Here is a 55,649-nt window from a genome sequence, read left to right as displayed (position 1 = left end):
AGCAGGTCCAGCCGGAGTAGCGGGCCCGACGGGTGCCACTGGTGCTGCCGGCGGGGTCCTGGGATTCGCCGATTTTTTTGCTCTGATGCCTCCTGATAATGCAGCTACTGTTGCTCCGGGCACTGATGTAAGTTTTCCACAAAATGGACCAACTAGCGGAACAACTATAAGTCGAACAGGGCCCAGTTCATTCAATCTGGCAGCAATAGGCACGTATCAAGTGCTGTTTCAAGTGAGCATCAATGAAGCAGGCCAACTTATTTTAACTCTCAATGGTGCTGATTTGGCTCCGACCGTAGTTGGGAGGGCAACAGGAACGTCTCAGATTGTAGGGGTAGCCTTGGTACAAACGACTGTCATTAATTCAATCCTAACCGTGCGAAATCCGGCTGGTAATGCTACTGCATTAACGATTACACCTCTTGCTGGTGGAACAAGACCTGTTTCGGCACATCTTGTAATCACACAATTGGCCTAACAAGAAATGAAATCTCATCTTTCACCTTTTGGTTTCAATACCTAAAAATAAAAAGGTGAAGCAAGGTATCTTTAACTGGGATAGCACCCACGTTGTAGAGTGCTATCTCAGTTGGAGCCGTGTATTCATATTAGGAGAAAAGGTAGATGTACACACGTTGTGGAGCTGATTTTGTTTCGAGGAGATCATGATTTCGGCATATAGTAATGTAATCAGGATATGGTCCACATCTATAAAATGAAGAAGAGACATTCCTGGATGTGAAAACACTGCAAGCGGAAAACGAAGTTTTCGTTACATAGGGTCATCTTCTGTTTAGCAATAACGTTCAAGGATCCTATGGACAATTCCGGACGGTGTTCCCACACATTGCTTTGGGATTTTGAATCGGATAACAAGTTCCATATTACTCGCGCATATACATGTACAGGAGACGGGTCAAGACTCTGGCTGTCCTAGGTGTAAGAACGGAGGGGAGAGACATGGGCATTGAATCATCCTGGATGTTTGACTTTTTCGGAACCGTCTTTCCAGTCGTATTTGTTCTGATTATAGGTATTGTTCTTCTGTCTGTGGGGAAAGAAGTATGGAGATGGGGGCGCAACAACGCCGAGCCTCTGCTTACCGTACCTTCGCGAATAACGGGCAGAAGGATGCAGATCAGTCAGTCGCAAGCTGAACCAGGCAGTTCAGCCCGTACGCTGTATTACATTACCTTTGAAGTAGAGAGCGGAGATCGGCTCGAGTTCAAGGTGAACGGAGAAGAGTACGGATTGTGCTCCGAAGGAGATGAAGGCCGTCTTTCTTTCAAGGGAACACGGTATATAGGCTTCGAGCGCTACAACCGCCTGTATTCAGAACGTGTACGCGGATAATCCGGCTGGCTTGCGCCATAGTGGCGTAAGCTTTTTTTAATGTTAATTTTCTTGGACAAGCGTTTCTTAAAGGTGGTATCGTGTTTTTATATAAGGAGAGGGTCTTTATAACAATAAGGTTTCTTGATTCGACATATTCGTATGTGATGACAGAAGCGTATTAATAGAGGAGGAGTTCATGATGTCATTTACAGATCAAGTCGTTGTTGTTACGGGAGCAGCTCAGGGGATCGGACGCAGCGTTGCCGAAGCTTACGCGGTTGCTGGTGCCAAAGTCGTACTTGCCGATTATCAGGAGGCGGAAGGCGCCGCAGCTGCTGCTTCGATTCGCAATGAAGGCGGTGAAGCCATCTTCGTTCAGTGCGATGTTCGCAAGGAGCAGGATATTACGAATTTGATTCGCACAGCCATCGAAGAATTCAAACAGATCAACATCCTGGTGAACAATGCGGGCGTAGCCAGGTGGAAATCTCCCTACGAGCTGACCTTGGAGGAATGGGACGATGTGCTTAATACGAATGTAAGAAGCTGCTTTCTCGCAAGCCGTGAAGCGGCCAAACATATGAAACAAAATGAACATGGAGGCGCTATCGTCAATATGGCATCGACACGTGCGTTTATGTCTGAACCTGAGACAGAGGCCTATGCAGCGTCCAAGGGTGCCATTGTGGCCCTGACACATGCGATGGCGGTCTCACTTGGCAAGGACGGTATTCGGGTCAATTGTATCAGTCCGGGATGGATTGAGACAGGCAATGTGGACGAATTGAAGCCGGAAGATCATGAACAGCATCCTGCAGGACGCGTAGGCGTCCCTTCGGATATCTCCCGCGCATGTTTATATTTGTCGGATCCAAGCAATACCTTTGTCACTGGGACCAATCTGATGATTGATGGGGGCATGACTCGAAAAATGATATATGAGGACTAGAACCGGGATTCCCTCTTTCTGTTGTACAAATTGAATGCTCTAGCATCCGTAAGCCCAAGTTAAGCACTTGGGCTTATTTGAAATTCAGAAATCGGTTGCTATAATGAATGTGATTTTACAACAGAACAAGAATGGAGGGAGTATATGTTCGGGAATTCATCCCGGAAGATCTTTGGCCTATTACTGCTGATTGGAGGGATCATAATGACAGGAATGGCTTCGCCTGTGGAGGCAGACACGGGCGACATACGGGCAGCCTGGGTATGGCAGGCCAAGTCTGTCCAAGATGATGGAGGAGACGAGCTGCTGGCTAACGCAGCTAAACATAAGATCAACAGACTCTATGTCAACGTGGATATGAATTTATCCGATGAGGTATATCGCACGTTCATATCCAAAGCCAGTAAAGCGGGTATTGCTGTTGAAGCACTAGGAGGGGACCCGTCCTGGGCTGTTCGAGACCGGGAGGCACCAATGCTCCGTTTGGCTGCGTGGGTTTCTGACTATAATCAGGGAGCTGCTGCAGAAGAACGATTTGATGCCATCCATCTGGATGTCAAACCTTACGTTTTGCCTGCATGGAAAGACGATTCAGAGCCTTTGGTTCAGTCATGGGTAGCGAATATGTCATTGTTGCTTGAACAGGTCGAGGCGAATGGTGCCATCGACATTAATGTGGATCTGCCATTTTGGCTGGATTCTTATACGATCGCGGGTACAAAAACAACAGATGATACAGATAACCTGCCGTTATCACGCTGGTTCATGGAACAGTTTAATCATGTTACTTTACTGGCTTACCGCGATAACGCACAAGGGAATAACGGCATTATTCAACTCATTGAACAGGAAATGAATTGGGCTGATGCCAGCGGTGCTTCAGTCACCGTTGGGGTGAATACGAAGCCGATGCCTGGTGAAGAATTTACGACTTTTGCCGGAAAGGGAGCAGCGCAGCTGGAGAGTGTCTTGGCAGAGGTTGCGGAATCCTTACGTAATCATGCTTCATATGCCGGTTCTGCCGTTCATGATATCGTGTATTGGGGACAGCTTGAACCGGATGGAGAGATTGCCCCGGAGAAACCAGCCCCTCAGCCTGAGATTCGCGGAACTTACATCTGGGAGGCCTCGCAGGTAACGGATGATGGCGGTCAGCATGTTCTTGAATTCGCCGCAGCACAGCATATTAACTTTTTATATGTCCGGCTTGATCTGGACCAGCCCTATTCAAGTTATCGCAGTTTTGTTAAACGAGCCCAGGCACAAGGGATTGAAATTCACGCCATGGGCGGCCATCCCATCTGGGGTAGATCCGAGAACAGACCACGGATCGAGCGACTGATCAATTATGTGAAAAATTATAATGCCGAAGTTGAACCCGAAGAACGATTCAAGGGCATTCACCTGGATATCGAGCCCTACACACTGCCGGAATGGAATTCCGACCGGGATGCACTTTTGACAGAATGGGCTTCCAATATCTCCTTTTTCCAGGAAGAAACGAAAAAGGACAGCAGTTTGGAGACCAGTGCCGATCTCGCTGTATGGCTGGATAGCTTCCCTTTGCCAGGACAGGACATGTCTGTTACTGAATTTATGATCCGCACATTGGATCATGTCTCTCTCATGGCTTTCCGTAACACGGCCGAAGGGTCCAATGGCATTGCCGCGGTGGTCAGACAGGAGATGGAGATCGCCGACCGTTTGGGCAAGCCGCTGCTGATTTCGGTAGAAATGAAAGAGAATCACGAAGGCGCCCATATCTCATTTTATGAAAAAGGTGCTGCCGAGATGGAACAGCAGCTTGCGAAGCTGCCTGAACTGCTGAAGGATTATGAAGCCTACCAAGGTAACATGGTACATGCGTACGATTACTGGATTAATGCCAAGCCTTAATTAGGCTGGTTATATAGGAAATGTTTTATCTCGGGACTTCACATGGGGTGAGGTTCCGGGATTTTTTTGTGGAAAAAAGCTGGATTCGTGTCACCGAATAGGCTCCTGCACAATACGATGTACGGTGATGAAGAGCTGAAGCAAGGGAGGAAACAGAATATGGCTGTTATTAAAGCCAACTCAGAAGACGTCAAGCTGCTGGCAAGACTGATGAGGGCAGAGGCTGAAGGTGACGGCGAACAGGGCATGCTGCTCGTAGGTAATGTGGGTGTGAACCGTGTGCTGGTGGACTGTTTGGATTTTGGGGACATTCGTGACATTAACCGTATGGTATTCCAGAATCCCGGTGGGTTCGAATCGACCCAAAAAGGCTATTTCTATCAGCGGGCGAGACAATCCGAGATTCGCTTGGCACAACGTGTAATTAATGGAGAACGGATCTGGCCGGCCAGCAATTCCCTATGGTTTTTCAGGCCCGTGGGCGATTGTCCTCCAACCTGGTATAACCAGCAAAATACGGGCCGTTTCAAAGCGCACTGTTTCTTCAGTCCGACAGGTGAAGATTGTCCGGAAGTTTATTAAATTTTAGGAGGAATTACAATGATTAATCAACCATATCAACCAACAACACAGGCACTGGGTCAACAAGCCAACTCGCAAGTTCAAGGAACATCCTATAAAATCGGTAATGGCATGCCTACGACGTCGCCTACACCAGGCATGGTATCACCTAGCATGGTTTCTCCAAGCATGGTTTCACCAAGCTCCACAAGCGTACCACCGCTTGTATCCAGCGGCAGTCCAATGACACCAACAGGTGGAGTTGTAACGACAACTGCGCCGCAGTTTGAACAATCATACATCGAAAATATCCTGCGCCTGAACCTCGGCAAATTTGGTACATTCTACATGACATATGAAGGTAACAAAGAATGGAATGCTCGCATTTTCCAAGGAATTATCGAAGCTGCAGGTCGTGATCACATCATTATCAGCGATCCTAAGACAGGAAGACGTATTATGCTGTTAATGGTTAACTTCGATTATGCTACGTTTGATGAGCCATTGTTGTACCAATATCCGGGCGTTATCGGAAACTATCCTCAAGCTCCAAGCAGATTCTAATTCGTTATTAAACGGGGGTTTCTGTAGAAAGAATGTTTAACCAAGCTGTCCCGCACGTGGATTCAAATCCACAAGTGGGACAGTTTTTTTCGTTATAATGGAGATCGTAGTAACCTTTACTCGCAATCATGGCACTTATACATATACAGGCTGAGCAAGACGCTCACAGAGAGGAGTTTACATCATTGAATGAGTGGATTGAGGGAGCCATCCGGGGCGAGCCTGAGGCTTATGAGCAGTTAATGAAACAGTTCCGCGGAATGGCGCTTGCTGTAGCTTATAACAAACTGGAGGATGGTTTCTGGGCTGAAGATATTGTACAGGAGGCGTTTACAGAAGCATTTGCTAATCTGTCGAAGCTGGAGACAGCCGAAGCCTTTCCGGGATGGTTTAAAGTAATTGTTGAACGACAGTGCTACCGTTGGTTAAGGCGCAAGCAGCACAGCACTTCCCCTGAACAGGAGTTACTGTACAACATTGATTCGAGCGAAGAGGGGGATAACCCTGAACAGCTTGTTTTGCAAAAGGAACGGTATCGGATTCTTCGCGATTCCATATCTAGTCTGCCGTTATCCATGCAGCATGTAGTGGACATGTTCTACTTTCAGGGATATTCGCTTAAGGAAATTTCCGATTTCCTTAGCGTATCTGTTCCGGCATTGAAGAAAAGGCTGTTCGATGCCAGGGCGAAGCTGAGGCGTACATTACCTGTAGCGGACGTTATAACCGTATTTAATGAACTTTATGAAGGGGGTAAAGGCATGCTGCATATTACCAATGGAGATCATGCTGCAGATCGTCTGCGGCAAAGCGGGGTCGAAGGAGAGGTTATGGTCTGGCGGGAACTTTACACCTTTGGTCCTGTTGTCCAAGATATGGGGAACGAGTTGGAGAGAAGCAAGCGCGCTGCCTATCTGGAACAGCAATTAGGGATTCCCCAGACGGAATATATGCAAATTGCGGAGCTGGAGCGAAAACTGCATGCGTTTCATCAGTACAAGGAGATTGTACTCTGGTTTGAATATGATCTCTATGATCAGGCGATGTTGTCTTATCTGCTGCACTATTTTAATGGTCAATCGCTCGGGGATACCAAGCTGAATCTGTTATGTATTGATGCGTATCCTGAAATAGAGAACTTTCGGGGGCTGGGACAGCTTACACCCGGACAGATCGGACGTTTGTCTGGTACGTGGCATGTAATGGGAACGGAGGAGCTCCAGGCGGGAAGTCAGTTCTGGCAAGCGTACACCTCTTCCGATATTCAGGATCACATGGATTATTTAAAACAAAACAGTACGGTTCTCCCATTTGCGCATGCTGCATTTGAGGCTCACTTGACCCGCCTTCCTTCACAGTCGAATGGTCTGGGTGCAATTGAACAAGCGACTCTGGAAGCTGTGAGTCAAGGTGTCGATCATCCATATCAACTCTTTAAACATGTGAGTGAACGGCTGCATGTGTTGGGGATGGGAGACTTGGAATATTGGGCACATCTGAGAAGAATGACCATGGAGCCCTATGCCCTACTACAGATTAGCGGAGCAGATACGTTCCCTGATTTCACCCAGCACCATGAACATTTCCGTAATGCAGTCTTGTCTCTGACTGAGCTCGGTATCCAGGTACTCGCTGAAGAAGCAGACTATGCGGAATTACGAAGAGACGAAATGTGGATTGGAGGTTTGTGGAACGCACAAGGCGAAGAACCGCAGTGTCGATGGGATACAGAGTCCCGTTTCCCTGTCAAAATAAGCACATAAGGTTATGTCCTTATCTCGAATTACCATCAAAGAGTATTCCTGAATTTGGATATCAACGGGAATACTCTTTTTACGTTTTACATTTTACTTGGAATTCAATTTTGACACCCAACGAGCACGAGATATAAACAATAAACCCGTTTGGGATCTGTTCAACATAGTCAGTTAGCAAATGTAAATAAGACGGCGTATTCGCTACCTTTGTAAAGTAATTTGCTGGTTAGCATCATTTCGTTGTCATAGGACACGGATTGACTGTGTAGTTTAGAGTTATATAATAAAAGAAGCATATCCTTTTATTCGACACAATCCAGAAGGAGGTGGAAGCATTGGGAAGTTGAACCTGCATATGAGCGGCAGAATGGCTAATATCCTACATTTTCGAAGGAGGTGGACCTATTTGCCGAAGAATGACGGCGAATAGGATGACAATTTGAGTGACCCCTTACCGAGTATATTAAATTTATTTTTAATTGCTTTGCTTGTATTGATGAACGGTTTTTTTGTCTCGGCAGAATTCGCGATGGTAAAAGTTCGCGGCAGCCGAATTGAGGCTTTGGTGGAAGCAGGTAACAAAAGAGCCATCTATGCTTCTAATATTGTACGTAACCTGGATGCCTATCTGTCTGCGTGCCAATTGGGCATAACGCTGGCTTCCCTGGGACTCGGCTGGCTCGGAGAGCCTGCCATTGCACACTTGCTTGAGCCCATGTTTACTGCGTTTGGACTCGGCCCGGTATATGTACACGGAATTTCGATTGTGATTGCATTTGTTATTATTACGATTTTGCATATTGTACTCGGGGAACTTGCTCCCAAGACGATGGCAATCCGCAAATCGGAGACGGTCACGTTATGGTCTGCGGTCCTGCTTACGTTCTTTTACAAATTGATGTATCCCTTTATCTGGGCTTTGAATGGTATGGCGAACAGCCTGCTGAGATTGTTTCGAATGGCACCTGCTTCGGAGCATGACTCGGCACATAGTGAAGATGAAATACGCATTCTGATGAAAGAAAGCAATAAGAGCGGTTTAATTGACAATACTGAATTGGCGCTTGTTGATAATATATTTGATTTTACGGCAACAACTGCCCGTGAAATTATGATTCCGCGGACGGAAATGATCTGTCTGAACGCCAATCAGTCCATGCTAGAAAATCTGGAAATCGCCAGTGAAAGCATGCGAACCCGCTATCCGGTTTATAACGGTGACAAGGACCACATTATCGGCTTTATTCACATTAAAGACCTAATGCGGTCCCAGCTCACAGATACCATTTCTGTAATCCGACCAATTCTTGCTGTTCCAGATTCGACGCCAATCAGTGATCTGCTGAAGCGTATGCAGCGCAGCAAGACACAGATTGCCATTCTGATTGATGAATACGGCGGAACTTCTGGAATGGTAACGCTGGAGGATATTATGGAAGAGATCGTGGGCGAGATTCAGGATGAGTTCGATCATGAGCGTCCTGCCATTGAGAAAGTAGATGAGATGGAATACTCCATCGATGGCATGATGCTGATTGAAGAAGTCAGTGAGCGATTCGAACTGGATATGGATCGGAGCGACTATGACACGATTGGTGGCTGGCTGTACTCCAGAGTGGAGACGATTCCGCCTGAAGTCGGTCAATCCGTTGAATATGGAGGATATGTATTCGTCATTCAGGAGACGGAGCATAAGCGGATTTCACGGGTAAATGTAATTAAGCTTGAAATGTTGGTTGAGGAAGAAGGGGCTTAAAGCCAATATAAAAGTTTAGGTCTTTGTAAAGGGCTGTGCAGTAAATAACTGTACGGCCCTTTATCTGTCTATCATTGGCGTGCATGACTGGAAACAGGGTATAATAAAGCAACTTTGCAAGTGAGGAGGGACCATCATTAGCTATCACATTGAAGTGGGATTCACACCCGTATTTGAGTTCATGGCCAGTTTGCATACATACATATGCCGGAAATCACATAAAAAGATCGATCTAACATCAAGCTGGGCGCAGGAAACAGAAGAGAAGCTATCATCCGATCTTATAACTGTTCTACAAGACATGAAAGTGGATGATGATTGGAAATGGACCTATTTACTTGTTTGTTTACGGCCACAGGCTGAACAGCCAGAAGCGTTTATAGACTGGTTCAGCGGTCTTACAGAAGATGAGTTAGAAACTATTCTTGGTCGGTATCCTTTTCCTTTTCCAGAAGACTTGAGTGCATATAGGAACAGGATGACCTATGTATTAACGGAGTGGAATCAGCAATATTTCCGTTCGGTTGACCTTTCAATTTTGGAACATTTGCAGCAGGAGGCTCAACATCGAAGAGAGCAATTGAATCATTCTCCTCAAGATGAGGTGCTGGACGACGCAACGAACGGTTTGATGTTTCGCCCATTTAATGGACTCGAGAAATTACTGCTTGTGCCGCAATTTCATTTTCAACCACTTAATGTCATTTTGTCTTTTGGAGATACAATCATATGCCATTATTCTGCGAGAATGTATACCGGAGATCAGGAGTATATTCCTACCCATCAATTGCGGGTAATTCGCAGTTTGGGAGAGAAAAACAGGTTGAAAATCATGCGTTATCTGTACCAGGGACCCCGCACATTCATTGAAATTGTTCGTCATTTGAAACTGTCTAAAGGAATCACCCATGATCATCTCTCGAAACTACGCGGGGCCGGATTGGTGTATGCACACTTCGAAGGGGAAAGTCTGGTCGAATATACGCTTCGACCTCGTGCACTTGAGCAAATTCTGCCTAATGTCATGAATTATCTGAAGCAATAACCTTTATCAAAATGTGGTTTTTGCAAAAAAATTAGCTTTTCAAAAAGCCGTAAGATTGCTGCAATGAGCCTGAACATTTTTCAGGTTTTCCGCGCAATCATACGGCTATTTTATTGCTTTAAAGTGGATATTAATGGGTTTAATATAAATATTTTTTTGTGGTTCTCTATTTACAGAACCAATTCGCGTTCTTATAATAGGGCTTATCGAACTTATACCTTACTAATTTCATAGGAATTATACATATTTAAATGGTTCTGAAATTAGGATCGGCTGAGTGAGAAATATATGAGTGATGACAATTAGGGAGGGCACTATGAGATTAAAAGCATTATCTTGGGCATCGTTGGTAATCAGCAGCACACTATTGTTGTCTGCATGCTCCGGCGGTGCGGGTACAGAGACAACATCTTCCGCAAGCGGAACAACGCCTTCAGGCTCACAGGCAACACCAGTCGCAGCATCTACTTTGGATGCACCATTTCAGGCAACAGATCTGAATCAACTGCCCGACACAGCGAAGAAGAGAACCGATACGATTATTGTGGGGCTTACAGATCCAAGCGGCGCCTTCACACCTTATTTTCATCAGAGTGGCTATGACGGCAATGTCGCTTCATTGTTATTTGCTTCGCTTGTTACAGTGGATGAGAAGGGATTGCCTATCGCAGATCTGGCCGAAAGCTGGGATGTATCTGATGATGAGCTTACATACACGTTTCACCTGAGACCGGATTCCAAGTTCAGTGATGGTTCACCACTTACGGCTGACGATGTGGCCTTTACGTGGACGATTCTGCATGACAAGTCCTATGACGGCGGATTCGATATTTTCTCTTCACAGGTTAAAGGTGGCAAAGCGTATACCGAAGGAAAATCGGACCATATTGAGGGCATCAAGGTGATTGATCCACAGACCATTTCCGTGACACTGGAGAAGCCTAACGCTACTGCGCTGCTTACCCTTGGTTCTGAAGTGCTCTCCAAAGCCTATTACGGCAAGGACTATCAATTCGGGAAGCTGGATTATATCAAAAATCTTCACTCCAATCCGGTAGGCACCGGTCCTTATAAACTGGAAAAGTTCATTCCAGGTCAAGAGGTTCGTTTCGTAGCCAATGAATATTACTACAAAGGTAAGCCGAAAACTGAGCATTTCATCTACAAAACATCCGAAGGGGATACCTGGCAGTTCATCGAAACGGGTGAGATCGACTTCACTTCTTTTACGGCTACCCAGGAAAACATCGACAAGCTTAAAAATATTCCTTACCTTAATCTGCTGCCTTACACACCTAGCACATATGGCTACTTACAGCTTAATCTGGAACATGAACAATTGCAGGAAAAAGAAGTTCGGCAAGCCATTACTTATGGTCTTGATCGACAATCCATCTATGTGGATGCCAATCAGGGTGCAGGTGCCGTAGCTAACATTCCCGCTTCGCCAATCTCCTGGTCCTATACGGAAGAGGGCATTAACCCATATGCATATGATCCAGACAAAGCCAATCAAATACTGGACGAAGCAGGATGGGCCAAGGGTGCCGATGGTATTCGTGAGAAAAACGGGAAGAAGCTCTCTCTTCATTTTCTCGGGACCAAGAGCCCTGCCACTGATATTTTCATCGCTGTAGCCAAGGAGAACTTTGAAGCCATTGGAGTTGAGTTCCAGCCTGAAGTATTCGCCGATTTTAACTCGCTTGTGTCCAAAGTAGAGAGCGGCGATTATGATGTTGCTTCATTCTCCACACCGATGCTGACAGACCCTTCAGATGGACTTCAACAATTCGTCGATGGAGAACTGAAGGGATATGACAATCCCAAGGTAAAAGAACTATACAACAAAGGTCTGGCGACAACGGACATTGAAGAACGCAAGGCGGTATACCAAGAATTATATCAATTGCTGAATGATGAGCTGCCCGTCATTTTCACAAGTTACAAAAAGACAGTCTACGCCTATAACGGCCGGATTGATGGGCTGTCTGTCAGTCCTTACCGAGGCATTGCAACCAGCTTGCCGGAATGGTCTCTGAAGTAAATAGGAACTAAACAAATCGTCCCTTGTGTTTGCGAAATCGCAGATACAGGGGACGCATTGATAAGGAGACAGAAATGAGTACTTATATTGTGAAACGGATGACGTACATGGTCGTCATTTTGCTGGCAGCATCCGTCCTAATCTTCAGTCTGTACGCTCTCACACCGGGTGACTATATCTCCAGCAATATCAAACTGAGTCCTGAACGGAAAGCCGAGCTGCGGGAACTGTACGGATTGGACAAGCCTGTTATAGAGCGCTATCTCATCTGGATGAAAAATGCGCTCCACGGGGACTTTGGTTATTCCCTGGCACAGCAGAAGCCGGTGCTGGCATTGTTCAATGAATACATCTGGAACTCGTTCCTGCTTGCTGCAGTAACCACATTCCTCACCTGGTTTATCGCCGTAATCGTCGGCGTCATTGCCGCATACAAGCAATATTCGTGGTTTGATACCTTAGTGATGATTGGCATATTTGCCGCCATGTCTGTGCCTTCATTTTTTATCGGACTATTCCTGATCAAAATGCTGGCCGTTGACCTGAAGTGGCTCCCGCCAGGCGGAATGATCACCACGGGCAGCAACGCAACCGGTCTGGCTTATGTCAAAGAGGTGATTCAGCACATGACCCTGCCTGTGATCGTCATGACTCTGCTCGGTGTAGGATCACTTACCCGTTATTTCCGCAGCAACATGATTGATGTCATTAAGCAGGATTACATTCGCACGGCAAGGGCCAAGGGATTAAAGGAGAGCAAGGTCCTTTACACCCATGCTCTGCGTAATGCTCTGCTGCCTGCAATCACTCTGATCGGATTTGAGCTTCCATCTCTATTCGGGGGATCATTAATTATTGAGAAGATATTCAGCTGGCCCGGAATCGGTCAACTATACATGCAATCTTTTTCACTGCGGGATTATCCGCTTCTTATGGGGTTTACGATGTTTATCGCAATTCTGACCGTTATTGGAACGCTTCTGTCCGATGTGCTGTATCACATTGCAGATCCGCGTGTCCGTCTGCAATAGGGAGGCTGTAACCATGACATCTTCAACATCTGTTACTAGAAACGCCGCAGAAGCTACCGTACCTGTTCGGGTTGCACCCAGATCATCTTTGTGGAGGTTGTCGATTAAACGCCTTCTCAAAAATAAACTTGCCGTCGGTGGGTTTGTTGTCGTTTTGTTCATGTTTATCGCCTGTTTTATTGGACCCTTGTTCTCTCCCTATACGGATAACAAGATTAATATGGCAGCCATGAAACAAGGACCGAATATTCATCACTGGCTGGGAACAGACGCTTTGGGCAGAGATGTGCTGACCCGTGTATTAATGGCTGGTCGAATCTCGCTGACGGTCGGATTGGCATCGATGGTCCTGTCCGTATTTATTGGTTCTTTCCTCGGAGCTATTGCAGGCTACTACCGCGGGATTGTGGATCAAGTTATCATGCGGATCGCCGACTTGCTGCTTACGATTCCGGGATTACCGTTGTTGTTTATTTTCGGAGCACTGTTGTCGGACTGGAAGGTTCCACCGGATTCAAGGATGTATATCGTCATGCTGATGCTTAGTTTTGTAAACTGGCCCGGCATGGCACGAATGGTGCGTGGTCAGATGTTGAGTCTGCGGGAGAGGGAATTCATGCAGGCGGCGATTGTGCTCGGATTGCGTGACCGGCGCAAGTTGTTTCATCATCTCCTACCGAATATCGTACCGCTATTAATCGTTATGGCTACGCTGAATATCGGAGGTTCCATTCTCAGTGAGTCGGTGCTCAGTTTTTTTGGACTGGGCGTCATGCCGCCAACACCAACCTGGGGCAATATGATTGATGCCGCCAACAACATGATTGATTTTCAACAACATCCGTGGTTGTGGATTCCTCCGGGGTTGTCCATTTTTGTTACCGTAATCGCCATTAACATTTTTGGTGATGGTCTGCGAGATGTTTTAGATCCCAAACAGAAGAGAAGGTGAATACTCCACCATGCAAAATATGATTGAAATTGAACAACTCGAAACTCATTTTTATACAGAAGAAGGCAATGTCAAAGCCGTAGATGGTGTGAGTCTCCAAGTACGTGAAGGAGAGACGGTCTGCATCGTTGGCGAATCAGGATGTGGCAAAAGTGTAACTGCCATGTCTATCATGGGTTTAATCGAAGAACCAGCAGGTAAGGTGGTAGGGGGAGCCATTCGTTTTGCCGGGAAAGACCTGCTTCGCGAGAGCAAAACCTCTTTGCGGACCATCCGAGGAAACGAGATCTCCATGATCTTCCAGGAGCCCATGTCTTCACTGAATCCCGTCTTAAAGATTGGGGAGCAGCTTATGGAGCCGTTAATTGTGCATCTAAAAATGAGTAAAAAACAGGCTCGTGCGAGAGCCATTGAACTCATAGCGGAAGTGGGGATTTCCCGCCCGGAACAAATTGTGAACAGTTATCCGCATGAACTGAGCGGGGGGATGCTGCAGCGTGTTATGATCGCCATCGCTATTTCCTGTGGGCCCAAGCTATTAATCGCAGATGAACCGACTACTGCACTGGATGTAACCATTCAGGCTCAGATTCTCGATATGCTTCAGCAAGTCAAGTCGCAGTCTGGAACCTCCATTTTGATGATTACGCATGACTTGGGAGTTGTTGCCGAGATGGCCGATTACGTAGTGGTCATGTATGCGGGCAAAGTTGTGGAAGAAGGGGAGGTTGTGCAATTGTTTGAATCCCCCAAACATCCTTATACTCAAGGACTGCTGCGTTCCAAACCAGTGATCAATCAGAGACAGGAGGAATTGTATTCAATCCCTGGGCATGTGCCTGATCCATTATCACTGAGAGATGCCTGTCATTTCGCAGATCGGTGTGAGCATTGCATGCCAGTATGCACTTCACGTATGCCCGCTCTGCAGGATCTCGGGCAAGGACAAAAAGCAGCCTGCTGGTTGTATGAGGAGGCAGTAAACCATGGCTGAACCTTTGCTCGAAATTGAACATCTCAAGACGTACTTTCCAGTACGCAAAGGGTTAATGAATCGCATTGTGGGACATGTGAAAGCAGTGGATGATATCAGTATTACCATTCATGAAGGCGAGACTTTTGGTCTTGTGGGTGAGTCAGGGAGCGGTAAAAGCACGGTGGGAAAGTCCATTGTTCGTTTAACGGAAAAAACAGATGGACAGATTCGTTTTCAAGGTGTGGACATTCACAGTTTGTCTATGCAGGAGGTACGGAGGATTCGCCCCCAGCTCCAACTTATTTTTCAGGATCCCTATAGCTCCCTTAATCCACGCATACGTATTGGTGATGCCGTAGGAGAAGCACTGCTGGATCATGGACTTGCTGCAGAAGGGGAAGTGCGTGATCTCGTGAAGGAGGTACTAGGGGCGTGTGGCTTGTCATCCTACCATATTGATCGCTTTCCGCATGAGTTCTCAGGTGGGCAGCGCCAACGAATCGGCATAGCACGGGCCTTGGTCCTGAATCCCAAATTAATTATTGCGGATGAACCGGTCTCCGCACTGGATGTATCCATTCAAGCACAGATCATTAATCTGTTTAAACGGCTTCAGCAGGAAAGAGGGCTTGCATATTTGTTTATCTCCCATGACCTTAGTGTAGTGGAACATCTCTGCGATCGGATTGGGGTCATGTATCTGGGATCCATGGTTGAGACAGGACCAAGGGATGAGCTCTTTAGAAACCCGCTTCATCCCTACACCAAGGCATTGTTATCCGCCGTGCCTGTGCCGATTCCGAAGTTAAAACGCGAGCGAATCGTCCTGAAAGGCGATATTCCCAGTCCAGTCCATCCACCAGCCGGATGCAAATTCCATACACGCTGCCCGTGGGTAACGGACATCTGTAAGCAGCAAGTGCCGGAATATCGAAATATGGGCGGCAATCATTATGTAGCTTGTCATTTGGTGTGAAGGTGCTGCAGGGGAGAGCTACCCTCAAATGCTATCATCTTAAGTCGCTATTCTAGCGGCTTTTTTTGTCTTTTTTTATGCAAAAAATAAAGCATAGTGGAGTGGTTATAGTTATAGCTTCGTAAAATTGGTCATAGGATGAGTCTTGACAAGGGATAGCGATGTCCCGCATATTTAACTTAAACACTTTATAAAGTATATTTATTAATACGGATGATCAACCACATCAAGAGAGGAGTTACAAAGATGGCGACCTGGTTTCTCATCGTAATCTATCTGGCTTTTATAAGCCTGGGACTTCCGGATTCACTACTTGGATCTGCATGGCCGGTCATATGGCCGGAAATTGGTTCCTCCGTAGGCTCAGCAGGTTTCATTTCCATGATTATTGCCGCAGGCACTATTGTTTCCAGTCTGGCAAGTGGGAAAATGATTCAGAAAATGGGCACAGGTAACATTACGTTGTTCAGCTGTTTGCTAACCGCAATTTCGTTGATTGGATTTTCCATGGCACCTTCAATGTTGTGGTTTATGATCTTGGCCGTTCCACTCGGCCTGGGCGCAGGAGCCGTGGATGCAGCGTTGAATCATTACGTCGCCGCAAATTACCAGGCGCATCATATGAACTGGCTGCATTGCTTCTGGGGCGTTGGCGCTACCATGGGTCCAATTATCATGGCTGGTTATATAGCGGATCAGAACTTTTGGAGAGGCGGTTATGCTGCAGTTGGTGTCATCCAGCTTGTACTGGTTATCGTACTTCTTATCACGCTGCCGTTATGGAAAAGAGTGGCTGCATTGCGTGAGACGGCACCAACAACTATGACCGATAACGAAACAAAATCGGAAATACGTATTCCGGGGAACGTCTTGAAATTAAGAGGCGTTAAGCCCTCATTGCTCGCTTTTCTGTTATATTGCGGGGTTGAAACCACAGTCGGATTATGGGGAGCCAGTTACTTGGTTGGAACGAAAAGCATCTCAGCAGAGATGGCAGCGGGCTGGATTTCCCTTTATTACGGAGGTATTACGTTTGGCAGGTTCATTACAGGTTTTATCTCGTTAAGAGTCCATAACCGATTATTAATTCGCTATGGACAATGGACAACGATCCTCGGAGGACTCCTATTACTGCTTCCGCTTCCTTCATCGTTTTCGGTAGCAGGCTTTATTTTAATCGGGCTTGGTCTAGCGCCAATCTATCCTGGACTTTTGCATGAAACGCCGGCTCGCTTCGGGAGAGAAAACTCCGTCAAGTTAATGGGGTACCAGATGGCTGTCGCTTATAGCGGTACGACTCTGCTTCCTCCGCTCTTTGGATTTCTTGCAGCGAAGACCAGTACGGATTCATTTCCGGTTGTAGTGTTTGTTCTACTCCTATTGATGTTATTTAGCGCGGAAACCGTGAATCGCATACTTCTAAAATCTCAGAATGTGGGGAGGTGAGAAGATGGCATATGTTATTTTAGCTGTTATCATCTGGGTCGCAGCTTATGCGTGTTTAGCATTGTCGAAACAGTCTATGGAAGTGAAACCGATGCGCTCCGTCGATGATTGGTTTGAGTAAAGGAGTACAATCCTAAATAAAGAGCGTTGACATGAAACCAGTTACATGGATTACGCTTGTTATGAAGTTTAATTGCATACCGATTACCGTGAGAACATGATTATCCTATTTTTCTGTCCTCTTTATAAATATACATTATAAAGCAGGCGTGAAAAGTGTTTGGATTATTTTTAAACAAAGAGGGGATTGCTACATGATTAAACTTGTTGTAACTGACTTAGATGGAACGTTCCTCAACAGCAAGGGATTATTCGATATTGAAGTATTCAGCAAAGTGCATGCAGAAATGCAGAAGCTGGGAATGACCTTTGCGGCATGCACAGGAAAACAGTGTGAACGGGTGGAGAAGTTGTTTGGAGAACATGGCAAGGGGATATGGGTCCTTGGAGATAGTGCAGCCAGAATCAAGAAAGATGGGGAAGTCGTAAAAGAATTCAGCATTCAGCGAGAACTTGCTTTACAAAGCATTGAATCCATACAACGTTTTGCTCCAGACATGACCCTCATTGTATGTGCAAGCGATGCAGCATATGTTCTTTCTTCCATCCCAGAAGAGATGTACAACGTGGTTAAAAGCTCTTATGAACAGGTTAAGAAGATTGACTCTTTCCACGAGATCGACAGCCGCTTAATTAAAATAACAGTATACGATACCAGAGAACGGAGTAGTGCCTTAAGGAAACATGTAGAAAAGACACTTGGCGGCCAAATCTATATTGTGGATTCAGAACCCAAGTGGCTTGATATTACAGCACTGCATACGCATAAAGGAGAGACGGTTAAAAAATTGCAGGAGCTGCTCGGCGTCACTTATGAACAAACGATGTCCTTTGGGGACGGAGAGAATGATGTAGAGCTTATGGGTATTGCCAAATACAGCTTTGCGGTCAGCAATGCTTGTGAGAATACCAAAAAAGCAGCGCGTTTTATTACAAAATCCAACGAAGAAAACGGTGTTCTCCTGACTATACAAGACTGTATGGACCTTCAAAAAAACGTGAATTGAAAAGGGAGTTGATAACATGACTGAGGAAGAACGGATTTTAAACGGGATTTTGTTCAGTCCCAGCCATCCGGAACTAAAGGCCATCAAACTTCGTTCGCACAACTTAAGCCAGCAATACAGCCAGATGTTCGAGGATCAGGCAGAGGAACGTGAAGCGATTCTGACGCAGATCCTTGGTCACAAAGGCGAATCCTGCTTCATTCAAGGGCCTGTATTCTTTCATTATGGTGTTCACACAGAGATCGGCAATCATTTCTTTGCCAACTACAATCTAACGGTTCAGGACGATGCCAAGGTTACCATTGGAGACCATACCAGTTTTGGACCTAATGTAACGATTGTTACTCCCATTCACCCGTTTATCGCATCTGAACGCCGGCAAATGCTTGATCAGAACGGTGATCCGAAGTCTTTGTGTTACGCCAAACCCGTAACGATCGGAAACGATGTATGGCTATCTGCTAATGTAACGGTATGCGGAGGAGTTACCATCGGAGACCGTTGTGTAATAGGTGCCGGAAGTGTAGTGACCCAGGACATTCCAGCAGACTCCTTCGCAGCAGGTGTCCCCTGTAAAGTCATTCGCAAAATTACAGAGGCAGACAGCATGCGTTATAAACCGGAAGTCATGGCGGATTGCCGTGTTATCAAATAGCAACCATTCTAAAGGGAGCAAGTGCTTGTCCAGACCCGGATAAGAAACTGGCTCCCTTTGCTGCGCAAGGATCCTTCTGGGAGCGCCGCACCATCATCCTTGACCCACGAATCCCATCCATGTTAAGTTTTCTGTATCTGAAAGTTGAAACCATACGATTTTAAAGGGGGATAGAGTTATGACTGAATTAGAGGTTGTAGATGTTTATGTGAACCTGTCACTGGATATGAACATTGGCATGGTTCACCAAATCATGAATCGGAATTCGGAGCTTTATCTATCCACGCATCGTTTTACCTGGCTTTGAGTTTCTTTTTTGCTTGGATTCATCCGAGAGTGGATACAATAAGGGAATCATGTCATGATCATAACCTCATTTATTTAGCATCGGAATATAAATGAAAAGGATGATCCCTTATGTCAATGATAAACGTATCAAACCTGACCTTTGCCTATGACGGCAGTTACGATAATATTTTCGAAAATGTGAGTTTTCAATTGGACTCCGACTGGAAATTAGGCTTTACCGGAAGAAACGGGAGAGGGAAAACGACCTTCCTTAACCTTTTGCTTGGTAAATATGAATATAGTGGCACCATCTCAGCCCATGTTGATTTTGAGTACTTTCCTTTTCCTGTTGAGAATAAAGACTCGATGACACTTGATGTGATAAGTGATGTTTATCCAGACTATCAGCATTGGGAACTGGTACGGGAGCTTAACCTTCTGAAGGTTTCCGAAGATGTTTTGTACCGACCATTCGATTCCCTATCCAATGGAGAACAAACGAAAGTCATGCTGGCTGCCTTGTTCATGAAGGAAAATCAATTTTTGCTTATTGATGAGCCAACCAATCATCTCGACATGCATGCCAGAAAGCTCGTCAGCAGTTATCTAAGCAGAAAAAGTGGCTTTATTCTCGTATCACACGATAGATCCTTCCTGGATCACAGTGTAGACCATATCCTTTCGATCAATAAAACGAACATCGAGATTCAAAAAGGCAATTTTTCCGCCTGGTGGGAGAATAAGAAGAGACAGGATCAATATGAGCTTGCAAGCAACGAAAAGTTACAGAAAGACATTAAACGCTTATCCGACTCCGCCAAACGAACTGGCGGTTGGTCACATGAAGTTGAAAAGTCCAAAAACGGGACTAGGAACTCCGGTTCGAAAGTGGATAAAGGCTACATTGGACACAAGGCTGCCAAAATGATGAAACGGTCCAAAAACATCGAACAACGGCAGCAATCTGCCATTCAAGAAAAATCCAAACTTCTCAAAAATATCGAAAGTGCTGAACGGCTGCAGATTCATCAATTGGACTTTCACAAAAATGAAATTGTCCAATTGGAAAATGTGTCGATTGCATATGGCTCCAATATTGTTTGTAAGGATATTTATTTAACGGTTGAAAAAGGAGACCGAATCGCTCTTTACGGTAAGAATGGTTCGGGTAAATCAAGCATTCTTAAATTGATTTGCGGCGAGGATATTGCCTACACAGGTCAACTTCGCAAGGATCCTCAGGTCAAAATATCGTATGTATCACAGGATACCTCGGGTCTCGCGGGAAGCTTATCCGAGTATGCGATGACTCAGGGCATTGATGAAAGTCTCTTCAAATCAATATTACGCAAACTGGATTTCTCCAGGCTGCAGCTGGATAAGGATATTTCAACGTTTAGTGCTGGACAAAAAAAGAAAGTACTGATTGCCAAAAGCCTTAGTGAGGAAGCACATTTGCACGTTTGGGATGAACCACTTAATTTTGTTGATGTCATTTCCCGCATGCAAATTGAAGACTTGCTGCTTGAGCACTCGCCAACACTTCTTTTTGTGGAACATGACAGCGAATTTTGCTCGAATATTGCCACGAGTATCATTGAGTTATGAATAGAGCAGATGTGACTCTTTAAAAGCCTATACGAAATGGAAAATATTTAGGTTTCACTCTCGCTGCAGAATTCACAATAAGAAAAGACGCTGCCGACACGAACGTCGGAGCGTCTTTTTTTATTTTTGAAACCTGTGACCCACTCCGTCCGTTTATACCTTACACAAAATCAAATATGACATTGGAGGAGGAATACATATGTTGAAAATGAGTCTGTCGTCCATTCTGAAAATTACCCTTGCTGCTGCATTATCGGTGCCTGCAATTCTATCCATTCCTGTTGGCAGCACTGCCGCAGCTAGTCCTGACATTGTATCTGGTGCACTCACTGCACCACCACCGCCGGAGGAGCAAACTGTTCACTCACTGGCAGCTCTCAAGTATATATATCAGGCAGCAGGGAACGTTTCTCCGGGAGGAGGGCTGACAGCGAACGTTACTACATCAACAACAACTTACAAGGAAATGAAATCACTTCAGGTGGATTACCGGCTGGAACGCTGGACGGGCTCAAATTGGGTGACGTATCGGTCTGGCACCAAAAGTAAAACACAAACACAATCCCTGACGGCACAGTCGAGCTGGACGGTGATCACAGGTTATTACTACCGGGTCGTTAGCACACATACGGCGAATGACGGAACCAATTCTGAAAATACAACCGATATTTCGAATAATGTATTATTTTGATTCATTGTCTCGTGCTGCCAGGGAATTTTTGTTCCTGCAGGTCATTGGCAATGGCAATCATTTCTTCCTTCGTGACCGTTCCAAACAAGCTCATGTTGACCGAACCCATCATCCACTGAAAAGTATTATATGGCGGGCCGATGGATACAAAAGCATCACTACCGTCAGCTAATTTGACTACACTGGTTTCACGAAGCATGGTCCCTTGGATGACCTGCCCTGGCTTAACATAGTAATAATCAAATTGAATAATTTGTTCTTCACCATTCACGCTATCACCCGTGTAGCGGACTCTCATACGATCGGATTTATAATACTCATCTGAATCGACCGGAATTTCAGGATTCACGGTAAGTTCAAATTTTATCTCTTTAAAACGCTCGGGTATTGCTCTTGACAACAAAAAGTCACCATTGAATCCCGAGCGGGCTATTTCTTCCGTTACGACGATATCATCAAATAAAATGTCTTTCTCCACGGTTTGTTTTGGCAACTCCTCGGCCTCCTCGCCAGTAGCAATTGTAGGAGCTTCGTTAAGTCCGGGTTCAGGCGGTGGGAGTGTTTTGGCAGTAGAAGGATCTGCGCCAAGCTGTGCGGTGCGATCTTCAATAATGATGGATTTCATACCATTGCCCCAATCCTTGATTGACTGAACAAAAGGGGAAACGGCCTGCGTTCCGGATGGCAGACTGAAAATGACGCCACCGATCGTTAGGGAGGCAGCTACCACAACGGACAATTTCAAGGTACGCATTCTTTTCTTTCTGACAGCAATCCGGGTAATTTCCTTTTGAACACGGAGCCAGGATTGATGCATCTGCTGGGAGTCAGGGGCAGGGGGAGCAGAGAGAGCCTGATTGAAAGCCTCATCAAAGGCCAGATCAAAGACGGCATCAAAATACTCTTCTTCTTGCTCTGTATGATAATGCTCAATATGTCTATCTGACTTGCCTTTGCTCAATGGTCCCACCCCATTCCTTATGTAATTGCTTCTTGATACTACCTCGGGCCCTGAACAAACGTTGTTTCACAATTTCTTCCGAAGTGTCCAGCAGCTCAGCCATTTCCCGATAGGACAGACCTTCTTTCCAGCGCAGCTCTATTAATACCCGGTATTCGGGTTTAAGTTGCTCCAGATAGAACTCAATAGATTCCTGCATCATTTGCGTCTCCACGGTACTCTCTACGGAAGCTGCTGTCTGATTGATCGTCTCCATATCTATAAAAACACTATCCGTATCCAGTTGGTTACGGTTATTTTTATTTTTTCTAAGATAATTAATGGCGGTATTCCGGGTGACGACCTTAAGCCAGGCTTTCAGTTTAACTTCGTTCTCGAAAGAGGGTTTGTTTTTAATAATTTTAATGAATGCTTCCTGAATAATGTCTTCTGCTGCAGCACGTTCCTTGATGATATAAACGATGAGTCCATGAACCATATTATAGTATTCGTAATACACTTCTTCCTGAAGTGAAGGGCTCAAATTATGGAAATCTGAGGCCAAGAGTAATTGGAGCCGATTGGCCATGATGTTCTCCTTTCTGGTGAACAATCCACAAACATTGGTATCATTTCATTTTACAACATTATATGGAAACGATACAATGGGAGGTTGCTAAGACAACCTTAGAAAGGTACTCGCCGAAACCAAAATAGGCTGCCTGCCAAACCAGTCATTCTGGTCTGCAAGACAGCCTTAAGATATCGATACAACGTGATTATTCATTGGAAAAGCTTAAAATGCCCAATCTCCATTCAGGAAGACCGCTTCCCGTTCTCCGCTTGCGGTAATGCCATAAATGTTGGTTTCCGGAGAACCCATCATGAAGTCTACATGCGTGATGCTGGAATTCATGCCACGAGAAGCAAGTTCTTCGGAGGACATGGTTTTTCCGCCTTCCATATTGAAGGCATAGGAACTGCCGATCGCGAGGTGGCATGAGGCGTTCTCATCATACAGCGTCGTGTAATATAGAATGCCGCTCTCTGAGATCGGAGAATGGAAGGGTACAAGTGCAACCTCGCCAAGATAGTGAGATCCTTCATCCATGTTGATTAATCTTTCCAGCGTATCCTGACCTTCTTCCGCATGAAAATCAACGATTCGGCCACTCTCAAAAGTGAGAGAGAAGCGATCGATAATACTTCCGCCATAACTCAGCGGTTTGGTGCTGGACACTGTACCGTTGACACCATATTTGCTAGGAGCAGTGAATACTTCCTCTGTCGGAATATTAGCTACGAATCGAGTCCCTTGTTCATTTACACTGCCCGCTTGTGCCCAGATATGACCTTCAGGTAGTTCAACCGTCAGATCCGTTCCAGGGGAGACAAAATGGAGTGCTTTATACTTTTTGCTGTTTAGGGCAACTGCTTTATGTTCCAATCGATCGATATGCTGTTCCCAAGCTTCAACTGGATGATCCAAATCTGCTCTGACAGCGGCAAAAATAGCTTCCCAAAGCTGCTTCATCTGCTCAGCGGCTGGCAGGTCGGGGAACACTTTTGCAGCCCAGTCCGGTGAAGGGCAGGCAACACCTGTCCAGCTCATTTTGTCAGCCTGCTGATACTGTCGGTATTTGGCCATGGCTTGTCCATATGTACGCTGATGGGTCGAAATTCGTTCAGGATCAATCCCTTTGAGCAGATCTGGACTTGAAGAGAGTACGGTCAGAAAGGCAGCGTTGTTCGCTGCAAGCTCTTCAAGTTCCGCAGCATGCCACTTGGGCGGCTCTTGGAATGATTCCAGCGGAGCCATCTCGAATCTTAGGCGATTGACAGTTTCATCTCCATATTTTACGATGACTTGCTTGGCTCCGGCTTCGTATGCTTTACGAACGAGCAGGCGTACAAATTCAGCGGTATCGATCATGGCGCTGATGACCAGAATTTGACCGGGTTGTACGTTGGCCCCCACCTTAACTGCCAGCTCGGCATAACGATCCAATTTTTGTTCAAAAGTTAACATGGTAGTGACCTCCGTATCTATAATTTTGCCTGCTTACGCAGGAAAAGAGAGGAGTACTCTCCTCTCTTCATGTAGCGTAAAAATTAGAATGCCCAGTTACCTTGCAGGAAGATCGGTTCTTCTTTTCCTTCGGAAGTAACACCGTGAATGTTCATGTCAGCCGATCCAACCATGAAATCCACATGGGTAAGGCTGGAGTTCAAACCATTATCGATCAGTTCTTGCTTCGACATCGTTTTGCCGCCTTCCAAGCAGAATGCATAGGCATTACCGATGGCCAAGTGGTTGGATGCATTTTCATCGAACAGGGTGTTATAGAACAGGATGTTCGTATCGGAAATCGGTGATTTATGGGGAACAAGAGCGACCTCACCCAGATAGTGCGCACCTTCATCCATTTCGATGAGGTTTTGCAGGGCATCATGTCCTTGTTCTGCAGTAAAATCAACAATACGGCCATTCTCGAAAGTAAGAGAGAAGCCATCGATCAGATTCCCACCATAGCTCAGTGGCTTGGTGCTGCGAACGGTGCCATTGACACCCGTTTTCAGCGGAGCCGTAAATACTTCCTCCGTTGGCATGTTGGCGATGAAGACATGACCCTGTTCATTCACACTACCACCGGATACCCAGATGTGTCCTTCTGGAAGTTCGATGGTCAGATCTGTTCCAGGGGCAGTATAGTGAAGTTTTTTATATTTTTTCGTATTGAGCAGATCAGCACGGGAATCGAGGTTTTGCAGATGTGTTTTCCATTCGGAAACGGCATCCTGCTCGCCAATACGAACGGTTTTGAAAATAACATCCCATAGCTTATCCACTTGCTGCTCCGCAGGCAGATCCGGGAATACTTTGGCAGCCCATTCCGGGGAAGGGACTGCAACGATGGACCAGCTGAATTTATCAGCCATCTGGTAGGCACGATATTTCTCCAGTGCTTTTCCGCGCACTTTTTGACTGGTAACAATACGTTCTTGAGCCACACCATTCAAGAGGTCAGGGTTTTCCGCGATGACATGCAGGATGGCAGCCCCTTCTTCTACGAGTTCTGTCATTTCACCCGCAAACCATTTCGGTTCGATAGAGAATGCCTCATCCGGTGCGAGATCATAATGAAGACGTGTTACGGTTTCATCACTCCAGTTTACTTTGACCAGCTTGGCACCTGTTTCATAGGCAGCCTTCACGATCTTGCGTACAAAGTGTGCTGCAGTGATTGGTGCATTTACAACGAGTGTTTGTCCAGGATGGACGTTTACTCCCACTTTGACAGCTAGTTCCGCGTACTGCTGTAGATGAAGCTCAAAATTATTATTCATGCTATATTCTCCTCCTGTTATATAAGGTTTCCGTAGCTCGTTCACTGGAACATGAAGCCCTCAAATCATGTATGTATGGATACCCCCGAGGACCTTCATTTGAATAAGGTATACGTTGCTACGATATATATTGTACAATTAACCAATAATAATTACCAAACTAGGTTTACCATAATTGTTGTAGACCTGTTACAGATGAGAGATTAAAGGAGTGTATGTTGGTGAATATCGAAATTATTCGTGCCGAGATGCGTCGGGAAGACGAGAAATCCTATATTGGAACAACCGTTTTTCGTGCAGAAGGGGAAAAGTCCATTTATGAGGTAACGTTCATGAGCAAGAACGGCAAAGATTGGGATTATAGTCTCCATTTCACGGAGCAATCCGGTGATGAAGAAGAACTTCTGCGGATGGACGAGCTGCTCGAAAACGACGACGATGTATACGACAAGCTGCTTGACGCGGCATTGGATGCCTTTCCTGCGTAATCAGAGCATAGGAAGTTGTTCTATTATGTGAATGAACAGACTATACTAGACGGTGTGTGCCCGAACGGGTATGCATCGTCTATTTTTAATTAGATGAGGGGAATAGATATCCCAAAAAGGGGCAGTCTATGGATGGCAAACAGAGGGACAATCGCCTGAATGGGAGGTAACCGTGGATGACATCTGACAATCTGATCACAGCAGGAATGACGGGGCTTGAAGAAGTCGCGCATGATATCCTCAGTCTGCGTACATTATTTGTTAATGTAGTATTCATCGGTGAACCGGGAAGCAGGAACTGGATTCTAGTGGATACCGGGATGGCGGGATTTACGGATCATATTGTGCGGATCGCAGCAGAACGGTTTCAGGGACCGCCGTCCGCCATCATATTGACACATGGTCACTTCGACCATGTAGGTACTGTAATAGAGCTTGAACAGTTCTGGGGTGTTCCCGTCTTTGCCCATTCAATGGAATTACCTTATTTAACGGGCCTTAAAGATTATCCACCAGCCGACCCTTCCGTAGGTGGGGGACTGATGGCAAGATTGTCATTTGCCTATCCGAACGAAGCAATTAACCTGGATGATCGCATCTTCAGCCTGCCGGAGGACCATTCGGTACCTGGTATGCCAGGATGGCGTTGGATCCATACTCCAGGACATACACCTGGTCATGTGTCGCTCTTTCGCGAGGAGGACCGTTTCCTGATTGCGGGAGACGCCATTATTTCGGTAAAACAGGAATCGCTATGGAGTGTACTGCTGCAGGATGAACAGATGCATGGTCCACCTGCATACTTTACGACGGACTGGGACGAGGCTCATCGATCCGTTCATATGATCAGGAACTTGGAGCCACGCGTCGTGGTCACGGGGCATGGACATTCGCTGACAGGTGATTTCTTGCGTGATTCGCTTGAGCAGCTTGATCAGGATTTTGAACAGGATGCTGTGCCGGAGCACGGCAAATATGTCGATTAAACGATATGAAATGAACATTTGGAGGACAGCCGCGAACAGTGCAGCTGTCTTTTTTGTCGCCTGATGATGAAAATGTTCTATATCACAGATTGGTATTTTGTGCCCAGTCATGATATATTCGAGCCGTATAATATAACCCTAGTATGCAGGAGGTACATATAACAATGACACAGAATTCAGCGTATGAGGAGCAATTTGGCGGAATTCCGGCGGTATGGCTTCGATTCAATCAATTTGAGGCGGCCGTAATTCCAAGCGTGGGTGCGAACCTGGTTGCGTTTCGTGATACAGAACGCGGTCATCGCTATCTTCGTGAACCTGATTTGAATAATATGGATGCATTCAAGGCTGCTCCGGCCGTGTACGGCATTCCCGTTCTTTCTCCGCCGAATCGCTATGAAGATGGCCGCTTTCCTTGGAATGGCGAAATCTATCAATTACCTGTAAATGAACCTGCTACGGGCAATCATTTGCACGGATTTTTACACGAGGCAGATTGGAAGGTAGAAGGATATGGAACGACTGAACTGGAGAGTTATATCCTGCTGAGCCAAGAGATAAAAGAAGGACACCTTTTCCATCAATATTTGCCGTTCACGTTCACGGTAACGCTTCGTTACTCTCTTGACAGCACAGGGCTCCAGCAGCAGCTGAAGGTTCGTAATAACGGCAAAGAGCGCATGCCCAATTTGTTCGCGTTCCATACAGCCATTAATGTCGCCTTTGTACCCGACAGTGATTTGTCGGACTATACCGCCAAAATCACCATCGGTCAGCGCCGTGAACTGAATGAACGTTCTTTGCCTACCGGGCAATTTCAACCGCTTTCACCGAATGAGGAGAAGTTGAAGACAGAAGGGGTTAGCCCATTCTTCGAATCCATGGATAATCACTATACAGCGGAACCCCAGAATGGTCGAAATTATATGGAGCTCACGAACCAACGTACAGGGGACAAATTTGTTTATGATGTTGGAGCTTCATACAAACACTGGATGATCTGGAACAACAACACGGAAGGTGGATTCTTCTGTCCTGAACCTCAGATGAACCTGGTTAATGCACCGAATGTACAAGGACTACCTGCCGAAGAAATCGGATTAGTTGGACTTGAACCTGGTGAGATCTTCGAACAAGCCAGTCGTTTGTATCCAATCTATTCGTAATTTCATGAGTCAATAAACGATTGCGTGTTTTGACGTACGCTTACAATTTTGTCGAAAAGGTGAAAATCTGAACGACAATCATGTATAATATGACGAGATGATTAAATTTTCGAGAAATAGAATTCATCTTTTTGGAGGAGGAAAATCAAGTGGAATACCGCATTGAAAGAGATACGCTCGGAGAGATGAAGGTACCAGCGGACAGACTATGGGGGGCTCAGACACAGCGCAGTAAGGAAAACTTCCCGATTGGTCGTGAGCATATGCCGATGGAAGTTATTCGTGCACTTGCCATTTTGAAAAAGAGTGCTGCAGCGAGCAACCATAAGCTCGGCAAGCTGTCTGCCGCCAAATCGGATGCGATTGCCTATGCAGCGGACGAGATCATTGCCGGTCGGATTGACGATCATTTCCCGCTTGTTGTATGGCAGACTGGTAGCGGCACGCAGTCCAATATGAATGTGAACGAAGTCATCGCCAATCTGGGTAATCAGCTTCTTGAACAGAAGGGCAAGGAAGAGCGTTTGCATCCGAATGACGATGTGAACATGTCCCAGAGCTCCAACGATACGTTCCCGACAGCTCTGCATGTTGCAGGTGTACTTGCTGTCGAAGACCAGCTCTTGCCAGCCATTGCTGTACTCAAATCTACCTTTGCAGACAAATCCGAAGCTTTCAAGGATATTATCAAGATCGGACGTACCCATTTGCAGGATGCTACTCCTATCACACTCGGACAGGAGATCAGCGGCTGGGAAGCGATGCTGGACAAGAGTGAGCGCATGATTCGTGATAGTGTTCAATATATGAAGGAACTGGCCATTGGTGGTACCGCAGTGGGAACAGGCATCAATGCTCATCCTGACTTTGGCGATTATACCGCCAAGGAGATCGGCAAACATACAGGTAAGGATTTTGTATCCGCACCAAACAAATTCCACGCACTTACAAGTCATGATGAAGTCGTTTACGCCCACGGCGCTGTTAAAGCGCTTGCAGCTGATCTGATGAAGATTGCCAATGACGTGCGCTGGCTTGCAAGTGGTCCGCGCAGTGGACTCGGAGAGATCCGCATTCCGGAGAATGAACCGGGCAGCTCCATCATGCCAGGCAAAGTGAATCCAACCCAGAGCGAAGCACTGACAATGGTTGTAACGCAAGTGATGGGGAACGATGCTGCCATCGGATTCGCGGCAAGTCAGGGTAACTTTGAGTTGAATGTGTTCAAACCGGTCATTATTTATAACTTCCTGCAATCCGTACAACTGCTTGCGGACTCCATTATTGCTTTTAACGATAAATGTGCAGTGGGTATTGAACCTAATCTGGGTCAAATCGAACATAACCTGAACAACTCGCTTATGTTGGTTACTGCTCTTAATCCGCATATTGGATATGAGAACGCAGCCAAGATTGCGAAGCTGGCTCATAAAGAAGGCTTGTCTCTGAAAGTGGCTGCTCTGCAGACCGGGTTGCTTACCGAAGAGCAGTTCGATCAGTATGTGGACCCAGCGAAAATGATTGCTCCGAAAGCTTAAGTTTTTTTATAGTGCAAAAACACTAGAGGAAGAAACGACCCGCATATGCAGGTCGTTTTTTCTTGTTAAGAATATATCCAAACCTTCTTGACTATGTCTGAATTTGTCAGAGCTTACAACCCCAGAATAGTCAGACTGCACCCACATGACCGAAATGCGTTTAACCCCAGAATGATAACCTTGTACTATGTCAATGACGATATAAGCCTAGATTGGATATAATGCTTGTCAGACTTCATGTATCCATATAAACTACATATGCAGATCTAAATTGTTGTGCGTGAATTGATTGATTTCATTGGAGGTTTCCGCGTTGTCGAAGAAGAGAAGGTTTACGATACGCTCCAAAATTTTGTTGGGCTATCTAGTGGTTGTATTGTTATTTGGAGCTGCCTTGCTGGTTCTATCGGCTCAAATTAACGAATTGCAAAAAGAAAACGATTTTATAAGCCATCATGACCTCGAAGTACATAACCTGACCAATGCCATTGAGAAGGATGTACTCGATATGGAGACTGGACAGCGAGGATTCATGCTAACAGGAAAAGACAGCTACCTGGAGCCCTACAATCAAGCACTCTCGGAGTGGAATTCGAACTATGACCAGTTATACGGACTCATTAGTGATAACCCATCCCAACAGCAGAGATTGCAAACGATCAAAACGCATATTCTACGCTGGATTGAGGTTGCAGCAGAACCTTCCATTGCATTGAAAAATCAGGGTGATCAGGAGCAAGTGATTACGTTTTTCCAATCCGATCCGGGTAAAAACGAAATCGATTTGCTTCGTTCACAACTTGCAGGCTTTCGTAATACAGAAATTGCTTTGACGGAAGCACGAGTAACCAGTCTTGCCGAACGCAGTTCCACCCTGCTTACGATCATGTATACCCTGTGGGCTGCCATTGCTGCATTTTCAATCGGAGCAGCGATCATGATTTCTGGTAATATTGTCAAAACGCTGCGTGACGTAAGACAAACTATTCGTAATATTTCCCAAGGCGGCAATTTGGCAGAACGGATTCATGTGCGAACCGAAGATGAAGTGGGTGACCTTGGACGGGAGACTAACAAGCTGCTCGATAAAGTGCAGGAGCAGAATCGCGTGAAGGATCAGCTTACGAGTATCGCTACACTCCTGCAGAACCCGACTAATCTGGAGGGTTTGTCACGTCTTTTCCTGAACGAGCTTGCCATTCTGCTGGAGGTTCCCTACAGTGTACTGTACTACTGGAAGGATAATCGGCTCTTGCGCGTAGCTGCTTATGCAGCAGATGGAGACAAAGAGCACTCCATCGGCAAAGTGTCACTTGCACCAGGCGAAGGGCTCGTGGGTCAAAGTGCGGTGGAGAAACGGATACTGCGTATGAATGACTTGCCACAGAACTATATTCGAATCTCTTCGGGACTAGGCCATGCTTCTGCAACATCTCTTACAGTCGTGCCTGTGATCTTCGAAGGACGAACGATCGCGGTCATAGAGTTGGCTTCATTAAAGCCATTGCAGGAGAACGAACTCGAACAGCTCCATGAATTAGTTGAAATATTCAGTGTATCTCTACACTCCACAGCGACACGCATGGAACTGCAGCAGTTATATGATGAATCCCAGGTACTGAACGAGGAGCTCCAAGCTCAATCGGAGAAGCTTCAGCTGCAAACCGAGGAAATGCTGTCACAAACAGAAGAACTGCAGATGCAAACCGAAGAGCTGCATATGCTGAACGAGCGTCTGGAATTGCAAAAACATGCAGCAGAAACGTCAGCGAGCGAGCTTGCGAGTGTAGCAGACCAGCTGCGGACAAGTTCGGGATATAAATCTGAATTTTTGGCTAATATGTCACATGAATTACGTACTCCCCTGAATAGTATGCTCATCCTGTCCGAGATTTTGGCTGAAAACAAACATGAGAACTTGAGTAGCGAAGAACAAAAATACGCATCGGTAATTCATACTTCAGGCAAAGATTTGCTTAATCTGATCAATGACATTTTGGATCTGTCCAAAGTGGAGGCAGGGGAGATGGACATTGATCTTGGCGAAGTTTATCTCGGTGTCCTGCCGGAGACGATGAATCAGTATTTCTTAAAAACCGCTGAGCAGAAAGGAATCGACTTCCGGATTCAGATGCAAAGCCATTTACCGGAAACGATAGTCACGGATGAGATGCGCTTGCATCAGATTCTAAGAAACCTGCTCTCTAACGCTTTTAAGTTTACAGACGAAGGCGAAGTTGCTCTGACGATCTCCCGAATGAATCTGGCAAGCCCTGAACCAGGTGGTTCAGAGGCGGATGTTATTGCATTTTCGGTCAGTGATACGGGGATCGGCATCGCAGACGATAAGCTGCTGCAGATCTTTGATGCATTCAAACAAGCGGATGGCGCGACTGCAAGGAAATACGGTGGAACCGGACTCGGCTTGTCCATTTCCCAATCTCTTGCGACTTTGCTCGGGGGTTCCATATCGGCGACCAGTCGTGAAGGACAGGGCAGTGTATTTACTCTTTTCTTGCCATTGAGACCAGAGGAGCCTGAGACAAGGAATAACTCACGACTATTCTTGAACGAAGCAGCTACAACGATTCCCATCGTGGGATCTCTATCTAATACATCAAAAGATGAGATTCTGCTGACACCTCTGGAAGAATCGTTATTAAGGGGGCGCCAAGTTTTTGTCGTAGATGACGATATTCGTAACGTATATGCTCTTGCGAATGCACTTGAACAGTATGGCATGCATATCATTACCGCGCAGAACGGGTATGAATGTCTGGAGATGCTGGAACGCGGGGAAGCCAATCCCGATATTATTTTGATGGATATCATGATGCCGGAACTGGACGGTTACGATACGACACGTCAGATTCGGGAGCGATTGAAGCTTACCCAGCTGCCGATCATTGCATTAACGGCTAAAGCCATGAAAGAAGATCGTGATAAATGCATTGCAGCAGGTGCCTCGGACTATATTAGCAAGCCGCTGAATATCAAAGAGGTAATCTCCCGAATGAAATTGTGGCTTAGTCCGGAAACGCTAGAGATTTAAGAACTTATTTACCGCAAATCAATCATTTCATACACATTATAAAACCAATGATAAATTGCCAAGCTCACGCTGCAATGATGTCATTGGTTTTATTTTTGTCATGTAAGCTCTGAAATCAAATTTGATGTTATAATACTTAACAAATAGTTTGATTCCGATGAAGTGAATGGGTTGTTAACCCTGGAGAAGAGCTTTTCATTTCCATTATAAGAGAAAAATATAACTTAATAAGTTATATATGTGGGAGGTCGTGTCTATGCAGCTTACGGTTAAAGAGGCTTTGCAAGTATATCCGTTGTCTGAGGCCAGACTCGTTGCCGGCGGGGAGGGGACTTCACGGATGATGAAATCCGTTAACGTCATGGATGCCCCAGATATCGCGGATTGGATTAAATCCGGAGAGTTGTTATTCACAACCGCTTTTATCATGAAAGACAATGAAACAGATGCCCTTCGATTAATGCGCAGACTAAATGACCGCGGATGTGCAGGACTCGGCATTAAACTCGGACGTTTCTGGCAGTCCATTCCCCAAGGGATCATAGAAGAGGCGGACCGTTTACGTTTGCCGCTGCTGGAATTGCCATTCCAGTTCACGTTTTCGGACCAAATGAATGCTCTGTTCAAGGCGGAACACGAGCGAAGTCACCGGCTGCTGCATGAAGTTGTACAGAAACAGAAGAAGCTAATGCATTTTGCATTACAACAACAGCAGCAGCATCGAAATGTGTTTGCCGAGCTTGCGACTGTATTAAACTACCCGCTTGCAGTTATAGGCTCCAGGGGGCATGTACTCTATGGTAGTGAGACGATTGCCGGAGATGCATTGGTACAGGGGTGGCCATGGAAATCCGTTATGCATCGCGTGAAATGGAATCAGGGCAGTTGTCATCGGGTTCCCATCAAACAAAATGATGAAGAGTATGGGTTTCTGCTCGTGTTTACAGATTCAGCCCTCTCCCTGAGGGCAGAGGAAGAATTATTTCAGCAGGCTGCGGACGTACTGGCATTTTATATGGATATGACCTATCGTGAACACATTAATCCGACTGTGCAGGATGAGATGCGTACATTGTTAACCCAATACCTCGATAATAAAATGACGGTGGAGGAGCTGACCAGACTCAGTGAGAACAAAGGCGTTCATCTGTTTCAGGGTACTTATCAATGCGTGCTCATTACGCTGGAACCTTCGGTTTTCGCCGAGGGGAAGCTGCTGAAGCAAATTCATCGTGAACTGCAATATAATCCATTGATGCAATTTACGGCGTCGCAGCATTTTCAGATGGAAGATGGCATTCTGTCGATATATACATGCCCGACAGGGCGCGACTATGGGGAGGAACTTTCGAGTTTTCTACTCAGTCGCTTCGCGGATGTATTATCTGCTCAGGAGGCAAAAGGAGCATCTGTGCCGAGATTCTGGATTAGCAAAATGAAACATGAGCCCAAATCATTACGTGAAGCTTATCAGGAATGCCTGGATACCCGGCAGCTGGCACGCCGCTTCGGAATGAAGGATCGCGCACTCCAGTTCGAGATGTTGGAGTTTGCCTATGTGTTCCAACATGTCCCGGATAACATTATGGAGAATTACTGTAATAAAGTACTGGAACCTCTGCTGGCTAGAGATGGGGACCCTAATCACATATTGATGAACACACTCGAATCTTTCATTGAGAACGATGGACTGATCAACGAAGCTGCGAAGCAGCTGTTTGTTCACCGCAACACCATTACGTACCGCATGGAGAAAATCGGAAGTCTTCTGCAGATGGACTTTAAAAAAACGAATGACTTGCTAAAGTTAAAACTGGTATTTACGTTCCGTAAATTTGGCCGGGATAAAAGAACCGAAAGACCATAAGGATGCATTAGACAGAGAGTGAACAGATCGCAGATAGAAATACACAACTCGAACAAATCCAGAGTTGCCGACTTTTGTGCTTCATAACTATCATCATAATTTAGATCAAAAACCGTACGCCCCTTATCTGGCGTACGGTTTTTTAGATTATGTGACATGAAGACCCTTAATCCCTGTGCACAGATAACAGTTCGTGAATATGATGTTATGTTATATTACAAAATTGCGTAGATATTATTGCTGCATCCTGCCCTGGACCTTAAAATGAAGAACAACAATTCACAGTAGACCGGAGGTTCTGACATGAGCGATTTTATGAAACTCGTTAACAGCTGGTCTGTCACACAGTTCGTGCATACCTTTGGTGGCTTATTTGAGGAATCACCTTGGGTGGCTGAACGTTCCTGGACTTTGCGACCCTTTAATTCATTAGAACACATGATGAATATCATGAAACATGTTGTTGAAACGTCTGACGACGATGTCATCCTGCAGCTGCTGCGCAACCATCCCGATCTCGGCGCAAGAATCAGCATGAGCAGCAATTCTGTGAAGGAACAAGCTGGTGCTGGACTGGATTCTCTCTCCCCTGAAATGTATGACGAATTGAATCAATTAAACAAGGAATATACAAGCCGATTCGGCTTTCCATTCATATTGGCGGTAAAAGGTCATACCGCTCAGTCCATTCTCGAATCGATGCGTCAGCGTCGCTCGCGAAATAGGGATGAAGAATTTCAAACGGCTTTAAATGAAGTATTCAAAATTGCATTTATCCGGCTGGAGAAGTGGCTGGTTCAAATTGGGCATGAACATGAAATTGAACCGAAGCCTGCTGTGGTGCCGAAACGAACCATGTATTACGGCAAAGGTGACGTGTGGTTGTATCGCTCCTATGCCAAACCTCTAACCGGGATCGGATCAATACCGGAATCCCCTTTTACCGGAAGAAGCAATGTTCTCTTCGGCATGAACATTAAGATAGCTGTGCAAGGGGATGCATTCTTGCCTTCGTTTACGGAAGGGGATAATTCCAGCATCGTGGCCACGGATTCCATGAAGAATTTTATTCTCAAGCACGCTGCGAGTTATACCGGTGCTACCGTTGAGGGATTTCTTGCGTATGTGAGTCAGCTCTTTCTTGAGAAATACCCTCAAATGATGAAAGTTCAGATGACCGCGGATCAGATCCCTTTTGAAGATGTACCCATTGGAGCCGATGGAAGTTATCGATCAAGCACGATGGTATTCCGGTATTCGCAAAATGATCGGGGTACGGCAGCAATAGAGGCAGAACGAAACGGTAATCAAATTGAATGGAGTAACCATTTCAGTGGTCTAGCTGATCTGCGACTGATCAAGGTTAAGGGTAGTGAATTTGCGGGATTTATCAAGGATGAATATACCTCGCTGCCTGAGACAAGAGATCGTCCCTTGTTCATTTTTCTGGATATCAACTGGCGGTACCACGACCCAAGAGATGGAATGGATGATACGCGCGGACGTTATGTGGCTGCTGAACAAGTAAGTGATATTGCTGCTGCGGTGTTCCACGAATGCCGATCTGCATCCATTCAACATTTGTTGTATCAGATCGGACTCCGTATATTGAAGCGATTCGGGCAATTAACTGAAGTATCGTTTGAATCCAACAATCGGACATGGGATACGGTACTGGAAGAAGTGGCCGAAGGAGAAGGCAAGGTGTATACCGAGCCCAGACCACCATACGGGTTTCAAGGTTTTTCAATGACTAGGGAAGACCTTGAAGCAGAGTACAATGATTCGAAGAGAGTAGGTAGATCGTAATGACAGAGGCTGGAGGACGCATAACAACACACGTACTGGATACATCCAAAGGAGTACCAGCCGAGGGAGTTCGGATCGCACTGCATCTGGTCCAAACGGATGGAGAATCGGAGTCCAGGATAAAAGTTACCGAATCGGTGACCAACGGTGATGGCCGTCTGGATGCACCCTTACTGGACGGGGGCCGGCTGGAGCAAGGCATTTATGAGCTTCATTTTGACGTCGAAAAGTACTATGCAACTCGTTCACCTGAACAATCGGTGCAAGCATTATGGACGGTTGTACCCATCCGTTTTGCCGTATCCGATACTGAAAGTCATTATCATATTCCTTTACTAATCGCTCCAGGAGGTTACAGTACATACCGCGGAAGCTGAATAATTTTGAACACTGGTTCTGACACAGGGAGGGCATCCAAATGGCAAATTTTGATTCGATCATCCGGGGAGCCCGGGTCGTGTTAAAAGATCGTGTACAGCAGCTGGACATTGGTATCCAAGATGGGAAAATCACAGCTTTATCCGCTCAACTGAAGGTTGAGGAAGGAACTGAGGTAGTCGAAGCAGCTGGTTTCACCGTTATGCCTGGCGTAGTGGATATCCATGTTCATTTTAATGAACCGGGGCTGGCCAGTTGGGAAGGATTCAGTTCGGGATCGGCTGCGCTTGCTGCAGGAGGAATTACCACTTATGTTGATATGCCGCTTAATGGAGTCCCACCAACGACAAGTCCGGAAGCTTGGAATATGAAAAAGCAAGCTGCCCAAGATCGCTCCTATGTCGATTATGCATTCTGGGGAGGGTTAGTTCCGGGTAATCGGCAGCAGCTAATGAACTTAGCTGAGTCCGGCGCAGCCGGATTCAAGGCATTTATGTCGGAGCCGGGCGGAGAAGGAGAGGACATCTTTGCAAGAGCCGATGAGCAAACGCTTTTGGACGGAATGCACGAGATAGCGAGGCTCAATCGTGTACTCGCCCTTCATGCCGAAGATGAAGAAATGGTTGCACAGCTTGGCGCGAGAAGCATTGCCGAAGGAAAGACAGGGCCAATGGATTATGTGAAATCCCGTCCTGCAGAAGCAGAAGTCTTAGCCGTCACCAGGGCGCTTCAATATGGAGAACAAACCGGGTGTCCGCTGCATTTCGTGCACATCAGTACGAGAGAAGCGTTAGAACGAATTGCGGAAGCCAAGGGGCGCGGTCAGGACGTCACCTCTGAAACTTGTCCTCATTACCTGACGCTCACAGAACAGGATGTAGTTCGGTTGGGCGCTGTGGCGAAGTGTGCTCCACCTCTCCGCAGCAGCGCCGAACAAGAGACATTATGGGATGCGCTGGCATCCGGGCTTATTGACGTCATCGCATCCGATCATTCACCGTGCCCACCATCCATGAAACAGTCGGACAATTTTTTTGAAATATGGGGCGGGATTTCCGGTGCGCAGAGCACGCTGCTGATCATGCTGGATGAAGGTCATCTTCGCCGCCGTTTAAGCTTGCCTTTACTCGGAAGGGTTCTTGCTTTGCAGCCGGCCAGAAGGCTCGGGCTTGAGAGTAAAGGAGAAATTGCGATCGGTAAAGACGCGGACCTCGTGCTTATTGATTGGAATACGAGTACCACATTAAACGTGGACGATTTGCTATATACCCATAAACAGAGTCCATATATCGGACGTACATTTGCATGTGCCGTAGCTGAAGTGTACTGCCGAGGGATCAAAGTATATAGCGAAAAGGGAGGGCTATCATCTAATCCTGCAGGTCAGTTTATTGCTGCTGGCTCGTATGGGAAAAATGGCACACGCGGAACGGAGGAGTATCATGACAGAGTTTGAAACGTTCATGGGTTCCGAGACGGAAGAGCCGATTCTTCCCTTGCCGCAGCTGGAAGAAGTGAAGCTTCAAGGCATGCTGGATTGGCTGTCCACATTCGGAGCTGATGCCAAAGGCGGCGTAACTCGCCTGTTGTATGACAAAGCCTGGTGCGAGGCACAGCATGCCCTGGCTGCACGGATGGAGCATATGGGACTGCTTCCCGAATTCGACCAGTCCGGCAATCTATATGGCACGTTACGAGCTGCAGATTCTGCAGCAGGAGCTGAGCAGCTCCCAATTGTGACCGGATCACACATTGATTCTGTCGTTTACGGTGGAAGGTATGACGGCGCCTACGGTGTAGCAGCAGGAGTACTCGCTCTGGAGTACTTACGACGACATTTCGGGGCGCCGAAGCGTACGCTTCAAGTAGTTTCGCTATGCGAAGAGGAAGGAAGCCGATTTCCATTTGCCTATTGGGGATCACGAAGCATTACGGGGATCACCTCTCTTGAAGACATTCAACATTTGACGGATAAGGATGGAATACCTTTTTCACAAGCGATTCGCGAAGCCGGATTCGGGTCAGACAGTTGCTACAGACCGGCTGCTCAAAAGTATGGTGCCTTTATCGAACTTCACATCGAACAAGGTCAGGTGCTTGAACGACTTGGTCATTCGATTGGAATTGTATCCGATATCGTTGGTCAGAAGCGATTGAGTATTTCGATTAGTGGCGAAGCGAATCATGCGGGTACAACGCCTATGTCATGGCGGAAGGATGCACTGGCAGGTGCAGCCGAGATGATTACGGCGGTTAGGACGATTGCTATGGCAGCAGGTGAACCCCTTGTGGCAACTGTTGGCCGGATCACTGCTGTGCCTGGTGTAGGTAACGTGGTCGCGGCACATGCCGAATTCTCGCTTGATATCCGACATATCCGGCAGGAGAGTATTGATCGGTGCTGGCATGACATGCTTCAGGCATTTCTTCAGATTGCATCGAAACTGCAGCTTGAATTGAACTGGGAAGAACACTTGTCGGTTGCTCCGATTCCAATGAACGAACAGATCACAGCGGATATTCAGAATATTTGCAAACAGGAGCAGCTGTCCTATATGCATATGCCCAGCGGAGCTGGCCATGATTCACAGATTTTTCAGCCAGCCTGCCCGACAGCGATGATCTTTGTACCAAGTCAGGGCGGGATCAGTCACAGTCCCCTTGAATTCACAGCTGAGGAGGACCTGATGCGAGGATTTCGGGTTCTTGTTCAGCTACTTTATAAATACGGTTACGGGAGTTGATTGACCATGTCCAGCTATAGAGAATTATCTCCGTCCTTGCGAACCATCATGACCCCGGGACCAGTAGAAGTCGACCCCCGAGTTCTAAGGGCTTTGTCCTTCCCGATCCTCGGACAGTTTGATCCGGAGTTTACGTCCCTGATGAATGAAACGATGGTCATGCTGCGTGAATTATACATGACAAACAATGAGTGGTGTTATCCGGTAGATGGCACCTCACGTTCCGGTATTGAAGCCGTGTTGGTTAGTTTGATCCAGCCGGGGGATAAGGTATTGGTCCCTATATACGGACGGTTTGGACATTTGCTTGTAGAAATATCGGAGCGCTGCGGTGCGGAAGTTGTATGTATTGAAACGACTTGGGGATCGGTCTTTGATCCAGAAGAAGTGATCAAGGCCATTCACACTCATAAGCCGGATATTGTGGCCATGGTTCATGGAGAGACATCCACCGGCCAGATGCAGCCCCTCGCCGAGATCGGCAAAGTATGCCGTGAATTGGATCTTCTTCTCGTCGTTGATGCGGTTGCGACCATAGGTGGTACGCCCGTTAAGACCGATACCTGGTATCTGGATGCGGTAATGGGCGGAACGCAGAAGTGTTTATCCGTTCCTTCCGGCATGGCCCCATTGACATATAACAGCCGCGTAGAGAAAAAATTGATGAGTCGCAAAACGGTCGAACGCGGACTCCGTGACACGACAAGCGCGAGGGCAGAGGGACGAACCATTGCAAGCAACTATTTTGACCTGAGTCAGCTGCAGGATTATTGGAGTTCTGCCCGGCTGAATCATCATACAGAAGCTACATCGATGCTCTATGGTTTACATGAAGGTTTGCGAATTTTGCTTCAGGAAGGACTGGAAGCGCGTTTCGAGCGGCATCGGATTAACGAAAGCGCGCTCGTCGCCGGAATTCAGGGTATGGGGCTTCAAATTTATGGAGACATGTCCAGCAAACTTCCGGTAGTTACGTGTATCCATATTCCGGAAGGGATCGATGGCGAATCAGTACGAAGCATGCTTTTACATGATTTCGGCATCGAAATTGCGAGTTCATTTGGTCCTCTTAAGGGGAAAATCTGGCGAATTGGAACCATGGGCTTCAGCTGTCAGCGCAAAAACGTACTGCATGTGCTTGGTGCACTGGAGGCGGTTCTGCTCCGTCATCGCCACGGGCTACCTGCGGGGGAGGCAGTGCAGGCAGCACTCGACGTGTACGCTGGAAAGGAGGAAGCCTTATGTTAAATCAGATGCCCGTGTCCAGAGAGGTGATGGTCACCTCACCACATTATCTGGCGAGCGCGGTTGGAAGCTCAATTCTCCAAAAGGGTGGTAACGCTTATGATGCGGCTGTTGCGGTGAGCGCAGCACTGGGCGTAGTTTATCCGCACATGACTGGACTTGGGGGAGATGCCTTTTTCCTCATTCACGATGGAGCAAGCGGTGAGATTACCGCTTATAACGGAAGCGGCCGCTCGGCAGCAGGTATTCATGCCGATACGTTCAAAGCAATGGGCATGAATGCCATTCCCCAGCGCGGTGTGCTCAGTGCGATAACGGTTCCGGGAATGGTGGATGCATGGTGGGAAGTGTGGTCCCGCTACGGGCGATTACCATGGGAGCAGCTGCTTGAACCAGCCGTGCAGTATGCGGAGAAGGGATGTCCGGTATCGCGCAATCTGCGCCTGTGGCTGGAACGGGATGAAGATTTCATTATGGGCCATTCCCCGCTGCGAGCGGTATTTGCCCCTTACGGCACACTGCTTCAGGAAGGTGAGCTGCTCGTCCAGACCGAGCTGGCTGCTTCCATTCGCCTGATTCAGGCGGGAGGACGGGATTCTTTTTATACAGGAGAGCTTGCAGATCGTCTGACTTCAGCGATTCGAGAAGATGGCGGCATGCTGGCACCTCAGGACTTTGCAGCACACAAGGGAGAATGGGTAAAGCCTGTTAGCACGGAATACCGGGGTTATCAAGTGCATCAAATGCCGCCCAACTCGCAGGGATTCTCCATATTGATGATGTTAAATATGCTCGAACACATAGATCTTTCTTCCGTAGGTCGGACTTCGCCGGAGTTCTACCATCTGATGGCCGAAGTGGTGAAAAAGGCATTTCGTGATCGTGACCGGTACCTCACTGATCCTGACTTTCGCGAAATTCCCTTGAATCAATTGTTATCGAAGACTTACGGGGATGAGTTATGGAATGAGATCCAATCTGCACCTCCAGTAGCACAGCCCTTCTTGTCCAAAACGATCGGGCAGGATACTGCCTACGCTGCTGTGGTCGATCAGGAAGGCAACGCCGTCTCGTTTATTCAAAGTCTGTACTTTGATTTTGGCGCAGCCTACGTTCCGGGAGATACTGGCGTAATTATGCAAAATAGAGGGTCCTTTTTCTCTCTCGATTCGACAGATGCGAATGTGCTTGAACCGAATAAACGCTCTTTTCATACGCTCATGCCTGGTCTTGTCACCCGCAATGGGAAGCCTTATATGCTTCTGGGTACACAAGGCGGAGAAGGGCAGCCTCAGACGCAGTTATCCGTACTTACGGGCGTTCTCGACTATGGTCTGACCATTCAGGAAGCAATCGGTCTACCACGCTGGGTCTACGGACGGACGTGGGGTGAAGAAGGCGACACGATGCGGGTGGAGAATCGCTATCATGAAGACGTATGCGAGACGCTGGCTCGCTGGGGACATAATGTGGAGATCAGAGCGCCATGGGATGACATTATGGGTCAGTCGCAAGGGATTGTCATCCGTGAGGATGGCATGATTAGCGGAGCTGCCGATCCCAGAGGAGATGGCATGGCCATCGGATGGTAACCACGCTTGGTTGCTGCTTGGATTGGTTTAGGTTTCTCATGAAAACAGCGTAAAAAAGACATAGATACGATAGGGGAGATTATCATGGGAACGATCCTGCTGAAAGGTGCACAGCTTGTCACGATGAATGCGGAAGAAGATATATTTACAGGCGATCTGCTGATCGAGGATAACAAAATCAAAGAGATTGCCGAGCATATCGACGTTCAGGCTGATCAGGTTATTGATGCCCGTGGCAAAGTTCTGCTGCCAGGCTTTATTCAGACACATATTCATTTGTGCCAGACGCTCTTCCGCGGGCGTGCGGACGACCTGGAGCTCATGGATTGGCTTCGTCAGCGAATCTGGCCACTGGAGGCAGCGCATGATGAGGAATCCGTCTATTATTCGGCGATGCTTGGGCTGGGCGAACTGATTTCGAGTGGAACCACGACCATCTTGGATATGGAGACCGTGCATCACACGGATTCGGCTTTTCAGGCGATGGCACAGAGCGGCATTCGGGTGATATCTGGCAAGGTCATGATGGACCATGGCGACGAAGTGCCTGAACCGCTGCGTGAAAATACGGCAACCTCGCTGCAGCAAAGTGTTGATTTGCTGGAGAAATGGAATGGTTTCGGTGGCGGACGCATTCAGTATGCGTTTTGCCCTCGATTCGTTGTTTCCTGTACAGAGGAGCTGCTTGTTGAAGTACGTGATCTATCGAACAAGTATCATGTGAAGGTGCATACGCATGCATCGGAGAATCGTGGCGAGATTGAACTGGTCGAACATGAACGCGGAATGCGTAACATTGTCTATCTGGACCATATCGGTCTGGCAACCCCACGTCTCGTCCTTGCACATTGTGTCTGGCTTAGTGAAGAGGAGAAGGAAATCATTCGCAAGCGAGGGGTAAAAGTTACCCACTGCCCCGGCTCGAATATGAAATTGTCATCGGGTATAGCGGAAATTCCTGACCTGCTTAACCGCCAGATCGCGGTGGGAATCGGTGCGGACGGCGCACCATGCAACAATAACCTGGATATGTTTCAGGAAATGCGTCTGACAGCATTAATTCAAAAGGTTCCTCATGGGCCTACGATCATGGATGCACGTACGGTTCTGCGCATGGCAACGATGGGTGGTGCCGAAGTGCTTGGCCTCTCGAAGGAAATTGGAAGTCTGGAAGTGGGTAAAAAGGCAGACATGGTGTTGTTGGATCTGGATGATTTCCATACGTATCCTTCGTATGAGACAGATGTTTATTCCCGCGTGGTGTACTCCGCGACTCGGAGCTGTGTGGACACGGTCATTATTGATGGAAGCATCGTGCTCAAAAACCGCAAGATCCAGACCATTGACCGTGGCATCGTGCTTCGCGAATCGGATAAGAGCATTGCACGTTTGATGAAGAGAATTTGAGTTAGGTTATTTTCAGAGGGAAATGTTGTATAACTGCTGCTCGCAGAAGACTTTTCGGAAAGGTGGAGACGAATATGGAAATGCATGATCTGTGTGCAATTGCAGCAGGTGAGGCCCGCTGTGTACTTGCAACGGCGGTCAAGGTGGAAGGTCATGCTTACCGTAAGCAGGGAGTCTCTATGCTCTTGACCGAAGATGGCAGAATGTATGGCAGCATAAGCCCGGGATGTCTCGAGAGTGACCTGCAAGCACGTGTTAAACATGTGCTGGACACGGGACACCTGGCATTTGCCGAATACGACATGCGCCCTGAAGATGATCTCTCTTGGGGAGAAACGATTGGCTGCGGAGGATTGGTCGTCGTCCTGCTGGAACCTGTCTGCGGCGAACTGAGAAGTGCATTAACTGAGATGCACGCTTGTTTCAAATCCGGTTCAGCGGTGGAGTTTACCCGTTACTTTCAACATAATTATTCCCTTGTTCAGTATGAATGGCATCGAGTTGATTCAATCGATAGGAAACTTGTTCCTTCCATAGACGTAACTCGTATGTCTTTCGATTCATACAGGACAGAAATCGATCAGGACGTAAAATCAACTGAGGCAGAGTACTGGAACCTGCCTTTGCAGATAACGACCCTATACACTGCTAAACCGCGTCTTATTATAATCGGGGCGGGAAATGATGCCATACCTGTTGCCAGGCTTGCGAGGGTATCTGGATTTCATGTCATCATTGCGGATTGGAGAGAGGGTCTGTGTACGTCCGACCGGTTTCCGGATGCAGATCTCGTTCCTGGTTTTCCGGCTGAAATCATGTCTGTGCTGAATATACGACGTGGGGATTTCCTCATATTGATGAGTCATCAGTTCCCGCGTGAACGTGAATTCTTGGAGCTGCTGTCGGGAAGCGAGTATGCTTATCTCGGTATTATGGGTTCCAAAACACGGACAGCACGACTATTGAATGATTTACCACCGCCACCGAATCTCCATTCTCCCGTAGGTCTCAGTATCGGGGCAGATGGACCAGAAGAAATCGCCATTAGCATTGCTGCTGAACTGATTGCGTGCAAGCGCGCTGCTGGAACTGAAAACTGCTCTGCTCAAAGGGGGAGTACGCATGCGATTGACGGGCATTCTGCTCGCCGCAGGTAAGAGTACCCGTCTTGGCCGAGATAAACTAGCAGTGACTATGCCGGATGGGAGAGCTTTGGCGGCCTGGTCGCTTCAAGCGGCACTCGATTCTGAATTGGAACAGGTCATCTGTGTGGTGAAACCGGAGGATTCCTTGGAATGGCTCCCCGAAAATGTACTCCACGCATCAGTATCCTCAGCTAACTATAGGAGCGAGACTAAGCTCCAAATTGCTCTCAGTACAGAATACTCTTCTGGTATGGCCGCATCTCTTCAATGTGGTCTCAAGGAAGCCAAGGAATACGGGGCAGAAGGTGTAATGATTCTTTTGGCGGACCAGCCCTTAATAAGGGCGCAGGATATTAATCAGGTTTTGGCAGCACTTGCATTGAACAAACAGTCTGATTATGCAGCTGCTGCGGACGGCGAGGGGCGGAAGCCTCCTGTTGCCTTTCGCTCTCATATGTTTGATCACCTCCTTGCTCTTGTCGGAGATGAGGGTGCGAGGAAGATTATGCGTAATGACACCTTCTCTGGAACTGAGGTAAACTTGCCTGACTTTTGTTTCTGGGACGCTGATACGGAGGCTGAACTGAAACGCATCATGGATTATGTAAATGAATCAGCTCAAATGAAGTAACTTCGACCCAATAACATGCCCCCTCAATTGAATACAACGTAGTCGTAGGTTATCTACTTATCTCTGCTCTCTTAACATAAACAGGTCATCCAGTTCGTTTGGTTGGCCTTTTTGTGTCGTTTATATCATTCCAAGCGAAGAGCAGTGTTAGGTATGGTTACTCCTATCATGCATGAAGCACAAAACGCGGATCGTATTTATACATTTATCCAAATCGATGTGAAGCTAATTGACGCTAACCCTTTAGTCTCATATGATTTGAAGAATTATCTGGATCCTGTAGGATGAATTATCTTTAACAGTCAGCGCCTATACGGATTGAATCCAGCGTCCTATATCGTGCTTATAAGAGAGAGGGGATGGAACGATGGTAATACCAGCATATGGGTCAGGAGCGATGCCATCGGTATGGCAGCCGGAAGATCTGGAAGAACTCCGGATGTTGAGGAACAGGTTGAACGGAAGCTTCTGCTACGCTGCAGGCGCAACATTGCTGCGGACCCAGTGGGAAGGCGGTCTTGTACCTTCACCGGAGCATATGATCAGTCTGGCACGTATTCCAGGAACAAGTGACGTATATATAGATGGAGATCGAATTGTGATCGGAGCCCTGACCCGATTGAATAGATGTATTACGGACGAATTACTTCATCATCTATCGTTATTACAAGAGGCTGTGAAAACGATAGCTGCGCCATCCATTCGCAATGTAGCGACAATTGGCGGCAACATTGTATCAGGAGTCGGAGATACGTTACCCGCATTGCTCGCATACAACGCAGAACTGCAGTGGATGACGGACGCAGGGTTGGAAATCCGTACACTAGACTCCTGGTTGAAAGGGGGACGTGACGGCAGTCGCAATCCAAGTGACGTGTTAATCTCGATCCAGATCCCGCTGGATAAGCTGCCTGTCTCCAATCTCAAGAACCAAGCAACTGACGCGAGAGAGATTGCATTTTACCGCAAGGTGGGCAGGCGAGAGACGTTTAGCGCATCTCTGGTAACCATTGCTTTTCGTGGAGAGATTGATCCAGATGGTCGTTGGAAAAAGGTTGCGATAGCAGCAGGCGGAGGGACAGGTGTGGCCATGCGGTTACCTGCCTCGGAACAGCTGCTGCTTCGCGAAGAAGCTTCGCTTATGCAAGCAGAGCCGCTAGGAAGGACTGCCTCTGAGGAATTTGTGACCTATGGCGATGTCTTTGCAACTGAACAATACCGCAAGCAGACTGCTGGTAATTTGCTGGGGGCTGGACTGTGGGAAGCACTATACCGTTGATTCAAATCTTGATCAAGAAAAGGGGAGAGAGACCATGCTGCTGAATCGGAAACATAGCGGAAAACGGTGGCACTTGAGACCGGACGGAATTCCGAAGGTAACAGGACAACTCCAGTATCTGACGGATATGACTCTACCCGGAATGCTTCATGGAAGAGTTCTGCGCAGCACCTATCCGTATGCTCGCATTCTATCTATAGATACTACAGAAGCAGTGGCCATGGAGGGAGTGTATGCTGTCCTTACCTCCAAAGACGTACCCGGCCTGAATCGTTTTGGAATTGCAACGCCTGACCAGCCTGTATTTTGCGAGGATGTTGTACGTTATGTCGGTGATGCCCTTGCGGCAGTAGCTGCGGATTCCCCGGAACGGGCAGCGCTGGCACTCAGTGCAATCCAAGTGGAGTATGAGGAGCTTACCCCGCTGGACAGCACGGATGCAGCTCTCGCTCCGGACGCACCGGAGCTGCATCCACATGGACCGGGCAATGTACTGCATCGCACCGAAATTAAACGCGGGAATGTGGAGCAGGCTTTTGCGGCATGTGAACATATTGTCACGGAAACGTATTATACACCTCGTCAGATGCATGCTTATATGGAGACAGAAGGCGGTCTGTTTGTTCCGGATGACGAAGGAAGGCTTAATGTCTACGCAGCCACGCAGCACGGGTACAAGGACCGGATGCAGCTGGCACGGATTATCGGTTGTCCCGAGGATGACATCCGTGTCGTGTCGTCTCCCATTGGCGGTTCTTTTGGAGGGAAGGACGAACTAAACGTGCAGCCTTATGGTGCTCTTCTTGCATTGACCTGCGGACGTCCCGTGAAAATGCACAATTCCCGCAAAGAATCCGTTCGTGCAGGTCTGAAGCGGCATCCGATGAAAATTGAGATGCAGACGGGAATCAGCCGCGAAGGCATCATTCAAGCTCACCGGGTTCGCATTACGGCAGATACAGGAGCGTACGCCACACTTGGAGCGCCTGTGCTGAACTTCTGCACGGAGCATTGTCTAGGCCCTTACTCCATCCCCAATGTGGACGTAGAAGGCTTGTCCGTGTATACCAACAATGGGTTATCAGGTGAATTTCGCGGATTTGGTGGGAATCAGGCTATCTTTGCTGTGGAAGGCCAAATGGATCGACTCGCTGAGATCATGAATATGGACCCATGGGAGTTTCGCAGACGGAACATGAGGGAAAAGGCTGACCCTGGTCCGTTAAATCAGAGAATTCTGACTACAGACGGACTGTCGCAAGTGTGGGAAGCCATGGATCGTTCTGAATTATGGCAAAGGCATCAGCATCCACAGGCAGATCCTTCTCTGCCTCCATGGATTAAGCGAGGCGTAGGTGCTGCTATTGCCATGCATGGTGCCGGATTGGGTTACGGGATTCCCGACCCGGCAGGAGGCCGCTTATCCCTTAATTCGGAAGGGAAAATAGAAGTGGCTTTCAGTTACGAAGAATTTGGTCAGGGATTGATCGCTACATTGGAGATCATGCTCTGCGAGCTGTTTCAATGCAGTACTTCGGATTTAAATATCATCATTGGCGATACGGATCGGGTTCCTCACAGTGGCTCGAGCACCGCTTCACGTTCCACAACGATGGCCTGGATGGCTTTGCAGCGATTGCAGACCCCTTTCCGTTCCAGAGTCCTATCGGCAGCTTCGGCCTTGTCGGGTATTCCGACTGATGAACTGGTGACAGGACCTGGCGGTGTATGGCGTAAAGGCCAACTGCCTAGTACTGATGTAGAGACGAAATCATTGGGCTTTGTTACTGCCTACTCAGATTTGGCGGGCCAGGGCACAGCGGAAGAATGGGTATTTGATACTCATTTCGATTATCCAACCACGCCAGACCATGTCGTGGGCGGACACTATCTATATACGTATGCGGCGGTTGCCGCAGAGGTAGAAGTGAACACGTTAACCGGAGAAGCCAAATTGCTCGATACACGTCATGTGGTAGCCGCAGGCCCCGTCATTAATCCGATGGGCTTCATTGGACAGATCGAAGGTGGGAGTGTGATGGCACTCGGGTTTACATTAACGGAGGATGCTGTCATGCAGGATAGTCGATATCTTACTACCAATCTGGATACGTACTTGATTCCAACGATTCGGGATATACATACCAATCTCGAGGTTGAGGCTATTGAAGACCTTCCCGAAGGGGATCCTTTTGGACCGAGAGGGATTGGCGAGATTGGTTCTGTGGCACTCGCGCCGGCAATCACTGCAGCAATTCATCAGGCAACCGGGGTGTGGGTGAATCGTTTGCCCGTTCCGCGCGAACAACTGGTTCAATCTCTACATGTACCTTTACAGGAAGGGGTGAGTCCCTCATGAGCAAGCCGCTTGGTAACATCTGGTCAGCAGTAGTGAATGGGGAAGAGAAGCGACTTAACATTGCTCAAACGACCCGGCTGGTGGATGTGCTTCGGACTCATTTGAACCTGACCGGAACCAAGGTGTCCTGTGAAGTTGGACGCTGCGGTGCATGCATGGTGCTTATGGATGGAGAACCGGTCAATTCCTGCCTGATTATGGCTTATCAATGTGAAGGAAGTGAAATTACGACCATTGAAGGGCTTCACGGTAAGCGGGAAGGGAGTCTGCATCCAATACAGCAGGCCTTTGTAGAAGAGGGCGGGTTTCAATGCGGTTATTGTACACCAGGGATGGTCATTGCCACCAAGGCACTGCTTGATCATCATCCCCAGCCTACACAGGAACAGATCGAAACGGGATTATGCGGCAATCTGTGCCGCTGCACCGGATATGGAGGAATTATAAGAGCAGTATGTAAAGCAAGTGAGAGTTGTGAGGAAACGAAGGCTACTTAGCCATGAGGTACAGGTGAGTGATCAGCTCATAATATTTTAATATCAAACGAATAAAAAACCGGGCGTGAAGGGAGTTCTCAACTCCATTTCGTCCGGTCTTTATTTTATGAATAAACGTAATAAATATTATGTAAACTTATTATTTTCGATAACCTCCATAAGCCTCATCTATATTGAAGAATAAAATAGTTGAACCAACATCTACCAACATATTTAAAATTCAACTCAAAATTATGAAATAAATATAACCTACTCTCATGGATTTTCCGCTACTTTATTTACTGAATAGGGTAGAATTATAATCGTTTTCGAATTTTGATGAAAAAGTAAGACCACTATAAACAAACATCTCGAATTTATCGATTGTATGTTGTTTGAAGAAGTTTAGAATGCGTAAACAAATTCCTTTTAATATTCATTATTCTCGTGTTCTTAATAGCTAAAAGGCACGCTGCACGAAATCAAAGTTGGAATTACCCTGCAGGTTATCTTTTAAAGAACCAACTCAATATCGTTGGAAAATGATAAGAATTAGCTCCTTAAAAGAGAAAGGGGTTAATTCCAAAAAATGATCCTTAGCTGATTTTAGATCATTTTCATATGGATTTGCGATGGATTTGGGAGTACTTTCCATGTATGCTGTTGAAAACTGGAAAGGAAGTGGGAAAAATGGAACGCGAACTGGCGTTGGAAATTGTCCGAGTAACAGAATTGGCTGCGTTAGCTTCAGCCCCCTGGATGGGACGAGGTGACAAGAACAGTGCAGATGAAGCGGCTACTTTGGCCATGCGCGCCATGTTCGATTCCGTGTCCATTCGCGGCACGGTGGTAATCGGTGAAGGAGAAATGGACGAAGCGCCCATGTTGTACATCGGCGAGGAAGTGGGTAACGCTGAAGGACCTGAAGTAGACGTTGCTGTAGATCCTCTTGAAGGTACAGAAATTGTGGCCAAGGGACTGAACAACGCTTTATCGGTTATTGCAGTGGCGGGAAAAGGAAACCTGCTCCATGCACCGGATATGTATATGGAGAAACTGGCTGTAGGTCCGGCACTGGTCGGCAAGGTCAGCATCGAAGACCCGGTTGAGGTTACGCTAGAGAAAGCAGCTGCCGCACTGAACAAAAACATTTCGGATCTGACTGTCATGATCCTGGACCGTACACGGCATGAGAGCACGATTAAAACGCTTCGCAAGGTTGGCGTACGGATCAAGTTCCTCAGTGACGGCGATGTAGCGGGTGCCATGGCGCCTGCATTCCCTGAGGCAGGCATTGACTTATACGTTGGTTCTGGCGGAGCTCCTGAAGGCGTGCTGGCTGCAGCAGCACTCTCTTGCCTGGGAGGCGAAATACAAGGCCGCTTAATGCCTGCCAATGCAGACGAGTTCCAGCGATGCCTGCAGATGGGCATTGATAATCCTTACAAAGTCTTAACGATGCAGGACATGATCGGTACCGAAGATGTCATTTTCGCTGCAACCGGTGTAACGCCAGGAGAGATATTGGGCGGTGTGCGTTATCTTGCAGATGACCGTGCCGAGACAGATTCCATTGTCATGCGTGCCAAAACCAAAACGATCCGTTACATTCGCTCCGTGCATTTCCTGCCCAACAAGGAAGTGCTTCACAAGGTACGGAAACTGCAAGCTACGCCGGAACCCTCAGACCGTATCCAAAGCCCGGCTAAAATAGTAGAACAGGCAGAGTTTAGCCAATCATCGGTGAATCAGAGTGTGTTGACTTAGACAAAACTGCGCTTTAAAGGTCTAAAAGTCGCTGCCAAACCATAGGTTATCTATTAGAATCATCCATCATTCTTAGGACAAGATTTGTGCTCGTAGATTAATCAAACAGGAAGGGAATCTGCTAATAGAGATCCTCTTCCTGTTTTATGTTAAAAGCATTGACAACGGTTACAACACATGAGAAAATGTACGCGCGTACATAAAATAATCTTCTACAAATAGTATCGTATTTAAAGGACGTAAGGGGGTGAAATTCGTGGCATCCCGCAAAGAGGTCGCTGACTTGGCAGGAGTCTCCGAAGCTACGGTCTCTCGGGTTCTTAACGGGGTTGGTCCGATCAAAGAGGAGACAAGGCGCAAAGTGTTGGAAGCTTCCCAGAAGCTGGGGTATGTGCCGAGTGCCCTTGCACGCAGCTTCGCCAGAAGCAAAAGCGGCAACCTCGGGGTTGTTTTGCCTTATGTTCCGAAGGCGCATTTGTTTTCTGCTTATTTTTTCTCGGAAATGCTAAGTGGTATTGGTAATAAGGCCAGAGACAGCGGTATGGATCTGCTGGTCATGTTCAGATCACCAGGTGAAGTCATGAATTATGCCGACCTGTTCCGACGTCAAAAAGTGGACGCCTGCATTATTCTTGGGGCCAGAGACGACCTTGGGGAACTGGCAGCAATGCAGCAGCTGCAAGAGGAAGGTCATCCTTTTTGCGTCATGAATCAACACTTTGCAGGAGAGGCCTTTCTGGAAGTGGATGCTGATCATGTGGAAGGCAGTCGGCTCGCCATTCGTCATCTTACCGATCAGGATTACCGAAATATTGCTTTTCTCAACGGTCCGGACAGTTATTCCAACAGTCAGGAGCGGCTGCAAGGTGTTCGCGTTGGTTTGCAGGAAGCCGGAATGGAGCTGGATCCCAGCCTGCTGCTTGAAGGGAATTACAGCAGAAGAAGCGGTGTGGAGGCTGCAGCCACGATTGCGGCAAGGCTTGACGAGATCGACGCCGTATTTGCTGCCAACGACCGTATGGCTATTGGTGTTATGCACGGTTTGCGTGAGCGCGGGATTAGGGTGGAGGATTTCCCGGCTTTTGTCGGGTATGACGACTCCGATGCTGCAGAGATGGCCGTGCCTCCGCTAACCAGCGTCAGGGTACCTTTTTATGAAATGGGTGAACTGGCAGCATCAAAACTCATACATGGTTCTCTGGATGGAAGCGCTTCAACTAAGGATTCAGATTTTTCATCGGAGTGGCACAGAGAGTTATTGCCTGCAGAGTTAATCGTCAGGGCTTCATCGATTCGTAAGTAGCATAGAGCATGATTTTAGATTCCAAAGGAGGAAAAGAACATGTCACAACGTCTACGTGTCGGAATGGTAGGATACAAGTTTATGGGGAAGGCCCATAGCAATGCTTATCGCAGTTTGCCCATGTTTTTCCCGTCAGCACCGCTACAGCCTGAAATGGCGGTCATCTGCGGCCGGAATGAAAAAGGTGTCCAGGAAGCAGCGAACCAGTTCGGCTGGTCCGAAAGTGTAACCGACTGGCGTGAATTGGTACAGCGGGATGATATTGATCTGATTGATATTAACGCTCCGAGTGATGCACATAAGGAGATTGCACTGGAAGCAGCCCGTCAGGGTAAACACTTGTTCTGTGAGAAACCGCTGGCCTTGTCGCTTGCCGATTCGAGAGAGATGCTTCAAGCAGCAGAAGATGCTGGTGTTGCCCACATGGTTGGATTCAACTATCGCTTCTCCCCGGCTGTGCAGCTTGCCAAGGAATTGGTTCAGAGCGGACGCCTGGGTAAGATCTATCACTTCCGCGCATTTTTCCTGCAGGACTGGATCATGGATCCATCATTCCCGCTTGTCTGGCGCTTGCAAAAGGAAGTGGCTGGCTCGGGATCGCACGGCGATCTGGGTGCACACTTAATTGATCTCGCACGCTTCCTTGTTGGGGAGTTCCAAGAAGTCATCGGAATGAGTGAGACGTTCATTAAGGAACGGCCGCTTGCTTCCGAAATGACTGGACTCAGTGCCAAAGGAAGCTCGAATGCGGACGCACCGAAGGGCGAAGTGACAGTGGATGATGCGACATTGTTCCTGGCCAGGTTTGCAGGCGGTGCACTTGGCAGCTTCGAGGCTACACGCTTTGCGGCAGGTCACCGCAGCACAAATTCATTCGAGATCAACGGCAGCCTGGGCAGTGTCCGGTTTGACTTTGAACGAATGAATGAACTGGAAGTGTATTTTACGAAAGATGAAGAGGACGTTCAGGGATTCCGGCGTGTTCTGGCTACAGATCCGGCGCATAAGTATGCCGAGGCCTGGTGGCCAGCAGGACATACCATCGGATTCGAGCATACCTTTACACACGAGATGCTGGAGCTGGTTACAGCCATCTCGGAAGGCCGTCAGCCTTCACCAAGTTTCCATGATGGTGTTGCCTGCCAGGCTGTGCTCGAAGCCGTAGAACGTTCTGTAACAGAACGGCGCTGGGTTTCCCTTGATGAGATGTGAGTAACGTTTAGCTGTTGATGCAAACTGGAGCATTTGAAATGAAGAGAAGTCAAACGATTAGCGTGGCAGCGATACACAGGCAGGATCTATAAAAACTATCCGAAAGCGAGTGATAAAGCGATGAGTAAGGCACTTATTGTATGGGGCGGCTGGGATGGACATGAACCGGAACAGGTAGCAGCGATTTTTGAGCGCATTTTGAAGGAAGAACAGTTTGAGGTCGAGGTCTCGAATACATTGGAAGCCTATGCAGATGCCGACAAACTGCTGGGACTCGATCTGATCGTCCCTCTGTGGACGATGGGACAGATTGAACAGGAACTGGTCAACAATGTATCGGCTGCCGTTCAGAGCGGCGTTGGGCTCGCAGGTATTCACGGCGGGATGTGTGATGCGTTCCGGAACAATGTCGATTGGCAGTTCATGACTGGCGGTCAATGGGTTGCACACCCGGGCAATGATGGCGTCGAGTATACGGTAAACATCAAACGCGGTTCAAGTCCGCTGCTGGACCACATTGAAGATTTTCAGGTGAAAAGCGAGCAATACTACCTGCACGTTGACCCTGCGGTTGAAGTACTGGCAACAACTCGTTTCCCGGTCGTGGAAGGTCCCCATTCAGCGAATGGGCCAGTGGATATGCCGGTTGTATGGACGAAGCGTTGGGGTGCTGGCCGTGTGTACTACAACTCGCTTGGTCATCATGCGGATATTGTAGAGATGCAGCAAGTCACCGAAATGATGCGCAGTGGCTTCAAATGGGCTGCAGCAGGCAAAGCGGTTGCCAATAATACAACAGGCCAAAAAGCTGAAGTGTACACAGGCATGGCCGATAACCAAACTTAATTTCCGTTACTTTTTGTGATAAACCAAGGGACATACGTACATGAGCAAATCTTGACCAGCATTCCACAATTCCGATCCGTTTGAAGGGAGCCCACCTGCATGAAAACAATGAAAGTAGGCATTATTGGCTGTGGTAAAATCAGCAGTATTTATATGGAAAACTGTCACCGATTCGAAATCTTAGATCTGGTTGCCGTGGCGGATATTGACCGCAAGAGGGCTGAAGAGCAGGCAGCAGCCTATAACGTTCCGAATGTATACACGGTTGATGAGATGTTGGCCAATCCAGAGATTGAACTGATCATCAATTTAACGATTCCTGCTGTCCACGCAGATGTATGTTTACGCTCTCTTGAAGCGGGAAAACACGTCTACGTCGAAAAACCACTCGCCGTTACACGCGAGGAAGGGCAG

The 55,649-nt window shown here is 47.3% G+C and carries 46 protein-coding genes and 1 pseudogene (1 of these 47 only partly in view); 43 read left to right on the top strand and 4 right to left on the bottom strand.

Translation table 11 applies throughout. From position 1 onward, the window contains the following. From PIL01S_RS25340 to PIL01S_RS25250, 20 genes and pseudogenes are all read left to right on the top strand, one after another. A pseudogene (locus PIL01S_RS25340) lies at positions 1-478 on the top strand (collagen-like protein); the annotation flags it as partial. 482 nt (positions 479-960) lie between these two features. Continuing rightward, positions 961-1,353, top strand: a complete 393-nt coding sequence (locus tag PIL01S_RS25335) for a DUF2500 domain-containing protein (protein WP_095287123.1) — start codon at positions 961-963, stop codon at positions 1,351-1,353. 181 nt (positions 1,354-1,534) lie between these two features. Next, positions 1,535-2,284, top strand: a complete 750-nt coding sequence (locus PIL01S_RS25330) for an SDR family NAD(P)-dependent oxidoreductase (protein WP_127540220.1) — start codon at positions 1,535-1,537, stop codon at positions 2,282-2,284. Between the two features lie 204 nt (positions 2,285-2,488). Next, positions 2,489-4,180: a hypothetical protein gene (locus PIL01S_RS25325; protein WP_246058556.1), complete on the top strand. Its 1,692-nt coding sequence runs from the start codon at positions 2,489-2,491 to the stop codon at positions 4,178-4,180. A gap of 159 nt (positions 4,181-4,339) precedes the next feature. Beyond that, positions 4,340-4,762 (top strand): cell wall hydrolase, encoded by a 423-nt coding sequence (locus PIL01S_RS25320; protein ID WP_095287120.1) that lies wholly within the window; start codon positions 4,340-4,342, stop codon positions 4,760-4,762. An 18-nt stretch (positions 4,763-4,780) separates the two neighbouring features. Next, positions 4,781-5,305 carry a spore coat protein GerQ gene (gene gerQ, locus PIL01S_RS25315; RefSeq protein WP_127540216.1) on the top strand — a complete coding sequence of 175 codons (525 nt, stop codon included), beginning with the start codon at positions 4,781-4,783 and terminating at the stop codon, positions 5,303-5,305. Positions 5,306-5,490: 185 nt separating this feature from the next. After that, the gene (locus PIL01S_RS25310) at positions 5,491-7,068 is read left to right on the top strand and encodes a sigma-70 family RNA polymerase sigma factor (RefSeq protein ID WP_127540214.1); all 1,578 of its coding nucleotides are present in this window, start codon (positions 5,491-5,493) and stop codon (positions 7,066-7,068) included. 433 nt (positions 7,069-7,501) lie between these two features. Further along, on the top strand, positions 7,502-8,818 hold the full coding sequence (locus PIL01S_RS25305; protein ID WP_127540212.1) for a hemolysin family protein: 1,317 nt from the start codon (positions 7,502-7,504) through the stop codon (positions 8,816-8,818). Positions 8,819-9,296: 478 nt separating this feature from the next. Then, positions 9,297-9,863, top strand: coding sequence for an ArsR/SmtB family transcription factor (locus PIL01S_RS25300; RefSeq protein ID WP_246058555.1), 567 nt, complete (start codon positions 9,297-9,299; stop codon positions 9,861-9,863). A 316-nt stretch (positions 9,864-10,179) separates the two neighbouring features. Next, positions 10,180-11,907 (top strand): ABC transporter substrate-binding protein, encoded by a 1,728-nt coding sequence (locus PIL01S_RS25295; RefSeq protein ID WP_127540208.1) that lies wholly within the window; start codon positions 10,180-10,182, stop codon positions 11,905-11,907. Positions 11,908-11,981: 74 nt separating this feature from the next. Continuing rightward, the gene (locus tag PIL01S_RS25290) at positions 11,982-12,938 is read left to right on the top strand and encodes an ABC transporter permease (protein ID WP_127540206.1); all 957 of its coding nucleotides are present in this window, start codon (positions 11,982-11,984) and stop codon (positions 12,936-12,938) included. A gap of 13 nt (positions 12,939-12,951) precedes the next feature. Further along, complete coding sequence (gene opp4C, locus PIL01S_RS25285) at positions 12,952-13,890, top strand: oligopeptide ABC transporter permease (RefSeq protein WP_127540204.1); 939 nt, start codon at positions 12,952-12,954, stop codon at positions 13,888-13,890. Positions 13,891-13,900: 10 nt separating this feature from the next. Beyond that, positions 13,901-14,884: an ABC transporter ATP-binding protein gene (locus tag PIL01S_RS25280; RefSeq protein ID WP_127540202.1), complete on the top strand. Its 984-nt coding sequence runs from the start codon at positions 13,901-13,903 to the stop codon at positions 14,882-14,884. After that, the gene (locus PIL01S_RS25275) at positions 14,877-15,842 is read left to right on the top strand and encodes an ABC transporter ATP-binding protein (protein ID WP_127540200.1); all 966 of its coding nucleotides are present in this window, start codon (positions 14,877-14,879) and stop codon (positions 15,840-15,842) included. Before PIL01S_RS25280 ends, PIL01S_RS25275 begins: the two co-directional genes overlap by 8 nt. Before the next feature lie 246 nt (positions 15,843-16,088). After that, positions 16,089-17,288, top strand: coding sequence for an MFS transporter (locus PIL01S_RS25270; RefSeq protein WP_127540198.1), 1,200 nt, complete (start codon positions 16,089-16,091; stop codon positions 17,286-17,288). 314 nt (positions 17,289-17,602) lie between these two features. Beyond that, a complete protein-coding gene (locus tag PIL01S_RS25265) occupies positions 17,603-18,415 on the top strand; it encodes an HAD-IIB family hydrolase (protein WP_127540196.1) in 813 nt (270 codons plus the stop codon). Positions 18,416-18,431: 16 nt separating this feature from the next. Next, positions 18,432-19,070 (top strand): sugar O-acetyltransferase, encoded by a 639-nt coding sequence (locus tag PIL01S_RS25260; protein WP_127540194.1) that lies wholly within the window; start codon positions 18,432-18,434, stop codon positions 19,068-19,070. A gap of 178 nt (positions 19,071-19,248) precedes the next feature. Then, a complete protein-coding gene (locus PIL01S_RS30105; RefSeq protein WP_261779958.1) occupies positions 19,249-19,377 on the top strand; it encodes a hypothetical protein in 129 nt (42 codons plus the stop codon). A gap of 110 nt (positions 19,378-19,487) precedes the next feature. Continuing rightward, positions 19,488-20,966, top strand: coding sequence for an Lsa family ABC-F type ribosomal protection protein (locus tag PIL01S_RS25255; protein ID WP_127540192.1), 1,479 nt, complete (start codon positions 19,488-19,490; stop codon positions 20,964-20,966). Between the two features lie 199 nt (positions 20,967-21,165). Beyond that, positions 21,166-21,657 carry a hypothetical protein gene (locus tag PIL01S_RS25250; RefSeq protein ID WP_127540190.1) on the top strand — a complete coding sequence of 164 codons (492 nt, stop codon included), beginning with the start codon at positions 21,166-21,168 and terminating at the stop codon, positions 21,655-21,657. A 1-nt stretch (position 21,658) separates the two neighbouring features. Here the strand turns inward: PIL01S_RS25250 and PIL01S_RS25245 are convergent, their stop codons facing one another. The 4 genes from PIL01S_RS25245 to PIL01S_RS25230 all read right to left on the bottom strand — a co-directional run bounded on the left by PIL01S_RS25245 (position 21,659) and on the right by PIL01S_RS25230 (position 25,945). Continuing rightward, entirely contained in the window at positions 21,659-22,618 is a 960-nt protein-coding gene (locus tag PIL01S_RS25245) for a hypothetical protein (protein WP_127540188.1), read from the bottom strand. Further along, the gene (locus PIL01S_RS25240; protein ID WP_095287110.1) at positions 22,596-23,186 is read right to left on the bottom strand and encodes an RNA polymerase sigma factor; all 591 of its coding nucleotides are present in this window, start codon (positions 23,184-23,186) and stop codon (positions 22,596-22,598) included. Before PIL01S_RS25240 ends, PIL01S_RS25245 begins: the two co-directional genes overlap by 23 nt. 207 nt (positions 23,187-23,393) lie before the next feature. Further along, positions 23,394-24,626 (bottom strand): aminopeptidase, encoded by a 1,233-nt coding sequence (locus PIL01S_RS25235; protein ID WP_127540186.1) that lies wholly within the window; start codon positions 24,624-24,626, stop codon positions 23,394-23,396. Positions 24,627-24,709: 83 nt separating this feature from the next. Next, a complete protein-coding gene (locus PIL01S_RS25230) occupies positions 24,710-25,945 on the bottom strand; it encodes an aminopeptidase (protein ID WP_127540184.1) in 1,236 nt (411 codons plus the stop codon). 215 nt (positions 25,946-26,160) lie between these two features. Here PIL01S_RS25230 and PIL01S_RS25225 point away from each other — a divergent pair, with 215 nt between their 5' ends. The 23 genes from PIL01S_RS25225 to PIL01S_RS25115 all read left to right on the top strand — a co-directional run. Next, positions 26,161-26,433 (top strand): hypothetical protein, encoded by a 273-nt coding sequence (locus tag PIL01S_RS25225; protein ID WP_221192408.1) that lies wholly within the window; start codon positions 26,161-26,163, stop codon positions 26,431-26,433. Positions 26,434-26,609: 176 nt separating this feature from the next. Then, entirely contained in the window at positions 26,610-27,419 is an 810-nt protein-coding gene (locus PIL01S_RS25220; RefSeq protein ID WP_127540182.1) for an MBL fold metallo-hydrolase, read from the top strand. 164 nt (positions 27,420-27,583) lie between these two features. Beyond that, a complete protein-coding gene (locus PIL01S_RS25215) occupies positions 27,584-28,585 on the top strand; it encodes an aldose 1-epimerase (protein ID WP_127540180.1) in 1,002 nt (333 codons plus the stop codon). A 149-nt stretch (positions 28,586-28,734) separates the two neighbouring features. Further along, positions 28,735-30,123: a class II fumarate hydratase gene (gene fumC, locus PIL01S_RS25210; protein ID WP_127540178.1), complete on the top strand. Its 1,389-nt coding sequence runs from the start codon at positions 28,735-28,737 to the stop codon at positions 30,121-30,123. Positions 30,124-30,436: 313 nt separating this feature from the next. After that, complete coding sequence (locus PIL01S_RS25205; RefSeq protein ID WP_246058554.1) at positions 30,437-33,175, top strand: CHASE3 domain-containing protein; 2,739 nt, start codon at positions 30,437-30,439, stop codon at positions 33,173-33,175. 256 nt (positions 33,176-33,431) lie between these two features. Next, on the top strand, positions 33,432-35,042 hold the full coding sequence (locus PIL01S_RS25200) for a PucR family transcriptional regulator (protein ID WP_127540174.1): 1,611 nt from the start codon (positions 33,432-33,434) through the stop codon (positions 35,040-35,042). A 303-nt stretch (positions 35,043-35,345) separates the two neighbouring features. Then, positions 35,346-36,851 (top strand): factor-independent urate hydroxylase, encoded by a 1,506-nt coding sequence (gene pucL / locus PIL01S_RS25195; RefSeq protein ID WP_127540172.1) that lies wholly within the window; start codon positions 35,346-35,348, stop codon positions 36,849-36,851. Further along, entirely contained in the window at positions 36,851-37,228 is a 378-nt protein-coding gene (gene uraH / locus PIL01S_RS25190; protein ID WP_127540170.1) for a hydroxyisourate hydrolase, read from the top strand. Before pucL ends, uraH begins: the two co-directional genes overlap by 1 nt. A 41-nt stretch (positions 37,229-37,269) precedes the next feature. Further along, a complete protein-coding gene (allB, locus tag PIL01S_RS25185; RefSeq protein ID WP_127540168.1) occupies positions 37,270-38,685 on the top strand; it encodes an allantoinase AllB in 1,416 nt (471 codons plus the stop codon). Next, positions 38,672-39,973 carry a Zn-dependent hydrolase gene (locus PIL01S_RS25180; RefSeq protein WP_246058553.1) on the top strand — a complete coding sequence of 434 codons (1,302 nt, stop codon included), beginning with the start codon at positions 38,672-38,674 and terminating at the stop codon, positions 39,971-39,973. The genes allB and PIL01S_RS25180 overlap by 14 nt, the downstream gene beginning before the upstream one ends. A 6-nt stretch (positions 39,974-39,979) precedes the next feature. Next, a complete protein-coding gene (locus PIL01S_RS25175; protein ID WP_127540166.1) occupies positions 39,980-41,221 on the top strand; it encodes a pyridoxal-phosphate-dependent aminotransferase family protein in 1,242 nt (413 codons plus the stop codon). Beyond that, complete coding sequence (gene ggt, locus PIL01S_RS25170) at positions 41,215-42,810, top strand: gamma-glutamyltransferase (RefSeq protein WP_127540163.1); 1,596 nt, start codon at positions 41,215-41,217, stop codon at positions 42,808-42,810. The genes PIL01S_RS25175 and ggt overlap by 7 nt, the downstream gene beginning before the upstream one ends. An 84-nt stretch (positions 42,811-42,894) precedes the next feature. Further along, positions 42,895-44,217: a 5'-deoxyadenosine deaminase gene (locus PIL01S_RS25165; RefSeq protein ID WP_127540161.1), complete on the top strand. Its 1,323-nt coding sequence runs from the start codon at positions 42,895-42,897 to the stop codon at positions 44,215-44,217. Positions 44,218-44,291: 74 nt separating this feature from the next. After that, positions 44,292-45,374: an XdhC family protein gene (locus PIL01S_RS25160; protein WP_127540159.1), complete on the top strand. Its 1,083-nt coding sequence runs from the start codon at positions 44,292-44,294 to the stop codon at positions 45,372-45,374. Beyond that, positions 45,340-45,993, top strand: a complete 654-nt coding sequence (locus PIL01S_RS25155) for a nucleotidyltransferase family protein (RefSeq protein ID WP_127540157.1) — start codon at positions 45,340-45,342, stop codon at positions 45,991-45,993. Before PIL01S_RS25160 ends, PIL01S_RS25155 begins: the two co-directional genes overlap by 35 nt. Positions 45,994-46,360: 367 nt before the next feature. Continuing rightward, positions 46,361-47,272: an FAD binding domain-containing protein gene (locus tag PIL01S_RS25150; protein ID WP_127540155.1), complete on the top strand. Its 912-nt coding sequence runs from the start codon at positions 46,361-46,363 to the stop codon at positions 47,270-47,272. Positions 47,273-47,306: 34 nt separating this feature from the next. After that, positions 47,307-49,631, top strand: a complete 2,325-nt coding sequence (pucD, locus tag PIL01S_RS25145) for a xanthine dehydrogenase subunit D (RefSeq protein WP_127540153.1) — start codon at positions 47,307-47,309, stop codon at positions 49,629-49,631. After that, entirely contained in the window at positions 49,628-50,128 is a 501-nt protein-coding gene (locus PIL01S_RS25140; protein WP_127540151.1) for a (2Fe-2S)-binding protein, read from the top strand. Before pucD ends, PIL01S_RS25140 begins: the two co-directional genes overlap by 4 nt. A 669-nt stretch (positions 50,129-50,797) precedes the next feature. Beyond that, on the top strand, positions 50,798-51,874 hold the full coding sequence (gene glpX, locus PIL01S_RS25135; RefSeq protein ID WP_095287732.1) for a class II fructose-bisphosphatase: 1,077 nt from the start codon (positions 50,798-50,800) through the stop codon (positions 51,872-51,874). Positions 51,875-52,130: 256 nt separating this feature from the next. Continuing rightward, complete coding sequence (locus PIL01S_RS25130) at positions 52,131-53,177, top strand: LacI family DNA-binding transcriptional regulator (protein WP_371859987.1); 1,047 nt, start codon at positions 52,131-52,133, stop codon at positions 53,175-53,177. A gap of 39 nt (positions 53,178-53,216) precedes the next feature. Then, positions 53,217-54,389, top strand: a complete 1,173-nt coding sequence (locus PIL01S_RS25125) for a Gfo/Idh/MocA family protein (RefSeq protein WP_127540147.1) — start codon at positions 53,217-53,219, stop codon at positions 54,387-54,389. 120 nt (positions 54,390-54,509) lie between these two features. Beyond that, the gene (locus tag PIL01S_RS25120) at positions 54,510-55,235 is read left to right on the top strand and encodes a ThuA domain-containing protein (RefSeq protein WP_127540145.1); all 726 of its coding nucleotides are present in this window, start codon (positions 54,510-54,512) and stop codon (positions 55,233-55,235) included. A gap of 99 nt (positions 55,236-55,334) precedes the next feature. Beyond that, positions 55,335-55,649: the 5' portion of a Gfo/Idh/MocA family protein gene (locus PIL01S_RS25115; RefSeq protein ID WP_127540143.1), read on the top strand. It continues 792 nt past the right edge of the window; only the first 315 of its 1,107 coding nucleotides appear in the window; its start codon is at positions 55,335-55,337; the stop codon falls past the right edge of the window.

The organism is Paenibacillus illinoisensis NBRC 15959 (assembly GCF_004000925.1).
GTDB classification, from domain to species: domain Bacteria; phylum Bacillota; class Bacilli; order Paenibacillales; family Paenibacillaceae; genus Paenibacillus; species Paenibacillus illinoisensis.
Note: the sequence above shows the minus strand (reverse complement) of the source record. Positions and strands in the feature narration are given on the sequence as shown.

Excerpts from the sequence above, each read along its gene's own strand:
- PIL01S_RS25335 (WP_095287123.1), top strand. The coding sequence starts at position 961 with ATGGGCATTGAATCATCCTGGATGTTTGACTTTTTCGGAACCGTCTTT.
- PIL01S_RS25325 (WP_246058556.1), top strand. The coding sequence starts at position 2,489 with ATGACAGGAATGGCTTCGCCTGTGGAGGCAGACACGGGCGACATACGG.
- ggt (WP_127540163.1), top strand. The coding sequence starts at position 41,215 with ATGTTAAATCAGATGCCCGTGTCCAGAGAGGTGATGGTCACCTCACCA.
- PIL01S_RS25250 (WP_127540190.1), top strand. The coding sequence starts at position 21,166 with ATGTTGAAAATGAGTCTGTCGTCCATTCTGAAAATTACCCTTGCTGCT.
- PIL01S_RS25200 (WP_127540174.1), top strand. The coding sequence starts at position 33,432 with ATGCAGCTTACGGTTAAAGAGGCTTTGCAAGTATATCCGTTGTCTGAG.
- PIL01S_RS25240 (WP_095287110.1), bottom strand. The coding sequence starts at position 23,186 with ATGGCCAATCGGCTCCAATTACTCTTGGCCTCAGATTTCCATAATTTG.
- PIL01S_RS25125 (WP_127540147.1), top strand. The coding sequence starts at position 53,217 with ATGTCACAACGTCTACGTGTCGGAATGGTAGGATACAAGTTTATGGGG.
- uraH (WP_127540170.1), top strand. The coding sequence starts at position 36,851 with ATGACAGAGGCTGGAGGACGCATAACAACACACGTACTGGATACATCC.
- PIL01S_RS25255 (WP_127540192.1), top strand. The coding sequence starts at position 19,488 with ATGTCAATGATAAACGTATCAAACCTGACCTTTGCCTATGACGGCAGT.
- PIL01S_RS25280 (WP_127540202.1), top strand. The coding sequence starts at position 13,901 with ATGCAAAATATGATTGAAATTGAACAACTCGAAACTCATTTTTATACA.
- PIL01S_RS25230 (WP_127540184.1), bottom strand. The coding sequence starts at position 25,945 with ATGAATAATAATTTTGAGCTTCATCTACAGCAGTACGCGGAACTAGCT.
- PIL01S_RS25295 (WP_127540208.1), top strand. The coding sequence starts at position 10,180 with ATGAGATTAAAAGCATTATCTTGGGCATCGTTGGTAATCAGCAGCACA.
- PIL01S_RS25300 (WP_246058555.1), top strand. The coding sequence starts at position 9,297 with ATGACCTATGTATTAACGGAGTGGAATCAGCAATATTTCCGTTCGGTT.
- pucD (WP_127540153.1), top strand. The coding sequence starts at position 47,307 with ATGCTGCTGAATCGGAAACATAGCGGAAAACGGTGGCACTTGAGACCG.
- PIL01S_RS25215 (WP_127540180.1), top strand. The coding sequence starts at position 27,584 with ATGACACAGAATTCAGCGTATGAGGAGCAATTTGGCGGAATTCCGGCG.
- opp4C (WP_127540204.1), top strand. The coding sequence starts at position 12,952 with ATGACATCTTCAACATCTGTTACTAGAAACGCCGCAGAAGCTACCGTA.
- PIL01S_RS25330 (WP_127540220.1), top strand. The coding sequence starts at position 1,535 with ATGTCATTTACAGATCAAGTCGTTGTTGTTACGGGAGCAGCTCAGGGG.
- PIL01S_RS25155 (WP_127540157.1), top strand. The coding sequence starts at position 45,340 with ATGCGATTGACGGGCATTCTGCTCGCCGCAGGTAAGAGTACCCGTCTT.
- PIL01S_RS25270 (WP_127540198.1), top strand. The coding sequence starts at position 16,089 with ATGGCGACCTGGTTTCTCATCGTAATCTATCTGGCTTTTATAAGCCTG.
- allB (WP_127540168.1), top strand. The coding sequence starts at position 37,270 with ATGGCAAATTTTGATTCGATCATCCGGGGAGCCCGGGTCGTGTTAAAA.
- PIL01S_RS30105 (WP_261779958.1), top strand. The coding sequence starts at position 19,249 with ATGACTGAATTAGAGGTTGTAGATGTTTATGTGAACCTGTCACTGGAT.
- PIL01S_RS25180 (WP_246058553.1), top strand. The coding sequence starts at position 38,672 with ATGACAGAGTTTGAAACGTTCATGGGTTCCGAGACGGAAGAGCCGATT.
- PIL01S_RS25290 (WP_127540206.1), top strand. The coding sequence starts at position 11,982 with ATGAGTACTTATATTGTGAAACGGATGACGTACATGGTCGTCATTTTG.
- PIL01S_RS25140 (WP_127540151.1), top strand. The coding sequence starts at position 49,628 with ATGAGCAAGCCGCTTGGTAACATCTGGTCAGCAGTAGTGAATGGGGAA.
- pucL (WP_127540172.1), top strand. The coding sequence starts at position 35,346 with ATGAGCGATTTTATGAAACTCGTTAACAGCTGGTCTGTCACACAGTTC.
- PIL01S_RS25260 (WP_127540194.1), top strand. The coding sequence starts at position 18,432 with ATGACTGAGGAAGAACGGATTTTAAACGGGATTTTGTTCAGTCCCAGC.
- PIL01S_RS25160 (WP_127540159.1), top strand. The coding sequence starts at position 44,292 with ATGGAAATGCATGATCTGTGTGCAATTGCAGCAGGTGAGGCCCGCTGT.
- PIL01S_RS25220 (WP_127540182.1), top strand. The coding sequence starts at position 26,610 with ATGACATCTGACAATCTGATCACAGCAGGAATGACGGGGCTTGAAGAA.
- PIL01S_RS25165 (WP_127540161.1), top strand. The coding sequence starts at position 42,895 with ATGGGAACGATCCTGCTGAAAGGTGCACAGCTTGTCACGATGAATGCG.
- gerQ (WP_127540216.1), top strand. The coding sequence starts at position 4,781 with ATGATTAATCAACCATATCAACCAACAACACAGGCACTGGGTCAACAA.
- PIL01S_RS25225 (WP_221192408.1), top strand. The coding sequence starts at position 26,161 with ATGTTGGTGAATATCGAAATTATTCGTGCCGAGATGCGTCGGGAAGAC.
- glpX (WP_095287732.1), top strand. The coding sequence starts at position 50,798 with ATGGAACGCGAACTGGCGTTGGAAATTGTCCGAGTAACAGAATTGGCT.
- PIL01S_RS25265 (WP_127540196.1), top strand. The coding sequence starts at position 17,603 with ATGATTAAACTTGTTGTAACTGACTTAGATGGAACGTTCCTCAACAGC.
- PIL01S_RS25320 (WP_095287120.1), top strand. The coding sequence starts at position 4,340 with ATGGCTGTTATTAAAGCCAACTCAGAAGACGTCAAGCTGCTGGCAAGA.
- PIL01S_RS25275 (WP_127540200.1), top strand. The coding sequence starts at position 14,877 with ATGGCTGAACCTTTGCTCGAAATTGAACATCTCAAGACGTACTTTCCA.
- PIL01S_RS25120 (WP_127540145.1), top strand. The coding sequence starts at position 54,510 with ATGAGTAAGGCACTTATTGTATGGGGCGGCTGGGATGGACATGAACCG.
- PIL01S_RS25235 (WP_127540186.1), bottom strand. The coding sequence starts at position 24,626 with ATGTTAACTTTTGAACAAAAATTGGATCGTTATGCCGAGCTGGCAGTT.
- PIL01S_RS25175 (WP_127540166.1), top strand. The coding sequence starts at position 39,980 with ATGTCCAGCTATAGAGAATTATCTCCGTCCTTGCGAACCATCATGACC.
- PIL01S_RS25150 (WP_127540155.1), top strand. The coding sequence starts at position 46,361 with ATGGTAATACCAGCATATGGGTCAGGAGCGATGCCATCGGTATGGCAG.